Consider the following 56,621-nt stretch of genomic DNA (forward strand, 5'->3'; position numbering starts at 1 on the left):
ATCCAAGCTTCCTTGCTCAGCGCCCGTCCTAACCAGAAGCCATCCAGCCCGACCTCTTGGATCACGACCAATGGGTACAATGGGTTCTTTCGCCGTTTGACCTTCTGGCGAAGTGTTGCAAAGCACGCAAGCAAACCGGCGATATCGCCTCCAGTGACAGTGTGGCGGGACATTTTCTTGCTGACAGGTGACAGAGCCGTCACCAGCCATGTTGACTTGCTTAATTCCAACGAGACGAAAATTGCGCCAAGATCGACGAGAGTAGCGGTCTGCGCTTGAGATTGATCTGCCGTAATCGGCATGGTCGGTCTCCAGAGAGTTTTCTAGATGGTGTAACGGGCGGAGCCCAGCTAGCCGAGTTTAAAGGCTTGGTGGTCGTCCCTTACAATGATGGTGTCGCGGAGTCAGGGATTGACCTGCTCCATAGCATCACGGAGAGACGACCATGAAGCAGTATGCCGGCATCGACGTATCATTGGAATGCTCAAGTGTGTGCGTAGTGGATGCGGATGGGCGCATTGTGCGTGAAGCAAAGGTCCACAGTGAACCGGATGCGCTGATCACCTGGTTTGGCGAGCACGGTGTAGCAATGGAACGAATTGGTCTGGAGGCTGGCCCGTTGTCGCAATGGCTTTACGCGGGCATGGCGAAGGCGGGCCTGACGGTCGAACTGATCGAGACGCGCCATGTGCGTGCTGCCTTCAAGACGATGCCGGTGAAGACCGACAAGAAGGATGCGCGCGGGATCGCGCAGTTAATGCGGCTTGGCTGGTTCAGATCGGTGCACTGCGAATCCCTTGCGGCTCAGGAGGTGCGGGCGCTGCTGACCGCACGCAAGCTCATCCAGGGAAAACTTCACGACATCGAGATGAGCCTCCGGGGCATTCTGCGCGGCTTCGGCCTGAAGGTAGGGGCCGACCACCCGGCGAACCTATCGGCGAGCTGATTAAAGGTCATCTGACCTTGGAGGCGATCGCCGTTTCGTTGTTGAAGGTGCGCGAAGCGCTTATGGACGAATTTGCAGGTTTTGAACGAAAGCTACGTGCCATGGCCCGTCAGGACGACAACGCACGGCGGCTCATGACAACGCCCGGCGTTGGCGTCCTGGTGGCGTTGACATTTGTGTCGGCCGTTGACGCTCCGGAGCGTTTTCGATCATCCCGAGCGGTGGAGCCGCACTTCGGATTGACGCCGAAGAAGTATCAATCGGGTGAGACCGATTACACTGGTCGCATCTCGAAGATCGGCGATGTGGGTGTACGAACCGCGCTCTACGAGGCGGCCAACGTCATCTTGACCCGGCCAGTCAAAGACTCGGATCTTAAGACTTGGGCGCTGGCGGTCGCAAGACGTGCGGGACCCAGAAAGGCGCGGGTTGCACTGGCCCGCAAGCTGGCGGTGGTGTTGCACCGCATGCTCAGGGAACCAACTTCATTCCTCGCAAGGCAGCGCCGGCCATGGCCGGCTGAGGAGGACGAATGTAACAAGACAGGCTTTCGGGTGGGCCATACCATCAGCCCCCGGAGCAAGGTCCCTTCGCCGGGACGATGGATGGGTTAGGCCGCAGTGAGGTAAGCAGCACTAGTGGACTGCGCGTTTCTAGATTGGCCAACCGCTCCTCAGCAGACCCCATACAGCAGCGACCCCGCGTCGACTGCGGACAGAAGCAAGCACTCGGCGAGGGATTGAACTCATAAGGGATTGACTCGGGAAAGCCCGTTACAGAAGCGACCTCACTCTGCCACCGTGCAGGCCGCTACTCACCCCTGATGGGATATCAACTGCAAACCGGACGTCGAATGACGGGGTCTCATGTTCTGCTCCCAAGAGCAGTCAGTCGCCGGATGCCTCACCAAGGTCTGGTGTAGTCCTTTTCGCTCCTGCGGCTTTGAGGCGTACCCCGTCTTCAGAGGCTTACGTCGGCAGTCGAACTTCTAACTGCAATCTCGACACGGCAATTCACATTGCGCAGTGTTATGCAGCCGGCGTTGGGCTGCCTTAGCTGAACTCGACACTCATCCGCTCCAGATCGTCCCAAAGACTTTCAGCAAAACCTCGGAGTACGATCAGCTCAAACGCCTCTTCCTCCGTACGTGTCAGATGCACGCCAATGTGACCGACCAGCGTCGTCGTTGACTTTCCAACTGGAAATTCGGCAAGTGCAAAATCCACGGCAGTGCCCTTGGCAAGAACACGCGTCGCTATGGGACCGCGGACAGCAATCCGCACACGCCCGTGGCTCTGATCCACGATATCCGCTTTGGCTTTCAATACCGCTTTCAGATCCTTCAGCCCGGCAAGCGGGAACGGCGTAGCGCCGACCGCAAACCATTGCCCCGGAGACAAAGTGCGAAGCGAGAGACCCGCGACTTTGGCTTCTGCGGCGAGTGCAGGCATCTTTGGGCTGGACGTATTGGCTAGCAGGTGCAGAACGGTTCCGTCAGGGAGCGCTTCGATATGCACGCCAGATCGGGCGATCGGCGGTTGGCCGGCCAATGCGGGGCGAAGCGCGACGCGAAATTCGGACATCAGATATCTCCCGGTTTACGCATGTAGCTTTTCGTTGGCGGGATCGTAGAAGACTGGGCTGCACAGTCGGGCGGGCGTGAATTCACCGCGCAGTCCGTTCCAGACCAGCACCTCTTCTCCATGACGTTCTGAACCGCGGCGAACGAGCGCGAGGCCGATGGTCGAGCCAAGATGCGGCGAATAACAGCTTGAGCTCACATAGCCCTGATCGTTCTCCAGCGTCGGCGCTGCGTCTTTCTCGAGAATATGTGAGCCGGTGCGGAAGCTTGTTGCCGAATCGATTGGCATCACCCCGACAAGCTGATGGCGTTGCGGGTCGTTCAATCCCTCGCGCTCCAGCATCCGTTTGCCGATGAAATCCGGTTTCGTGGCCGAGAGCATTTTTGTGAAACCGAGATCGCCCGGCACGACCGTACCGTTGATCTCGTTGTGGGTGACGTGGCCCTTCTCGATACGCAGCACGGAGAGGGTCTCGACACCATAGGGCTGAATGCCGTGATCGGCGCCTGCTTCCGTGATCGCATCGGCTACGGCCTCTCCATAGCCAGCCGGCACGGCCAGCTCATAGGCCAGTTCGCCGGAGAAGGAGATGCGGAACAGCCGGCCGTGCACTTGGCCACCGAGGAGCGAAACCTCCGATGCGGCCAGGAAGGGAAAGGCGTCGTTCGAAATATCGGTATCGACGATACGTTCGAGGATCGCCCGCGACTTGGGTCCGGCAATCGCCATCTGTGCCCACTGATCTGTTACCGAGGCAAGCCGGACGTCGAGTTCCGGCCACAGCGCTTGCGCGCAAAATTCCAGATGGTTCATGACGCCTGCGGCATAAGCCGTCGTCGTGGTCATGAAGTAACGGTTCTCATCGAGGCGACTTGTGGTGCCGTCGTCATAGATCATGCCGTCTTCGCGCAACATCAGACCGTAGCGGACTTTGCCGACCGGCAGTTTGAGGAAGGCATTGCAATAGACCCGATTGAGAAATTCAGCCGCATCCGCGCCGGTGATCTCGATCTTGCCGAGCATCGAGACGTCGCAAAGACCGGCGTTGAGGCGGACGTTTGTGACTTCCCGGTCGACGCTTTCGCGCCAGCCGGTTTCGCCCGCACGCTGGAACCAGGCGGAACGGTACCAGAGGCCGGTTTCGACAAAGGTTGCGCCGTTCTTCTTCGCCCAGTCGTGCAGCGGCGATTTGCGTACCGGCTGGAAATGGCTGCCATGCGAGAGGCCGGTCAGCGCACCGAAGGAAACCGGCGTGTAGAATGGCCGGAAGGTCGTCGTGCCGACCTCGGCGGGGGAAATGCCGCGGGCTTTCGCGAGCAGGGCTATGGCATTGATATTGGAGAGTTTGCCCTGATCGGTCGCCATGCCGTTGGTCGTGTAGCGCTTGGCAAGCTCCACATGGCCATAGCCTTCCTGCACTGCAAGATTGAGATCCTTGCGATGGACATCGTTCTGATAATCGACAAAGGCTTTGCCGCGCACGCCCGGTATGGTCCAGAGCGGCTTGGCCGGAGCGGCCAAAATCTCGCCCGATACGGCGCCGAAATCGGGTCTGGTGGCGGCGAAGCCAAGTTCTTCCGCAATGGCCGCGCCCTTTGCAGCGCCATCTGTCAAACACGCCGCCAAACCGTCGATACCGGCAGCGGTACCCGCCAGAGCCAATCCCTTCAGGTCGGAGGGGGCCACGAAAGCCGAGAGTTCATCGGACCATTGCGGCTTGCCGCCGCGATGGCAGGCGAGGTGAATGACCGGGCTGAAGCCGCCGGACATGGCGAGCGCGTCGACCTTCAGCGTCTCACTGCCGTTGCTGCCTTCGATGGTGATGCCGGACAGCGCCTTGCCGCCGGTGGCATCGCGGACGACCGCGCCCGAAATGATCCGTGCCCGGCCCTTGTAGGCGGAAGGCGCGGCCGGGCGGCTGTCGATGATCGCCTCAGGTACGATTCCGACAGCTTCGAGATCCTGCGCCAGCGCATAGCCGCTGTCGTTGGTGGTGAAGATCGCCACCTGCTGGCCAGGCGCAACGGCGTAGCGGTTGAGATAGCTGCGCATCGCACCCGCCATCATCACCCCCGGAATATCGTTGCCGCCGAAGACGAGCGGACGTTCTTCGGCGCCGGTCGCGAGCAACGCCTGCTTGGCGACGATGCGCCAAAGACGCTCGACCGGGATCTTGTCGGACGGGACGGCGACATGCTTTTGAACCCGCTCGACGGCGCCGAAGACATTGCCGTCATACCAGCCGAAGACGGTGGTGCGGGGCATGACCGTGACATTCGGCAATGTGGCGAGGTCGGCCAGCACGTGCTTCACAAAGGCCTGCGCCGTCGCTCCGCCAATCACCGCCGTTTCCGACAACAGGCCACCACCTGGCTGCGAATGCTCGTCGGCTATGATCACCCGAGCACCCGCACGCCCGGCTAAAAGCGCTGCGGCAAGGCCGGCGGCGCCGGCGCCAACGACCAGCAGGTCGCAATGCGCCCAGCTTTTCTCATAAGCATCCGGGTCGGCTTCATAGGTCGCCCGGCCGAGACCGGCGGCGCGGCGGATGAAGGGCTCGTAAAGTTTTTCCCAAAGGCCCGCCGGCCACATGAAGGTCTTGTAGTAAAAGCCGGCGCCGAGGAAAGGCGACAAAAGGTTGTTCAGCGAGCCGATGTCGAAATCGAGCGACGGCCAGCGATTCTGGCTTTTTGCTTCCAGCCCCTCGTAAAGCTCCTGCATCGTTGCGCGCGTGTTGGGCTCGGTGCGCCCGCCCCGGCCGATCGTCATCAGCGCGTTGGGCTCGGCGGCACCGGCGGTCAGGATGCCGCGCGGGCGATGGTATTTGAAGCTGCGGCCGACCAGCAGGCGGCCGTTCGCCAGCAGCGCCGATGCGAGGCTGTCGCCTTCGAAGCCCTGCATGCGCTGGCCGTCGAAGGAAAAGAAGAGGGGTTTGCTGCGGTCGACAAACCCGCCGGCAGGAAGACGATGAGGGGTCATGCGGTCACCTCGCGGCGCTCGGCGGCATCGCGGCTTTCGAAAATCTCATGGGTTGCGGTGTCGCGGGTCACCACCAGCCAACGACGGCAGCCGGAGGTGTGGTGCCAATATTCCTCATAGGCGCCACGCGGATTGTCGCGCAAATAAACATAGTCGAACCAGGTTTTCCCGTCCGCTTCGGGCGATGGGCGGCTCAGCGCGGCACCCTTGACGGTGAATTCTTCCTTGGGTCTTTTGCCGCAATGCGGGCAGGAGACGAGGCTGGCCATTTCAGTGTCCTTGCTACGGCGGATCAGTGTAGATTGGGTTGGGCGCCCTGGCCCTTTTCGTCGATCGGATAGCCGCGCTCGAAACGGTCGAGGCGCATCTGCCGCGTGGTGTGATGGGGCGTGTCCTTGGCCAGCAGATGGGCGAAGCAGAAGCCGGAAGCGGGCGTGGCTTTGAAACCGCCATAGCACCAGCCAGCATTGAGATAGAGGTTGCCGATCGGCGTCTTGTCGATGATCGGCGAACCGTCCATCGACATGTCCATGATACCGCCCCAGGAGCGCAGCACGCGAACGCGCGACAGCGCCGGGATCATCGCCTTGCCGGCCTCAGCGACATGCTCGACGGTTGCGAGATTGCCACGCTGGGCATAGGAATTGTAGCCGTCGATATCGCCGCCGAAGACGAGGCCGCCCTTGTCGGACTGGGACACGTAGAAATGTCCGGCGCCGAAGGTGCAGACGCAGTCGATGAACGGCTTCAGACCCTCGGAGACGAAAGCCTGCAGCACGTGGCTTTCGATCGGCAGCTTCATGCCGGCCATCTCCGCGACGCGGGACGAGTTGCCCGCCGCCGCCAGCGCCAGTTTGCCGCAGCCGATGAAGCCTTTTTTCGTCTCGACGCCAACTACGCGGCCGTTCTCCTCACGGATCCCCGTCACCTCACAGTTCATGATGATGTCGACACCCCGGCTGTCGGCGCCGCGTGCATAGCCCCAGGCGACGCCGTCGTGGCGCACGGTGCCGCCGCGACGCTGCAGAAGCCCGCCCTGGATCGGGAAGCGGGCATTGTCGAAATCGAGGAAGGGCAGCATCGCCTTGATGGCGGCGCGGTCGAGAAGTTCGGCGTCGACGCCATGCAGCCTCATGGCATTGCCGCGCCGGGTATAGGCATCGCGCTGCGCATCCGAGTGATAGAGGTTCACCACACCGCGCTGCGACACCATGGCGTTGAAATTGAAATCCTGTTCGAGCCCTTCCCAGAGCTTCATCGAAAGTTCGTAGAAGGGGTTGTTGCCTTCCAGCAGGTAATTCGAGCGGATGATTGTGGTGTTGCGCCCGACGTTGCCAGAGCCGATATAGTTCTTTTCAAGAACGGCAACGTTGGTGATGCCGAATTCCTTGGCGAGATAGTAGGCGGTAGCGAGACCGTGGCCGCCGCCACCAACGATTATGACATCGTAGTGTGGCTTGGGCTGCGGCTCGCGCCAAGCGGCGCCCCATGTCCGGTTGCCTCGCAAGCCCTTCAGGAAAATCGATAGAGCCGAATATTTCATGTCCCGATCTCACGTTGATATCGATTGACCTAACATGACTTTCAACGCAATTATTGCTGCAGAAGGACGTATTTCATGTGTTTTGGGACATGGCCGACAAAAGCATGACACAAAGGATCGGATTCGTACCGGTTCGCAATTTCGCTCTCATGAGCTATGCCTCGGCGACTGAACCTTTGCGGGCCGCCAATCTTATCGCCGGAAGCCCTTTGTACGAGGTGGTTCCACTTTCGGTGAATGCAGCTTCAGTAAGCTGTTCGGCAGGCTTTGACCTGAAATGTCAGGACTTGGCCGAAACGGGAGACACCTTTCACACCATCTTCGTTTGCACCGGCGGTGGTCCCGCTGACTGGGCCGGGGCAGAGACCCTTTATCCCCATCTGCGGAAGCTTGCTCGACAAGGCGTGAAGATCGGCGCGATTTCGAGTGGAGCCTATATGCTCGCGGCCGCCGGCCTTCTCGACCATCATGAATTTACGATCCACTGGGAACATGCTGCATTGTTGCGCGAGACATTTCCTCACCTGACGCCAAGGCAGACGAGATTTGTTATCGACGGCGCACGAATCACGTGCGGCGGCGGCGTGGCGCCATTGGATATGATGCACGCCCTCATCACCGACCGCATGGGAGCCGATTTCGCACGGCGAGTCAGTGATTGGTATCTTCATACCGCGGTTGGAGATTCGGTCGATCCGCAGAGAGGTTCATCCGCCGAACGGTTTGGTACCCATCATCGCGTGCTGCTTTCCGTTTTGGAGAAGATGGAGACCTCGATAGAAAACCCTCTTAGTCGGAACGCGATGGCGAAGTGGGCAGGTCTGAGTACCCGTCACCTGAACCGACTGTTTCTCGAGCATCAGGATACGACCTTTTCCAAGGCCTACCGCGCGATACGTCTGAAGCATGCCCGGCGATTAATAGAGCAGAGTGCCTTGTCGGTCTCACAAGTTGCCTTTGCGACCGGATTTTCCAACGCCGCACAGTTCTCGAATGCCTTCACGGCATTCTTTGGCTTGCGTCCCAAGGATGCACGAAACGCCGCGAAGACTGCACGAAGCGCAGAATATGCTTTAGAGTAGGATCTAAGGATCCAACGACGCGGAAAGCGACGCATAAATGACTGCAGAAAAACTCGCGGAAGCGATGGCCGTAAAACACTGGCTTGATCAAAATCCCCATGCCATCCGTGAACCCCGTGAAAACAATCTTGAGCTGGCTATCGGCCACGCTGTCAAAGAGTGCCGGAAGAAGCTGAACATCACCATCGCGGATCTGGCGAGCGCAACGGGTGTTTCGTCGGGAATGCTCTCGAAGATCGAGCGCGGCAACATCTCCCCCTCGCTCAGCACTTTGCAATCTCTGTCCAAGGCGCTCGGAGTGCCGATCACGACCTTTTTCCGCGGATACGAGGAGCCGCACAAGGCTACGTTCGTGAAGTCGGGGCAGGGGCTGAATATCGAGCGAAGAGGCACGCGCGCTGGCCACCAGTATAGCCTGCTTGGACATATCGATAACAACACAACCGGCGTTTCGGTGGAGCCTTATCTCATCACGCTGACGACGGCGTCGGATGTCTTCCCGACATTCCAACACGATGGGATGGAGTTCCTTCATATGCTCGAAGGTCGAGTTGTTTATCGGCATGGCGACCAACTCTATGACATGGAGCCGGGGGACAGCCTTTTTTTCGACGCTGATGCTCCGCATGGGCCGGAACAGCTCGTCCAGCTTCCATGCCGTTATCTTTCGATCATTTCATATCCAAACAAAGCTGGCAACGAAGCCTGACCGGCTTCTAGCCTGTCGAGTTGTGCCGACATTTACGGCCTTTGGCATCCTGTAGAGCCAAAGGCCGCTGCTTTTGCGCGCCGAATTTTCCCTGAATGCATCCCAGAGCGTCGAGCAAATGGGCATTTGCCCCGTTTTGCCGCGCATTTTTTATGCGTCCTGCCTATCACCTAGTCAAATGTTTCTTGCTACGAACTTTTTGTTCTTGTTAGTTGATCTGGGGTAATCGGCGTGGTAGCTGTTCCTTCATCAACCGAACGGAGGCACACGCTATGTGCGGCATTGTTGGACTGTTCCTCAAGGACAAGAGCCTTGAGCCTCAGCTTGGAAATCTGCTCTCGGATATGCTGATCACCATGACGGATCGCGGGCCAGACTCGGCTGGCATCGCAATCTATGGGGACCCCTCTGAGGGCCGGGCGAAAATTACGATCCAGTCCGCCAATCCGGGCGTGGACTTCGATGGCCTTGCCAGTGACCTTGAGAAGGCCGGCATCAAAGTTGAGGTGTCGATCAAGAGCACGCACGCGATCATCGAACTGGAAGCGTCCAAGCTCGGAAATGTGCGCAAAGCGCTTGAAGAGATCCGTCCGGCAGTCCGTCTTATGGGATCGGGCGAGAGCGTCGAGATCTACAAGGAAATCGGTCTTCCAAAAGACGTTGTGGCGCGGTTTGACGTCCGCTCAATGAGCGGAACCCACGGCATCGGCCATACCCGCATGGCAACCGAATCTGCGGTCACCACGCTCGGCGCCCATCCGTTCTCGACCGGCGCCGACCAGTGCCTCGTGCACAACGGCTCGCTTTCGAACCACAATAATCTGCGCCGCGAACTGGTTCGCGAAGGCATGACCTTCGAAACGCAGAACGATTCCGAGGTCGCCGCCGCCTATCTGACGGCCGAAATGGCCAAGGGCAAGGATCTCGGCCAGGCGCTGACGGGCGCGCTCGACGATCTCGACGGCTTCTTCACCTTCGTCGTCGGCACCAAATCAGGCTTCGGCGTGGTGCGCGACCCGATCGCCTGCAAGCCCGCTGTTATGGCCGAGACAGACCAGTATGTTGCCTTCGGCTCGGAATACCGCGCACTGGTCAACCTTCCCGGTATCGAGAATGCGCGTGTCTGGGAGCCAGAGCCGGCAACTGTTTACTTCTGGGATCACGACAAGGCCGCCTGAGGAACGCCTTAAAAGGAGGAGCCGGCTCAGACCGTCTCCCGGAACAATGAGGATTCTATGCCCATATTCGATCTTTCCAATACCCCTCTTCGCGAGCTGAACAGCGCGCTGCATGCCCTTTCCAAAGGTGCCAACGACACGGAATTCGAAGTCATCAACCCGCGCGGCAGTCATGCCGTTGCCGTTGGTATCGACAGCCCCGTTACGGTCGCTGTCCGAGGGTCGGTCGGCTACTACTGCGCCGGCATGAATGACGGCGGCAGGGTGACGGTCCACGGTTCAGCCGGTCCGGGCGTTGCTGAAAACATGATGTCCGGCACCGTTGTCATCGAGGGCGACGCCAGCCAGTATGCGGGCGCCACCGGCCAAGGCGGCCTGCTCGTCATCAAGGGCAATGCGGCATCGCGCTGCGGCATTTCGATGAAGGGTATCGACATCGTCGTTCATGGCAGTATCGGCCACATGTCGGCCTTCATGGGCCAGTCCGGCCATCTCGTCGTGCTAGGCGACGCCGGCGATGCGCTGGGGGATTCTCTCTACGAGGCCAAGCTTTTTGTCCGCGGTAAGGTCAAGAGTCTCGGTTCCGACTGCATTGAGAAAGAGATGCGGCCGAAGCATCTGGATAAGCTTGCTGAGCTGCTCGACAGGGCAGGGGTCACGGGCGTCAGGCCCGAAGAGTTCAAGCGCTACGGCTCTGCCCGCAAGCTCTACAATTTCAACATCGATAACGCCGACGCGTACTGAGGCGAGGGACACTCATGAGCTATCACAACCCTTATACCCCGCCACGCAAGTCCGCGACCTTCGACGATTATACGCTCGCCGAAATCCGCCGCGCGGCGGCGACCGGCATCTATGACATCCGCGGCGCCGGCACCAAGCGCAAGGTTCCGCATTTTGACGATCTGCTCTTCCTTGGCGCCTCCATATCCCGCTATCCGCTCGAAGGCTATCGGGAGAAGTGCGATACGACTGTGGTGCTCGGCTCGCGCTTCGCCAAGAAACCGATCACGCTGAAGACGCCGATCACCATTGCCGGCATGAGCTTCGGCGCGCTTTCGGGCAATGCAAAGGAAGCGCTCGGTCGCGGCGCGACGATCGCCGGCACCTCAACCACCACCGGCGACGGAGGCATGACGGACGAGGAACGCGGCCATTCGCAGACGCTGGTCTACCAATACCTGCCCTCCCGCTATGGCATGAATCCGAAGGATCTGCGCCGCGCCGATGCTATCGAAGTCGTGGTTGGCCAGGGCGCCAAGCCCGGCGGCGGTGGCATGCTGCTCGGCCAGAAGATCTCCGACCGCGTCGCCAATATGCGTAACCTGCCAAAGGGCATCGACCAACGCTCGGCCTGCCGCCATCCGGACTGGACCGGCCCCGATGATCTCGAAATCAAGATCATGGAGCTGCGCGAGATCACCGATTGGGAAAAGCCGATCTATGTCAAGGTCGGCGGCGCGCGTCCCTACTACGACACCGCGCTCGCCGTGAAGGCTGGCGCCGATGTCGTCGTGCTCGACGGTATGCAGGGCGGAACCGCGGCGACACAGGACGTCTTCATCGAGAATGTCGGAATGCCGACACTCGCCTGCATTCGTCCGGCTGTTCAGGCGCTGCAGGACTTGGGCATGCATCGGAAGGTGCAGCTCATCGTTTCGGGCGGCATCCGCTCGGGCGCTGACGTTGCCAAGGCGCTGGCGCTAGGTGCCGACGCGGTCGCGATCGGCACGGCGGCACTCGTCGCGATCGGCGATAACGATCCGCGCTGGGAAGAGGAATATCAAAAGCTCGGCACGACCGCCGGCGCCTATGACGATTGGCATGAAGGCAAGGATCCGGCCGGTATCACCACCCAGGATCCGGAACTCGCAAAACGCCTTGATCCGGTTGCCGCCGGTCGCCGGCTTGCCAACTACCTCAAGGTCATGACGCTCGAAGCGCAGACGATCGCGCGCGCCTGCGGCAAGAACCACCTGCACAACCTCGAGCCGGAAGATCTTGTCGCACTGACGATCGAGGCATCGGCCATGGCTCAAGTGCCGCTCGCTGGCACGAGCTGGATCCCCGGCAAGACCGGTTTTTAAAAAGCCCCGCTGGGCGCGTTTGGGAGGATGCGGCCGGCTTCATCATCAAGTGTCTAAGATCAACACAAGGGGACAAACGTGACACTCGACCTCTCGCAATATGCCTCCGAAAAGGGCATCAAATATTTCATGATCAGCTACACGGACCTGTTCGGCGGCCAACGCGCCAAGCTGGTCCCGGCGGAAGCCATTGCCGATATGCAGAAAGATGGTGCCGGCTTTGCAGGCTTCGCCACCTGGCTCGATCTGACGCCTGCCCATCCCGACCTGTTCGCGGTTCCCGATGCTTCCTCCGTCATCCAGTTGCCCTGGAAGAAGGACGTTGCATGGGTTGCAGCCGACTGTGTCATGGAAGAACAGCCTGTAGAACAGGCTCCGCGTGTGGTACTGAAAAGACTGGTCGCGGAAGCTGCGAAAGAAGGGCTTCGGGTGAAAACCGGCGTGGAGCCGGAGTTCTTTCTGATCTCCTCAGATGGCTCCGTGATTTCAGACCAGTTCGATACTGCCGAGAAGCCTTGCTACGATCAGCAGGCCGTCATGCGTCGCTATGACGTGATCGCCGAGATTTGCGACTACATGCTCGAACTCGGCTGGAAGCCCTATCAGAACGATCACGAGGACGCGAACGGCCAGTTCGAGATGAACTGGGAATATGACGATGCTCTGAGGACTGCGGACAAGCACTCCTTCTTCAAGTTCATGGTCAAGTCGATCGCCGAAAAGCACGGCCTTCGCGCCACGTTCATGCCGAAACCTTTCAAGGGTCTGACTGGAAATGGATGCCATGCCCACATCTCGGTTTGGGATATCGATGGCAAGGTAAACGCCTTCGCGGATAAGGAAATGCCCTTTGGGCTCTCCGCTCAGGGTAAAACCTTCCTTGGCGGGATCATGAAGCATGCCTCAGCGCTGGCCGCCGTCACGAACCCGACCGTCAATTCCTATAAGCGGATCAACGCGCCGCGGACGATCTCGGGTGCAACTTGGGCGCCGAACACCGTCACCTGGACAGGCAACAACCGCACGCACATGGTGCGCGTGCCCGGCCCGGGTCGCTTCGAACTCCGCTTGCCGGATGGCGCTGTGAACCCTTATCTCCTGCAGGCGATCATTATCGCCGCAGGCCTTTCGGGAATTCGATCGAAAGCCGATCCCGGCTGCCACTATGATCTCGATATGTATCGTGACGGTCATACCGTGACCGACGCTCCGAAGCTGCCTCTCAATCTTCTCGACGCGCTGCGTGAATACGAGAAGGATGAGGAATTGCGAGCTTCGCTTGGTGTGGAGTTCTCCTCCGCTTACCTGAAACTGAAGCATGGCGAGTGGAACACCTATTGCTCGCATTTCACGGAGTGGGAGCGGAGCGCCACTCTCGACATTTGAGTTCTCCCAGCCGCGTCTGTCGGCCACCTGCACCCGTGCTACGGCACGAGTCTTTCTTCTTTGTTCGGCCGGCACCCGTGCCGCCGCTCGGGTCATTCTTCTTTATTCGGAAAGTCCCATGTCTCAGTACATTCTGACGGTTTCATGCGAATCGACCCGCGGCATCGTCGCGGCAATATCGGGTTATCTCGCGGCGAAAGGCTGCAACATCATCGACTCCTCGCAGTTCGATGATCTTGAGAACTCGACGTTCTTCATGAGAGTGACATTCGCCTCGGAAGACGGCGCAAGCCAGGCAGAAATCCGCGAAGGATTCGAGAAAGTCGCTACGCAGTTCGAGATGAGCTTCGAATTGGTCGATGCTTCGCGTCGGATGAAGGTCATCCTCATGGTTTCCCGCTTCGGGCATTGCCTGAACGATCTTCTCTACCGCTGGGGCATCGGAGCGCTACCGATCGACATCGTCGGAGTTATTTCCAACCATTATGACTATCAAAAGCTGGTCGTGAACCACGATATCCCTTTCCACCACATCGCCGTGACCAAGGCCAACAAACCCCAGGCCGAGGCGCGTTTGATGGAGGTCGTCGAGCAATCAGGCGCCGAACTGGTCGTTCTTGCTCGCTACATGCAGATTCTCTCGGACACGCTTTGCCAAAAGATGTCCGGCCGTATCATCAACATCCATCACTCGTTCTTGCCGAGCTTCAAAGGGGCCAACCCTTATAAGCAAGCTTATGAGCGCGGCGTGAAACTGATCGGCGCAACGGCGCACTATGTCACGGCCGACCTCGACGAAGGTCCAATCATGGAGCAGGACACGGTACGCATCACCCATGCGCAGTCTGCGGAGGACTATGTTTCTCTCGGACGAGACGTTGAAGCGCAAGTGCTGGCGCGCGCGATCCACGCCCATATCCATCACCGCACTTTCATCAACGGCAACCGCACGGTCGTATTCCCGGCAAGCCCCGGGTCCTACGCCTCCGAACGGATGGGTTGATGAAATCGCAAGCTTACTCGACGCGAAAAGGGTTTCGCAAACGGTCATTGATCGGTTCAAGACGGTCGCCGAAAAGATTGCGCAACCCTCCGGCAGCGTCCGCGGCTTGCCAGTGGTAGGGGTTGGAGACGATACGGCAAGCCAGACCTATGTGTTCGCAAGAAGCTGAATGGCAGAGGAATGTGGGTTCCGATCAATTCAGCACACCTTGTGGGGCATCCGCTCAACATCGAGCCTTTTCGCGAACACCGCGCCAGCAGTCCTTCATGAGCGCGCAATGCATTTCGATAAAAATCGCGCAGCGAAGCAATGTCGAAGGCCGATATGTCCGATTTCATGCGGTTTCCTGTTCCAGCATTTTTACAGGACGGTCCCACTGGATCAGCACGACACAGCCGGTATTGCTCCAGACCGAGTGCTCGGTGCCGGGCGCATTGACGATGTAGCTGCCGCGGCCGTAGTCGCCCGCCTCATCGGATTGTACCCCATCAAGGACCAGGATGGTTTCCAAACCTTCGTGCCGATGGCGCGGAACGCTGGCACCGGCCTCGTATCTCAGGAGTGCTACGCCTGGCTGGTCGCCTTCGAACGCTCGAATCCAGTGGATTGTCACGTCTTCGCGGAAGGGACCGAATTCAAGCTCCTTCCAGCCGCCTGTGGTGAGTAGTTCGCGCGTGGTCTCAGGCATGGGCAATGCTTTCCAGTATGTCGTTGACATGGGCCGTCCAGCCAACAATTCCGCCTTGGGCGCGTATCATGGCGATGGCGGCTGCTTTAAACTCGGGGAAGTAGCTTTCTGTAGCCTCCTCAGCGAGCAGGCATTCATAGCCGCGGTCGTTCGCCTCGCGCATGGTCGTCTGCACGCAGACCTCGGTCGTCACACCTGCGAAGACAAGCTGTTTGATGCCCTTCTGCTGCAGCACGTCGTTGAGTTCGGTCGCGTAGAAGGCGCCCTTGCCCGGTTTTTCGATAACGACTTCACCCTCTAGCGGCGCGAGCTCCGGCAAGATCGCGGTGCCGGGCTCCCCCGAGATGAGGATGCGGCCCATCGGGCCTTCGTCGCCAATACGGAGCGCCGGATTGCCGCGGTCGCGTTTCGCCGGCGGCAGATCCGAAAGATCAGGCTTGTGGCATTCCATCGTGTGGATGACCGGTAGCCCCGCATAACGGAAGCCCTGGATCAGGCGTTTGACATCAGGCACGATGCTGGTGATGCGGCTGACGTCATTGCCGAGGCTGGCGCCAAAACCGCCGGGCTCGGCGAAATCTCGCTGCATGTCGATGACGATAAGCGCGAGCTGCTCGTACTTCACCGGAAAGGCGAAAGGTTCTGCCTTGATCTCCGTCATCAGTGGTGCCCCGCCATATGGGCGCCGATCACGCCGATGTCGGCCGAGCGCGCCGGCGTCTCGTAGACCAGCCTGCCTCCGGAAATCACCATGATGCGGTCGGACATTTCGAGCAGCTCGTCGAGGTCTTCGGAAAGCAGCAAGACCGCAGTGCCGGAATTGCGAGCCTTCATGATGCGAGCGCGGATTTCAGCGACGGCCGAAAAATCTAGGCCGAAACACGGGTTCGAGACGATCAACAGATCCACTTTGCCGGTCAGTTCGCGGGCAAGCACGGCGCGCTGCAAATTGCCGCCTGAAAGGGCCGCGATCGGCGATGAAGAGGAAGCCGTCCTCACCTTGAAATCGGAAATCAGCGCTGTGGCGCACTTCTTCATCTTACCCTTGTTCAGCCAAATCGCATCCTTGCCATCGGCCTTGAGGTCGAAGGTGCGAAAGGCGAGATTTTCGCTGACCGTCATCCTCGCAGCGCAGGCATTCTGCAGCGGCTCCTCAGGGATGAAGCGGACATTGTTCCTGCGCGTCTCGGGCCGTGTCGCGCGATAGACGTCACCGTTGACGATAACTCGGCCCGTCTCCGTCGGGCGCTGGCCGGCGAGGATTTCCGTCAATTCCTTCTGGCCATTGCCCGATATTCCGGCGATGCCGACGATCTCGCCGGAGCAAACCGTGAGATCGTCGATTTCGATGGTCTTGAGACCCGAGCGGTCGGGCGCCTTGACCTGCTCCACCTTAAGGACCGGATTGGCGCCCTGCGCGATGGGAACGCGGCTGTCGAGCTCGGCGAGCTTGATGTCGCCGATCATCATCGCCGCCATCTCGGCCGTGGAGAGTTCCCCAACTTTTCCGGAGCCGACAAGTCTGCCGCGCCGCAGGATCGAAACGGCATCGGCAAACTTCGTCACCTCGTGGAATTTGTGGGAGATCATCAGCACGGTCAGCTCGCCGCGCTCGGTCATCCCACGCACGAGGCCGAGCATCTCGTCGGCTTCCGCGGGGGTCAGCACCGAGGTCGGCTCGTCGAGGACTAGAAAGGAGCGGCCGAGATAGAGTTGCTTAACGATTTCGAGCTTCTGTTTCTCGCCGGCGGCCAGTTCGCTCACCGGGCGATCCAGCGGTATCCGGAAGGGCATGCGCTCCATGAAGGCGGCAAGGTCCTTCCTCTCCTTTGCCCAGTTGATGATGGCAGGTACTTTTGCGCGGCTGATGACGAGGTTTTCGGCACCCGTTAGCGAGGGGACCAGCGTGAAGTGCTGATAGACCATACCGAGGCCGTAGCTCGCCGCATCCTTGGGCGAGGCGACCGCCACTTCGCGGCCATCGACGGAAAACGAGCCCGATGTCGCGTGATAGAAGCCCATGATGCATTTGACGAGCGTCGACTTGCCGGCCCCGTTCTCGCCGAGCAGGGCGTGGAAGCTGCCAGAGGCCACCTTAATCGAAACATGGTCGAGCGCGGTGAAACCGCCAAAACGCATCGTCATGTCGATCGTATCGATGCCGACGGCCTTGCAGGGCTGCGGAAGAGGTGTGTCGCGGATCGTGCTCATGGCAGCTGGCTCACGAGCATTGCGGAGTTGGAGACAGAGCCGAAGACGCCGCCTTGCATCTTCACCATCTTGATCGCAGCAAGATGGTTGCCGTAATCGGTCGCGCCGCAGCAGTCTTCCAGAAGCAGGCATTCGAAGCCACGATCATTCGCCTCGCGCATGGTGGTGGAAACGCAGACGTCGGTCGTGATCCCTGTCAGGATGATGTTCTCGATGCGCTTCTGATTGAGGATCAGCTCCAGATCGGTGGCGCAGAAGGAACCTTTTCCGGGCTTGTCGATGATCGTCTCGCCCTCGATTGGATAAAGTTCTGGGATGATGTCCCAGCCCGGCTCGCCGCGTGTGAGAATGCGCCCGCAGGGGCCTGGATCGCCGATACCTGCGCCGATGCGCTGTGAACGCCAGCGCTTGTTGGCCGGCAGGTCGGCAAGATCTGGCCGATGACCCTCTCGGGTATGAATGATGTGATAGCCCTTGGCGCGCATGGCGGCCAGAACTTGTCCGATCGGCTCGATCGGCGCCTGGACTAGGGACAGGTCATATCCCATGTGGTCGACATAGCCGCCCTTGCCGCAAAAATCCGTCTGCATGTCTATGATGACGAGAGCGGTGTTGTCCGGCCGCAGGGCGCCGTTATAGGGCCAGGCATAGGGATCGGCGTCGATATAATGTCCTTTGGTCTCGACCATGGCGTCCATCATCTTCTTCTCCTATTCACCGCGTGTTTGAATGTTCTTCCGTCTGTTCGCCCGCTTCGACCGGCTCAGTGCGAGGCTGGACATCAGCTGCGGCCTCCTCATTTCGTCAGCGATAGCGCGCCGGGTGCGCCAGCGATCGAACGTGTCGGCGAGGAGGTCGCGATCATGATGACGAGGGTGAGCACGTAGGGGGCCGCATAGAAGAGGTAGTAGCCCTGCGTCACGCCGATCGATTGCAACGCCGGCCCGAGCGCGCCGGCGCCGCCGAACAACAGAGCGGCAAGAAAGCAGCCGATCGGGTTCCAACGGGCGAAAATGACCAGCGCCACGGCCATAAGGCCCTGGCCTGAGGAAATGCCTTCGTTCCAGGAGCCGGGATAATAGAGCGAGAGGTATGCGCCGCCGATCGCCGCAAGCGATCCGCCGGCGGCGGTGGCGAGCAGGCGCACGCGATCCGGGTTGATGCCCATCGCTCGGGCGGCGTCCGTGCTATCGCCGACGACGCGCAGGATGAGGCCCACCCGCGTATTCCGGAAGGCCCACCAGAGAACGAAAGCGAGCAAGGCGCCGAGAATGAACAGGACATTGATGTTCAGCGCGGCGTCGATCTGCGGCAGGCTGGACCAGAAGCCGAAGGGGATGGACGGCAGATGCGGCGCGGCCGGCTGAATGAAGGACTTGCCGAGGAAGAAGGCGAGGCCCAGGCCGAACTGCATCATGGCGATACCGATCGCGATATCGTTCACCTTCGGCCATTTGCAGATCCAGCCGTGAACGAGGCCGAAGACAGCGCCGGTCGCCATGGCAGCGAGCACGCCGAGCCAGGGCGAGTTGGTCATGACGGCGACGGCGTAGGCCGTCATCGCGCCGAAGACCAGCGTGCCTTCCAAGCCGAGATTGATGCGGCCGGAGCGCTCGGTGATCGTCTCGCCGAGGCTGACAAAGATGAAGGGAGTGGAGACGCGGATCGCGCCCGCCAGGATCGCGAGCGGCACGCCCCAGATGCCGATGCCCGTCTCTTCCATTAGAGGCTCCTTTTCCAAAGGTCGAGATTGAAGATCTTGAAGCGCCCGTAGAAAGTCTCGCAGAAGAGGATGACGATGAAGAGCGTGCCCTGCAGGACCAGTACTGTGGCATCGGGCAGGCCCATGCGGCGCTGGATGAGGCCGCCCGAGGCATTGATGCCGCCGAGCAGGATCGCGACCGGGATGATTGCCAGCGGATTGTGGCGGGCGAGAAAGGCAACGAGAATTCCTGTATAACCGTAACCCGCGGCAAGCGAGGCATTGGCGCTGCCTTGGACGGCGACGACCTCGATCATCCCGGCAAGACCCGCGAAACTGCCGGCGATCGCAGTGAAGCCGGCGATCAATCTGCCGACCGGCAAACCCTGGATCTGGGCGGCGCGCACATTGCCGCCGGCGATCCGCGCCGCAAAACCATAGCTCGTCACCTCAATCAGGACCCATGAGAGGATGCAGGCGGCGATGCCGATGACGAGCCCCCAATGCACATCCATGCCGGGGATGTTGCCGAGCATGTAGTCCGCCGGCAGCGGCTTGGTTGACGGCTTGTTGAGACTGGCGGGATCACGGAGCGGCCCCTCGACGAACTGGTTCATTACGGCGATGGCGATATAGGAAAGCAGCAAGGAGGAGATGGTCTCGTTGACGCCACGGTAATGGCGCAGGAAACCGGCAAAGCCGATCCAGATGCCGCCGACGAGCATCGCGGCAATTGCCATCAGAATAAGAGTGGGAAGGACAGGGGCCGAGCCGACAAGGGGCAAGGCCATAGCTGCGGCGGCAACGCCGCCCAGCACGACCGCTCCTTCCCCGCCGATGATGACGAGGCCGAGGCGAGCGGGCAGGGCGACGCAGAGTGCCGTCAGGAGAAGGGGTGCGGCACGGCTTAAGCTGTTCTGCACCGAAAACCAGCTACCGAAGCTGCCGGTGTACATGAGCTGGAAGAGCATCGCCGGCGATTTGCCGATCGCCAGGATGAAGAGGGAGAAGAGCCCGAGCCCGATCAGGATGGCGGCAAGGCCGATGACCAGGGGTTCGGCCCTTCGCGCCATCCATCCAAGCAGGGGACGCATCGAAGCTGGGTTGTCGGACGCGACTGATACTGCGGGATTATTGGCCTGAACGGTCATGGCGCTTCTCCCCTCACGCGGTTTAGGCCGTGGACCCGACGACGCCCTCGACAAGGTAGTTCATGCTTTCGAGCTCGATCGCATCTTCCGCATAGCTCTTGTCGGCGGCGACGGCGGTGTTACCCTTGTTGTCCTTCAGCGGCCCCTTGAAGACCGAGAAGCCGCCCTTCATCATCTCGGCATGCGTCGCTTCGAATACCTTGCGGCCTGTCTCGGGAACACCTGGGCCGAGCGCGCTCATCTTGACGAAACTATCCTTCAGGCCGCCGCGCACGAAGTTGCCGAGCTTTTCGCCGGCCTGGGCCTTCTTGATGAAGTCGCTATAGACATTCCCCCAGGCCCATTCGGCGCCGGTCAGATATTTCTCGGGCGCAAGCGGGCTTTGATTGGCATGGTAGCCGCAAACGAAGGCACCGCGGCCAGCGGCCGTTTCGACGACCACCTTCGGGCTGTCGACATGGCAGGTGATGACGTCGGCGCCCTGGTCAACCAGCGCGTTGGTGGCTTCTGCCTCCTTGACCGCAAGCGACCATTCGCCGGTGAAGATCACCTGGCAGGTGATGGTCGGATCGACTGAGCGCGCGCCGAGCAGGAAGGCATTGATGTTCTGCAGCACCTGGGGGATCGGCTTGGCGGCGACGAAGCCGATCTTCTTGCTTTTCGTCGCATGGCCGGCGGCGATGCCATTCAGATACTGACCCTGGAAAATATAACCGAAATAGGAGCCGGTATTAGCCGGATGCTTGCCCTCCTGCCACAGCCCGCCGCAATGGCGGAACTGGATATCGGGATATTTGGCGGCCATAGCCAGCATGTGCGGATCGAAATAACCGAAGGAGGTCGGGAAGAGCAGGGTAGCTCCATCGAGATTGATCATCGATTCCATCGTCTTCTGAACGTCCACCGTCTCGGGAACGTTCTCTTCTTCGACGACGGTGATACCGGCCAGCGCCTTCACCGCGGCAGCGCCCTCGGCATGCGCCTGGTTGTAGCCATAGTCATCCTTGGGACCGACATAGATGAAGCCGACGGTGACAGCGGTCTGCGCAAATGCGCGCGAGGAGAGGAGGCCAGACGCTGCGCCGGCGAGAGCGGCGGCGGCAGAAGCCTGAAGGAAATGGCGTCGTTTCATGGAAAGGAGTCTGGTCATGGGAATGCTCTCCTGACGGCGGTTCTGCCGTTTTCAAATGGCTACAGAAAAGTGTATGCAATGGTCATGCCAGATTTTATTGCGATGATTTTCATGGAAAAATCTTGTTTGCGCGGGCGACGTTCCGGGGAATGCATGCAATTTCATCCTGAAATTAGATGAAAAAATATGCACAGCCTACAAAATTACCCGTTTATCTTCGTGGTGGGTTTAAGGGCTAACTAAGACCGGTAGTGCAAAATACAATTTTGATAGACCCATCAATAATATATACTGATGTTTGACTTTGCCGGCTCGAGCGGGCATGTGTATGCAACCGCTACAATGTAGAATCATTCCTTGAGGCAAGTCAGGCGCAGAGAAATCATCAGGGCAGGTACGACCGTCGAGCAGATGGTGCGGGCGATTGCCGACATGATCGTCATCGGGCAGATGCTGCCGGGCGAAAAGCTTGATGAAGTCTCGCTGGCTGCCCGATTTGAAGTCTCGCGCACGCCGGTGCGCGAGGCGCTCCGTGAACTCGGGGCAATGGGGCTTGTCGACCGACAGCCGAACCGCAGCGCCATCGTCGCCACCGTGACCGAAACCTATCTGCATTCTATGTTCGAGGCGATGGCGGAACTCGAAGCGATTTGCGCGAGGCTCTCGGCCGAGCGTATGACGGTCGATGAGCGTCGCACGCTGGAACTGGCACACAAGGCATCCATGAAGCTGGTGCATACCGGCGCTGAAGAGGACTATGCGGCTCATAACATCGAATTCCACACCCGCCTTTATCGCGGCGCGCATAACGATCATGTTTTTGAGATGGTGACACAGACGCGCGCACGGCTCGCCCCATTTCGACGGGCGCAGTTTCGGCTGCCCGGCCGCCTGGCAAAATCCTACGAGGAGCATGGCCGGATTGTGATTGCGATTATGCGAGCGGATGGTACTGCTGCCGCACAGGCAGCCTATTCCCATGTGGAGTTGGTCAGCGATGCGAGCGCGGTGTTTGCCGCAACCCGCGAGCCGAGCGCGCGAGGCACCTGAGATCGTGCACGCTCATCCGCGCCACATTCTCGTTCTCGTTATCCAAACAAATGCAATGACGCATCATCTTTCGCTTTGACGAGGAAATGCCGATGAAGAAAATTTTCAATCCGCCCTCGGTCCGCCGTCCTTTCGGAAATTATAATCATGGGTTGCTTGTTCCGCCGGGCGCTTCGCTGCTCGCCACCTCAGGTCAGCTCGGCGTTGGTGTCGACGACGAGGTGCCGGAGGACATTGGCAAGCAGGCCGAGTTATGCTTCGAAGCAATCAAAGCCATTCTTACCGGTGCGGAGATGAGTTTTGCTGACGTCATCCGCATTTCCGGGTTCGTGACGAAACGGGAGGATTTCCCAGCCTATATGGCGGTGCGCGATCGCTATACGCTGGAGCCGAAGCCAGTCTCGACGTTGATCATCGTCGCCGGTTTCACCCGGCCGGAATTCCTCGTCGAGGTTGAAGTCACAGCCGCCAAAGTATTCTGATGCCCGGTAGCACGTTGCGCTTCAGAAGTTTTCCATCGACGTCTTCACCCTCGCCAGAAAACGCGCTCGCGTTTCAGGCGTACAGTTGTTCATGTCGTAATGAGCAAGGAAGGTGACCGGGCGTAGCGGATTGATCTGTGCCCTCAAAACGCGCTTGACGATCTTCTTCGGCGGGTTGCCGGCGACGAAGGCACGGAACGGGGTTGCTCCATAGGTCAGCACGGCCGCCAGCTTCCTGATATGGCGTAGCCGCGATTCCACCTTGCCATCGACGAGTTCGAAGGAGACACCCGGCAGCCAAACGCGATCGAAATAACCCTTTGATATTGCCGGGAAGCCGAAATTCCAGATCGGCGTGACCAGCACCAGCCCTTCGGCCCGCTTCAGCCGCTCGACATAGGATTTCACCAGGTCGGTATTGCCGGGATAGTCGTGATAGGTGAGCCGGTCATGCCGGGAAAGAACAGGATCGAAATTCTCGGCGTAAAGATCGCATCCGTCTACTTCGTGGCCGGCATGGCGGAGGCTTTCCAGCGTCTGCTTATAAAGCGCCTTGCCGTAACTTTCTTCCACCGGATGTGAATGCAGCACGAGAACCCTCATGAGGCCTCCATGACGCTCGCAAGGCCGGGGAAGAGATAGTTCTTGCCGGCATTGAAATCGAAGTCCGGGTTCTCCCAAGCGATCATCTTGCCGGGGTTTAGAAGCCCCTTTGGATCGGTTTCGTGCTTAAAGGCGAGCTGGACCTTGTCGGTGCGCTTCATGCCGCCTTCCTCCAGCGTGTAGCGGTGCGGATTGAAGATCGGGCAGCCGTGATCCTGGTGAATCCGGATGATCTCTTCGAGACGCTCCTCGGTGGTATAGCGCACCAGCGGCAGACCGGAGCACTGGATTTGGCCGTCGAACCGGATGAATTCGAGATGCCCCGGCACCTCATCGCCGAAGATCTCCACCATTTTGGCGACCTTGGCCACATGATCCGGGCCCGGATATTGGACCTGCAGATAGGTGAAGCCCGGATCGACTTTCAGCGCTCGCAGCGTGGTGTGGTTCCAGGCAAGTTCATAGGCATGAGGGATGCCCTTCATGCTCTCGACCTTGTCGGAGCGGAAGATCACCTCGCCCTTGTGGGCCGAGGTGAAGGCGAGGAAGGCATCCATCGCATGCGGGGCGATCATCAGCACCACGACCGACTGCCCCTTGCGAATATAGGGTTTGTGGCGGGTGAAATAGTCGTACGGGATCGGAGCTGCGATCGGTGCGATTTCCTTGACGAGGATACCGTTGCACTTGGCAAGCGCATCCGAAAAGCGCACGCACGCCATGAAGTCGTCATAACCGACGAGAACATCGACCCAGTCATAGGCAGGCGCCAGCGGCATTTCGATCTCGGTGATGACGCCGTTGGTGCCGTAGGCATGGCTGACCTTCTGCAGATCCCAGCCGGTGAGATCGAGCACGCGCGGCTCGGCCTCCATGGTGACGACGCGCAGGCGCAGAATATTGCCAAGATCGCGCAAGCCACCCCAGCTAATCGAGCCGACGCCGCCGGAGCCGCCGGCAATGAAGCCGCCGACTGTCGCCATCTGCGCCGTCGAGGGATGGAACCGCAGTTCCTGGCCGGAATGAGCCTTGGTCTGCTTGTCGAGCTGGGCAATGATGATGCCCGGCTCGCAGATGACCCGGCCCGGATGGATTTCCTTGATCTTGTCCATCGCGGCGAGGTTCAGCACGATGCCTCCGGAAAGCGGCATCGCCTGGCCGTAATTGCCGGTGCCGGCGCCGCGCGGCGTGACTGGCACGCCGTGCGCAAAGGCGACCTTCAGGGTGCGGATGACCTCTTCCTCGTTTTTCGGCGTGACGATGAGATCGGCCGTCACACGGTCGAGCTGCGCTTTCAGGATCGGCGAATACCAGTAGAAATCGCGGCTCTTCTGGCGCACCAGCGCCGGATTGTCTTCGACGGCGATGCCTTCGAGTTCTTGTCTTATCGTCTGATAATCCGGCATGTCAGGCTCCAACGACGCTGTCGAGTTCACGATAGTCCGGCAGGCTGCGGTCGATCACCTTGCCGCGGCGAAGCACGACGCGGTCGGACTGCGGACGGGATAGAAATTCGCTCCAGCGCCTGGCGCTGAAGAGCACGAGATCGGCCGCGGCGCCGACCGCGATGCGCCCCATATCCGGCCGGCCGAGAATATCGGCCGGTGATGTGGTGACGATGCGCGCGGCCGTATCCAGCGGATGGTCGAGATGCAGGATGCGGACCGCCTCGCGGAACACCTCTACCGCATCCAGATCGCCATAGGCATAGAAGGGATCGCGGGTATTGTCGGAGGCGACCGCGGTTGCAACGCCGGCCGCCGCCAGTTCCTTGAACAGGGTGATGCCGCGCCAGCGCGGCGTGCGGCCGGGATAGCGGTCCTGCAGATACATGTTGCACATCGGCAGCGAGACGATGGCGAGGCCGGCCTGCGCGAGGAGTTCGACCGTACGTTTTGCCGTCTCCTCGTCCTGGCGGGCGAGTGAGCAGCAATGGCCGGCCGTCACCTTGCCGCCGAAGCGGTTGCGCAGCACCGCTTGCGCGATCGCCTTCAGGGTCTCCGCAGCCGGATCGTCGGTCTCGTCGACATGAAGATCGACATCGAGACCATTATCGGCCGCGGCTCTGAACAGCGTGTCGAGCTGGCTGTGGAGATCGGAGCTCATCCGAGTGACGCCGCCGATCAGCCCGCCCTTTTCGCGGACGACGGTAACGAGGTCGGCGAAATAAGCCGCGTCCGCCATGTTTTCCATCGGAAAGAGCGCCACCGCCTGCAAGCCGATCCTGTCCTTCCAGACATCGCGCATCTCGGCAAAGACCTCGAAGGAGATGCGGTGCTGGGGTGCAAGGGAATCGAGATGGGTCCGGATCAGGCTGGTGCCGTGCGCATAGGCCGAACGCAGGGAAAACTCCATACGCTTCTTCACGTCCGCCGCCGTCCAGTTCGCCTCGCGGTCTGCGCGCACCGCCTCCAAGGCTCCCGGGAACGTGCCGTCCGGATTGGCGTTGCGCGGCCAGATGTGGCCCTTGTCGAGATGCGTATGCATGTCGGCGAAGCAAGGCCAGACCATGCCCTCCTTAAGGTCGGATTTCGCCAATTCGACAGGCGCTTCGCCCGGCGGCAACAGGGCGGAAATCTTGCCATCGGCGATGACTATATCGGCCCTGACGAGTCCCTCGACAACAGGCGCAACAGGCGCCTCATAACCGGTGACGGCGGCGGCAGGCAGGGTCGCATTGCTCAGCACGAAGCGGCCGGCATTGGGCAGGGAGATGAAGGAATAGGTCATCAGTTTTCCCGTTTCAGGCTGCTCTCGTGCCAGCGGTGCAGGGCAAGCCACGAAATGAAAGAGGTGACGGCGAAGATCGCCACGCCGAGCAGGGAGAGCATCAGCAGCGCCGCGAATAGCCGCGGAATGTTGAGCCGGTACTGTGCTTCGAGGAGCCGGAAGGCAAGGCCGGAGCCGGCGCCCGCCGATCCTGCGGCAAATTCCGCGACGACGGCGGCAATCAGCGCAAGGCCACCGCCGATCCTGAGGCCGGTCAAGAAATAGGGTTGGGCGGCCGGCAGCTTGAGAAAGAGCAGCGTCTGCCAGCGCGAGGCGCCGTAGAGCTCGAACAGATTGATGAGATTATGATCGACGCTTTTCAGCCCCTGGACCATATTCGAAAGGATCGGGAAGAAGGCGACCAGGAAGGCGCAGATCAGCAGCGCCACCTGCGTCGACGGCGCATAAATCAGGATGAGCGGCGAGATCGCCACGATCGGCGTGACCTGAAGAATGACCGCGAGTGGATAGAAAGCGAGTTCGATCCAGCGCGACTGCACGAGGAAGATCGCAAAACCGACGCCGCCGACGAGCGCCAGCACGAGCGACATGAGGGTGATCTTGGTGGTGACCCAGAGAGCAGGGGCAAGCGTGCCCCAATCGGTTACGAAGGCACTGGCGACCGCCGCCGGGCCTGGCAAAATATAGGGCGGCACTCCGGACAGCGCCACATAGGCATACCAGATCAGGATCAGCGCCGCGATCACGAGCAGAGGGATCGAGATGCGCAGCGCGAGATCGCGGCGACTCGCGCTTGCAGTGGTTTTGAAAGGCAGCGGCGCTGCGGCGGTTTGGTCACTCATCAATGATCCTCCGCCACGTTGATTGCTCCGATGAGCGAACGCGAGACCGTCTCGCAGGCTTTGCGGTATTCTTCCGAAGTGCGGTAATGGGCGTCGCGTTCCAGGCTGGTCGTCAGCGGCAGATCGGCATGCACGCGCCCTGGCCTTGCCTTCATCACGACGATGCGGTTCGAGAGATAGGCGGATTCGAAGACCGAATGGGTGACGAAGATAACGGTGATTCCGGTCGTTCTCCAAAGACGCAGCACGTCGTCGTTCAGCCTCTGGCGGGTGATCTCGTCCAGCGCTGCAAAGGGCTCGTCCATCAGCAGGAGCTTCGGCCTGGTCACCAGCGCCCGGGCTATAGAGACGCGCATCCTCATGCCGCCGGACAGTTCGCGCGGATAGGCCCTGGCGAAATCCTGAAGGCCGACGGTGCTCAGCGCCTCCACGATCCGGTGGTGTCCCGCCGCTTTCGAAATATGTTTCAGCTTCAGTGGCAGATGGACATTGTCGAACACGTTCTTCCAGGGCATGAGCGTCGGCTCCTGGAAAACGAAGCTAATATCGCCCTCGGGGAGACCCTTGGAGTTGATGCGCGAACTCGGCCAGTCGATCGCGCCCGAGGTGACATTGCCGAGCCCTGCAATGATGCGCAGCGCCGTAGACTTGCCGCAGCCGGACGGGCCGAGCAGGCTAATGAACTCTCCGCTTTCCACGGTAAGCGACATGTTCGAAAGGGCCACGGTTCCGCTGGAGAAGACTTTCGAAACCGATTGCATGACGACCAGCGGCCGTTTGTGCGTTTCTTTCGGTGATAGAACCTGAGCTTCTGCTGGGGTCATTGCTTATCTCGTTCATGCAGGGGAAGATCCGCCGTGTTGGTGGCGGATCGCAGGCGGTGTCTGCGACTTATTTCTTCATCGCCATTCCGGTTCCCTTGCAGACGAATTTCGTCGTGAAGGCCTTGGTGTAATCCGTCTCCGGCTTGAACACCTTGATCGCCACCATCTCGTCGAAGAAGGCCTTATAATGCGCGTCCGTCAGGCAGCCGATGCCCTTGTCGAGGCTGTCGCCGGATTCGATGATGCCGTATTCCTTCATCTTGGCGATGGAATAGGCGATCTGACCATCCGTCATTTCAGGATTGTCCTTCTTGATCAGTTCGTTGGCCTTCGTGTTGTCGCCGTAGAGATAGTGATACCAGCCTTCGATTGAGGCATCGACGAAGCGCTGGACGACATCGGGTTTGCTGTCGATCATCGCCTGCGTGGTGGTGATCATTGTCGAGTAGGGAGAGTAGCCACTGTCGGCGAGCAGGAAGACCTTCGGTTCGTAGCCGGCTTGCTTCTGGATCTCGTAGGGTTCCGAGGTGAGGTAGCCCTGCTGCGCCGACTCTTTGTCGGCGAGGAAGGGCGCCGGGCTGAAATTGTAGGGCTTGTATTGCTCGTCCTTGAAGCCTTTGAAGTTCGCCTTCATCCATTCGAAATAGGTGAGATAGCCGTCCTTGCCGAGAAACAGCGTCTTGAGCTTCGCAAGGTCTTCGAATTTCTCGATGCCGGCATCGGGATGTGCGATCAGCACTTGCGGATCTTTCTGGAAGATCGCCGCGACATCGACGAGCGGAATGCCCTGTTCGACGGCCGCGATCTCGCCCTGCGGACCGCCCATGTAAAAATCGATCTTGCCGGAGATCAGCAGTGCGCTGTTGGCCGCATTCGGGCCTCCCTGGACGATCGTCACATCGAGGCCGTGTTTCGCATAGGTGCCATCGACAACCGCCTGATAGAACCCGCCATGTTCGGCCTGCGCCAGCCAGTTGGTGCCATAACTGACTTTGTCGGCCGCATGCGCGCCAGCCATGCAGGCCAACATTCCGCCAAGACCAATAAGTGCGGAAGAGACACTGTGCTTCAATATATTGGACATGATGGACGTTCCCCTTCTGAATTCGCAACGTCTGAGGCGACGTCCGATTTTCTTCATAGGAGCGATTGCTTTGCTCTTTGAAAAGCATCAAATTTCGTGCGCAATGATGCCTTTTCGGCATCTCACCAAAAGCCTGTGCCTAATTTACGCTGCGTGCTTGATTTTTGTGCAACGAGGTCCTGATGCTGCACTCCCGAAAACTACTCTACATCAACGAGATCGCGCGATCGGGCTCGATCCGCAAGGCGGCGGCACGGCTGAATGTGGCGTCGTCGGCAATCAACCGGCAGATTCTAGCACTGGAGGAGGAAATGGGAGCGACGCTGTTCGAGCGCCTGCCGCGCGGGCTGCGCCTGACCGCCGCCGGCGAGCTCTGCATCGAACATATTCGCGAGGTGCTGAAGAATTACGAACGCCTGGAGGGGCGCATCCGCAGCCTGAAGATGCAGCAGGCGGGCAAGGTTCGGCTGGTGACGACGGTCGGCCTTGCGGCCGGCCCGCTGCCGGATATCATTGCGCGGTTCCAATCGGAGCATCCGCGCGTCTTCATGCAATTGCGCAACGACGCCGGCACGATGACGGTCAATCCGGTGCTGTCGGGCGAGGTCGACATCGGCCTCGGCTTCAATATTCCGGCAACGCCCGGCATCCGCACCCTCGGCAATTTCGATATTCCGATCGGCGTGGTTCTGCCGCCCGGCCACCACCTGATCGGTTCCGGCCCGATCAACCTGGCCGATATCGTCCAGGAGCGGCTCGTGCTGGCGCAGCAAGGGACCAGCCTGCGTGACGTGATCAATCTGGCATTGGCGCGCTTGGACGTGCATGTCGAACCGGTGCTCGAAACCAATGCATCGGAGATGCTGAAGAAGCTGGTCAAGTCCGGGGCTGGGCTGACGATCTTGAACCCGCTCGATGTCATCAACGAATGCCGGCAGGGCGAATTGGTCTTCCGACCGATCGCGGAGCCACATGCGCGCCGCCAGCCGATGAAGCTTTTTGCCCGCGCACGCGCGCCGCTTGATTCCGCTACCAGCCTGTTCGTCGAATATCTTCTCGCCGAACTGGCCGGCCTGGTGCAGGAGCTGCAGGCCAAAGGTCACATCACGGTAGACACGTGCGTCGCGATATGAGCCATGCTTCGCGACAAGCCTTTAATTCGAGTAAAGATTGGAAAGCGGATAGCTCTTCAGATCATAGAGCAGTTCGACAAAACCTTTGACCTGATGGCGGCAGATAGCTTGGCCCTTTTCGGCTGTGCCGACAGATGCGTCGCCGACGACGCCATAGGGATTGAGGTCGTGGGCGATCCAGGCCAGCGAATGCGGCGGCAACGGCTGCATGTATTTCGAGTGCTCGCGCATCCATTCCGCCTTGGACTTGAAATTGTCAGCCTTGTCCATCCGTACCAGATCGGGTCGGAAGTAGAGCATGAGCGACGTTTCCACCTCGCCGCCATGGATGCCGTATTTCAGCTCATGTTCGCTGATCATGCCTTGGGGATGGCCGAAGCGACCCCATTGCGTGGACACGACCGCCATCGCGTAGCGCACGCGCAGCTCTCGCGCTACGATGCTCATGATATCGACGTTCCCGCCATGCGAATTGACGATCACCATCTTGCGGATGCCGGCTTCGGCAACCTTGGCGCCGATCGCGGTCCAGACCGGAATGAGCAATTCGGCGCCGAGCGACAGCGTTCCCGGCCCGTAGATATGTTCATTGGCCTTGCCGATCTCCTGTGTCGGCAGCACCAGACAATCAAGATCGGCGGGCTTCTGCTTCCGCAACTCGGCAAGCATGCCGTTGGCGATGGCGACATCGGTTGCGACAGGCAGATGGGGGCCATGCTGTTCAGTCGAGGCGATGGGAAGCACGGCGATCGTGGTGTCAGCGGAAAGCCCGGCAAAATCGTAGCTGTTCAGTTCATTCCAGTAGAATGGCATTGCCATCGCCGCACCTCTCATTGCTTCTCAAGCAGTGAGTAGGGAAAATTATTGCGCACGAAAAGCATCAATTTGCGCCCATACCGATGCCTTTTAGAGGCTGATGAATCCTTGTCGCGCTTTAGCGTCTCTGCTTGTCGCGGAGACTTACCAATGAGCGCATGCCATATGAAGTGTGCGCCGTTTCCAGACAACGACGCACAGAAATCATGAACTGAAGGCGGGCAGATGCACCTCTCTCTATCACCCGCCCGTTTAGATCGCGCGGGTCCTGGCAATGAGACCCTCAAGAACGAGCTGCATCACCTTTGACAGAAATTTTCGCATCCATCTCCCTTCAGGCCGCGCTGGTTGCGCTGATATAGTTGCGCCAGCCGCCGAACTCGGTGATCTCTCGTCCACCGATCACGGCATGCCCCTCGCAGAGAAATCCCGTAAGGCATGTTCCATCGTCGAGGGTGATCTTACCTACGCCGAGCGGCGGCGGAATGTTCTCAACGAAACGGGCGAATGCCGCCGGCGGCAAGGCCCAGACCTCGACTTCCACTCCATTGCCTGTAAAGCCCGGATCGCGGATCAGCCCCGGCTTGGGGGGGATCGTGCCATGGAGGGTAAACAGCCGGTAGGTGCCATCCGTCCGTCCTGTTTTCAACCTGTATCCGCCCGCTCGCGTCAGCTCATGATTCAGTGGCATATCCGTCAGATGCGCGCCGACGACCACGATAGGAATGAAGCCGTCAGCTGGAAGTGTCACGCGACTTGCCTCCGGGAGCGCGGCCTTGCGGTCCTTACCCATGCCGGCATCGGCCGCTCGGTGCATGGCGTCGGCGAAGGGTGCCATCGCATCGTCGGTGAAGGCAGGGCCGACCAGCATCACGCCTGCGGGCAGATGGCCGCCGGCGTCGAAGCCGGCGGGAATGGCAATTGCGGCGCAGTCAAGCAAGTTCGCAAAATTGGTATAACGGCCGAAATGGCCGTTTTTGACAATCGGATCCGCCATCATTTCTTCAATCGTGTAGGTGGTGGGCGAGGTCGGCAGCATCAGGATATCAGCCTTTTCCCACTCCTTCAGGGTCTTCTGGCGTAGCGCTTCGAGTTTGTATTTGCCTTGGAAAGCGTCGACGGCATCATAGCGTCTCGCCCCTTCGATGATGGCCCGCACAGTCGGATCAAAGTCATCACCATTTGTCGCCAGGAACTCTTTGACCGCCGCCAGCCGCTCGGCGACCCAGGGGCCGTTATAGAGCAGTTCAGCTGCCTGCCGGAAGGGTCCGTATTCGAAGGGCACGATATTGGCGCCGAGTGCGCGCGCTCTTTCGATCGCGGCGTCATAGAGAGCTTCGACATGCCTGTTGCCGAAGAATTCCCGCTCGGCTCCATCGAGGACGCCGATCCGCAAACCGGAGGCGGGCAGGCTGGATGGTGCGGCCTTGCGCGAGAACGGATCGGCGGCATCGTAGCCCTCCATCACCTTGCGGATCGTGACGCCGTCGCCGACCGTTGGGGCAAAGACGGTGACGACATCGACGCTGCGGCAGGCAGGCACCACGCCGACATTCGGCACCAGTCCCGGTGTTGGTTTGATGCCGACGAGATTGTTGAAGGCCGCCGGTACCCGACCGGAGCCGGCGGTGTCCGTGCCAAGCGCGAAGCTTGCCAAACCCGTAGCGACGGCAACCGCCGAGCCGGAGCTCGAGCCCCCCGATACATAGTTCCTGTCGAAGACCGAGCGCGGCGCCCCATAGGGCGACCGCGTGCCATTGAGGCCGGTCGCAAACTGGTCGAGGTTGGTCTTGCCGATGACGATCGCGCCCGCAGCCCGAAGCCTTGCAACCACGGTTGCGTCCTTTTCGGGCTGGTAGGCGAAAGCGGGGCAGGCCGCCGTGGTCGGCAGCCCCTCCACGTCGATATTGTCCTTCACCGCGAAAGGAATGCCCCAGAGCGGCAGGCTGTTTGGCTCCGGCGCGCGCTCGAGCAGAGCTCGTGCTTCGGCCCGCAGCGCTTCATCAAGTGTCGGCGTGATGAAGATAGCGGGATCCGGCGCGTCAGCGCGACGGGCAATGACGATCTCGATAATATCGAGCGGGCTTTTGCCTGCCTGATAGGCTGCGCGAAGGCTGGTCAGATCAAGAATGGTCGGCAGCATGGATCAGCATTCCTCCAGAACAACAATGATATCGCCCGCTTTGACGTTTCGTCCGGGGCCAGCGCGCAGGTCGCGGACACGGCCTGACGCATGTGCGGTGACGTTAATTTCCATCTTCATGGATTCGACAATGGCAAGCGTTTCGCCGGCCGCAACCGGTTCGCCCGGCTCGACCAGCAGTTTCCAGATATTACCGGGCACGGCGCTAGCAACGCCGAAGCATCCTTCGGGAATATCCCCATCCGGGCGTTCGTCAGTGCCTTCGTCGGTGACAAAGCTGTCGAGGCCCGCCTGCTTCCAGCGCTGGCGCTCGGCATCGAAGGCGGCCTGCTGGCGTGCTTTGAAGCTTCCGATCGAGGCAGCATTCGCCTGTAATTCCCGCTCATAGGCGGCGTAGGAAAATTCCGTCTCATCGACCCGGACGGGATAGCCGCCATGCGGAAAGGCGCTACGGGCTTCCGCCAGCTCCTGGTGGCTGACCGGAAAGAAGCGGATCTGATCGAAGAAGTCGAGCAGCCACGGTTTGTCCTTGACGAAGACCGGCGTCTGCCGCCAGGTGTTCCACACCTGGATGGTGCGGCCGAAGAGCTGATAGCCGCCGGGACCTTCCATGCCGTAGATGCACATATAGGCCCCGCCGATGCCGACGGCATTCTCAGGTGTCCAGGTGCGGGCCGGATTGTACTTCGTCGTCACGAGCCTGTGGCGCGGATCGACCGGGGTCGCCACCGGTGCGCCGAGATAGACGTCGCCGAGGCCAAGCACGAGGTAGCTGGCGTCAAAGACGATATCGCGCACGGCCTGTTCGCCCGCCAGCCCATTGATGCGACGGATGAACTCGATGTTATCAGGGCACCAGGGCGCGTTCGGCCGCACGAGTTCCTGATACTTGCGCATGGCAAGTTCCGCATCAGGATCGTTCCAGGAAAGCGGTAAATGCACGATGCGGCTTGGCACGGTGACCTCCTGTGCCGCCGGCAGGCTTGCCTCGATCTCGGCCAGCAGACCGAGCAGGCGCTTGCGGGTCAGCGTCGTGCCGTCGTAATGAATCTGCAGCGAACGGATGCCTGGGGTGAGATCGATGATGCCGGGTAATCGGGCCTGCGATACGGCCTGCATCAAAAGATGCACCCTGAGCCGCAGGGCGATATCGAGCACCATCGGTCCATATTCGACCAGCAGATTGTCGTCGCCCTGACGGCGGTAGACAACCGAGACCGGCCCGTCGTCGCGTCTGGCGACGATCGGCGAACCTGCTTCTTCCTTCGCCCGATGCACCGCCGGACCGGCGATCGGGTCTTCGGGCCTGTTGATGGGATGAAAGCGAATGCGATCACCCGGTTTGAACTGACCCATCTTCCATTGCTCGTCGCGAGCAATGACTGCCGGGCATACGAAGCCGCCGAGGCTCGGACCGTCAGGCCCGAGAATGATCGGCATATCGCCGGTGAAATCGATCGCGCCGATCGCATAGGCGTTGTCATGCAGATTGGACGGATGAAGACCGGCCTCGCCGCCATCGCTGCGCGCCCATTTCGGCGCGGGGCCGATCAGGCGAACGCCGGTCCGAGCGCTATTGAAATGCACCTCATAGCCCGTCGAAAACAGCGTCTCGATATCGCCGTCGTGAAAGAAATCAGGCGCGCCGTGTGGACCATAAACGACGCCTACTTCCCATTCACGCGTCAGGTCTGGTGGCTCGGTCGCAGGTTTCGCTGGTTCGGCTGCGGCCTGACGGGCAAGATGCAGCACATGGCCGGTCTTCAGCGTGCCGCTGGCGTTGCCGCCGAACTGGCCTAAACCGAAGGTGGCGCGCGAGCCGAGCACGACGGGAGCGGCAAAGCCGCCCGCCACGGCGAGATAAGCTCGCTGCCCCGGTCCATCGATGCTGCCGATCGAGACGGTCTGGCCGGCGCGGATGGTGACGGCCTCGCCATGCGGCAGTTTCACGCCGTCGACGCTCATGGCCATCCTGGCTCCGGCAAGGGCGACCACCGTGTCGGTATGAAACTTCAGCACCGGACCGGACACCGTCAACTCCAACGCCGCAACTATATCGCCATTGCCGACGAGACGGTTGGCGTGACGGAAGGAACGCTCGTCCATCGGGCCGCTCGGCGGTACGCCGACATGCCAGAGGCCAAGCCGTCCCGGCAATTCCTGGATGCTCGATTGCGCGCCCGGTGCAATCACCTCGACGACATCCGGTATGAAGGAAAAATCGCGCAGCGCCGTCGTTGTCACCTTGCCGCTCGCCAGAAGCTCGGAGCTTGCGATGGCCCTGAGATAGTCGAGATTGGTCTCGATGCCCGATATCGACGTTCCCGCAAGTGCCGCCTTCAGTTTTTCGATTGCCGCTGGGCGGTCCTCGGCCGACACGATCACCTTGGCGAGCATCGGATCGTAGAAGGGGGTGACTTCGGTGCCGGTCTCGATCCAGCCGTCGATGCGTGCATCCTCGGGGAAGGAGACCTCCGTCAGCAAACCGGCGCTCGGGCGGAAATCGGCGTGTGGCATCTCGGCATAGACGCGCACTTCGATCGCCGCTCCCTTCGGTTGCAACGCCTGCGCACCCGAGAGCACGTCTTCGCCGGCTGCCTGGCGGATCATCCATTCGATGAGGTCGATACCGAACACGGCTTCGGTGACGGGATGCTCGACCTGCAAGCGCGTGTTGACCTCAAGGAAGTAGAATTCCTCGCGCAGGGGATCGTAGATGAATTCCACAGTGCCGGCAGATTCGTAGGAGACCGCGGCACCAAGATCGACCGCCGCCTTATGTATGCGGGCGCGGATTACTGTGGAAAGGCCAGGGGCAGGGGTCTCTTCGACCACCTTCTGGTTCCGCCGCTGCAGCGAGCAGTCGCGCTCGCCGAGCGCGATGACCTTGCCTTTGCCATCGCCGAAGATCTGCACCTCGACATGCCGGGCCTCGGCTACGAAACGCTCGATATAGACACGCGCATCACCGAAGCTTGCACGCGCCGTCCGCTGCACGCTTTCGAAGGAGGCCTTCAGGTTCTCGGCATTGGCGCATAGCTGCATGCCGATGCCGCCACCGCCGGCCGTGCTTTTCAGCATCACGGGATAGCCGATTTCTCCTGCCGCTGAGAGCGCTTCCTCGGCGCTCGATAGCAGGCCGGTGCCGGGCAGCAGCGGTACGCCGCTCGCGTGCGCGAGTTCGCGCGCCGTATGCTTCAGGCCGAAGGCAGAAAGGTGCTCTGGCCTCGGCCCGATGAAGGTGATGCCTTCGGCGGCGAGCCGCTCGGCAAATCCAATATTTTCCGACAGGAAGCCATAGCCCGGATGAACCGCCTCTGCTCCCGTCGCCTTGCAAGCGACGATGACGGCATCGATATTCAGATAGCTTTCGCTGGCGGGCGCCGGACCGAGACGAACAGCCTCATCCGCCATCATCGCGGCCTTCGCGAAGCGGTCGGCGTCGGAATAGACGGCGACTGAGGCAATCTCCATCCGTCGCAGCGTCTTGATGACCCGGATAGCGATTTCGCCCCGGTTGGCGATCAGAACTTTCTTGAACACGGCTCAGTCCTCGCCATCCCAGATCAGCACCCGGATCGGTGTCGGATCGAAGCCGTTGCACGGGTTGTTGATCTGCGGGCAGTTGGAGATGACGCAAAGCACATCCATCTCCGCCACCAGCTCGACATAGTCGCCGGGCGCGGAAATTCCGTCGACGATGGTCATCTCGCCATTCGGCTTGATCGGCACGTTCATGAAGAAATTGATGTTCGGCACGATATCGCGCTTGCCCATTCCGTGTTTGCTGACCTCAATGACGAAGTTGTCGCGGCAGGCATGCAGGAATTTGGTGCCGTGGCCGAAGCGCACCGTGTTGCTCTCGCAGGAGCAGGCGCCGGCCGACGTGTCATGACGGCCGCAGCTGTCGGCCGTCATGGTCAGCATGACATTGCCTTCGTTGGACACGATCTTCGTGCCAATGCCGATGTAGGGGGCCCCTTGAACTCGCATCGTATCCTGATTGGAATAGCGCTCGGAAAAATCATCGGCTCGGTAGAACAGCGTGTCGATTGCCTGCTGGCCATAGCTGTCCTCAATGCGGATCGTCTGGCCCTTGCGCACGACGCCTGACCATGGGGCTTCGGCCGGAATGAAATAATCCAGCGCGGCATTTTGAACATTGCGTGTAGGAGAGGTCTGTATGAAATCGGTCATCGTCTTCTCCTCAGGCCTGCATCATTGCGTTGTTTTCGAAACCACGCACGGCTTCGGCCGTTGCGGTGCGGCAAAGATCATCGGCCGCTGGAAATGCGGCCTTGTAGCGGGTGATGACGACCGGCTTCGGCTGGTATTTCGGATCTGGATCGAGCGGATGCGGGCAATTGGAAAAGCCGACCAGCATGTCCATCTCGGCGCGCAGCTCGACATAGTCACCGCTGTTGGAGCGCTTGCCCTGCCAGCCGAAACCTCCGCCCTGGGCCAGGCGGACGGGCGCGAAAAGATTGAGGATGCCTGGGATATCGCGTCTGTCGAGGCCGAGCTTGACGGCGACGAGGATCAGATTGTCGCGCGTATTGCGCGTTTTTTCGCCGGGATACTTCGCTGCGTTCGAGGCGGCGGTCGAGCCGCCCATCAGGCAGTCATGGGCGCCGGAACTATCCTCGATCATCGAGAACATGACGCGGCCCATATCGGAGAAGATCACGCGCCCCTTGCCGAGCGCCGTCGTCCACTGGACCTTGGCCGTATCGACGAGATTCATTCTCTCGCTCGTATCCTCGGCATTCCAGGCGATCAGTGCCACGGTGGACTTACCCTCCGCCTGATCGATGCGGATCGCTTCGCCGCGCAGAAGCTTCGTCGACCAATACCAGCCGCCGGGAATGGTCTCCTGGTGGATGATGGCGGCGGCATCGACGGCCGGCGCCGGCAGCGGGCTTGGACCGGGAAGCGCCTTGGGTGCGAATTCCAGACCCTTTTTCTGGTGCTCCTCGTAGCGGGCGCGGTTGGCGGCGATTTCTTCGGACGATCGTCTCACGTGCATCATAGCATCTCTCCTGATGATGCCAGGTCGTCCCGGCTGTGCCCCAAGGAAGCGACCGGGCCGTCCCGGTCGGGGCTGAAGATCGATGACTGGCCGGCAAGGCGCGGCGGCCAGATGGAAATATCCTTGGTGATGGTGGCGCCGTAACGCTCCTTCTCTTCCGGCCGGTCGCGGCGGCGCTCGAAGGCGACGACGCGGCTAGCCAGCGTGAAAGCTTCGCGCATGTCATGCGTGACCAAAAGGACGGTCATCTGCGTTTCGTGCCAGAGCCGCTTCATCAGCATGTGGATCTCGGCGCGGATGCCGGGATCGAGGGCGCCGAAGGGTTCATCGAGCAGCAGCACCTTCGGCTTCATGATGAGCGCCTGGGCCAGCGCAAGGCGCTGCTGCATGCCGCCGGAAAGCTGGGCCGGATATTTGTCCTCCGAGCCTGCGAGCCCGACTTCGGCAATCAGTTCGCGTGCTTCCTCGACAGCGTTGCGGCGTGCTGTGCCGAAGAGCTTGGCCTTGTAGCGCGCGCCGGAAAATTCCTTGCCGAGCAGCACGTTGCCGAGCGCCGTCAGGTGCGGAAAGACAGAATAGCGCTGGAAGACGACGCCGCGATCCGGCCCCGGCTGGTGCGGCAGCGGCTCGCCGTCGAGCAGGATCTTGCCCTTGGTCGGCTGCTCCTGGCCGAGCAGCATGCGCAGGAAGGTCGTCTTGCCGCAGCCGGAGGGACCGACAAGGGCGACAAAGGCACGCGAGGCGACGGTCAAGGATACGTTTTCGAGAACGATCTGGTCGCCATATTGCTTCCAGACCCTTTCTATCTTCAACTCGCTCATGCCTGCTTCTCCAGCTCCGACCAGGGGAAAACGGCGATGCGCAGGCGCTCGAGCAGGGCGTTCATGACCACGGCGAGCAGAGTGATCCAGACGACATAGGGAAAGATGATATCCATGGAGAGATAGCGGCGGACGAGGAAGATACGGTAGCCGAGGCCGGAATCCGAGGAGATCGCCTCGGCCGCTATCAGGAACAGCCAGGCCGGGCCGAGCTGCAGTCTGAGGCAGGTGATCAGCCGCGGCAGGATCTGCGGCAGCACGACACGCAGGCCGATCTGCCAGGAGGAGCCGCCGAGCGTCTCCGCCTTGACGATCTGCTCACGCGGCAATTCCAGGGCCCTCAACGCCAAATCGCGGATCATCGTCGGCGCAACACCGATGACGATGAGAGCGATCTTCGACGTCTCGCCGAGTCCCATGACGATGAACAGGATCGGCAGCAGCGCCAGCGGCGGCACCATGGAAATGACGGCGATGAACGGGGCGAGCAGCGCCCTGAGATAGGGCAGCATGCCGATCAGCATGCCGATAACAAGTGCGATTGCCGTCGAGATGCTGAGGCCGGAGAGCAGGCGGACCAGGCTCGCGCCCGTGTCCGACCAGAGCAGGAACTCGCCGGTGCGCTGGTCGGCGACAAAGGCCAGACGGTTGATCGCATCGGCAAAGCCGGCAAGGCTCGGCAGAAGTTTGTCATTGGCGTTATCCGCCAGCCGCGCAGCCGAGGCGAAGGCATAGGCAAGGGCAAGCATCACGAAGGGCAGCATCGTCAAGGCAAACTGCGCGCCCGCGCTCGGCCTCGTGTTGATCCAACGCATGGGAAATGCTCCGCTGATGAAGGGAGAGGAGCGCGGCAGACCGCGCCTTCAATACGATCAGAGTGATCCGTCAGCGGCTGCCTTCATATAAGTATCGGTGAAACGCAGCTTCACGTTGCTGGCATCGCCCTGCACCTTGCCGTCGGGCATTTCGATGCCGATGACGTCAGCCGACGGCGCGCCGTTGCCAAGCAAGCCTTTCTCGAAGAGGAAGTTGCGCACCAGATCCATGGTCTTCGGCAGATTGGGCGAGGCGGTGAAGGCAACGGCATCGGCCGGCTTGTCAAAGAGCTTTGTGGCAGCGAGCTGAGCTTCGAAGCCCTTGAGATCAGTGCCGGAGGCCGAGCCCATCGCCTCACGTGCGGCTTTGCCTTCTGTCGTATCGCCCCTCAAAAGTGCGGCGGTCTCGTACCAGATGCCGACCAGTGCCTTGCCGAAATTCGGATTGTCCTTGAGGACATTGGTGTTTGCGGCCATCAGATCGATGATTTCCCCAGGCACCTGCGAGCTGTCAAAAACCTTCTTGGCCGTCGGGTCTTCGAGAATGGTGGAGACCAGCGGGTTCCAGGTGACGACGGCGGTGACGTCAGGCGTCTTGTAGGCTGCGACCATATCGGCGTCCGAGGTGTTGACCACCTTCACGACGCGCTCGGTAAGCTTGATGCTGTCGAGGGCGCGGGCGAGCAGGTAATGGGAGACAGAAAATTGGACAAGGTTGACGTTCTGGCCCTTGATATCGGCAAGGCTCGTCTTGTCCTTCAGGATGACGGCGTCATTGCCGTTCGAAAAGTCGCCGACGATCACGGCGGTCGTATCGACGCCGCCGGCGGCCGGGATCGACAGCCCGTCCATATTGGTCAGCGTGACGGCATCAAAAGTGCCGGCCGTGTACTGGTTCATCGACTCCACATAGTCGTTGAACTGCGTGACATCGATCTTGATGCCGTATTTGTCAGCCCATTTCTTGACGATGCCGTGATCGGCCGCATAGCCCCAGGGCATCCAGCCGACATAGATCGACCAGGCCACCTTGAATTCGGTCTTCTGTTCTGCCTTGGCGACGGAAGCAATCCCAAGCATCAACGATACTGCTAGTGCTGTGGTGGAAACAATCTTCGAAAAAGTCTGCATTGAAATTCCCCTTCTGCTTTTCTTCAAAAGGGATCGGCAATGACCATCGTGCCACCAATCCCTTGGCTTACGAGGTCTCCCGGGCTTTTGTCCCGCCGTGCACCCGACAGGATTTCTCCCCCGCCGGTGGTGGCTCTCGGACCAGTCGCACTTCAGGAAAGCGCCGGAACCCTAGCCACCAACTCGGCAAATTCCTTGCAAGAGGTATGCCAGCTTATAACCGTTTGATTTCTCTAGCAGCCGCGTTCCCAGATATCGACTACTGTGTACACTCTGCAGCATTTGCTAAAATTTTGAGCAGCACAGATTTGCTTCGCTTCGCTCCTGAATACCCCTCTGTTGGGGATCAGCTAGGTTCCGGTGACCCATCAGCGAAGGTTCAGCAGCGCCCTGGTGGCCGCTCGCCTCCTTGTGCCGCAATCTGGCATGCCATCTACTTTTGGTTCCTGGTTTCAACCAGCCGCCATGTGGATTTCAAATGGACACGCGTTGACTTTCCATCAGTCATCATAGGAATGAAGCTGTGGCGACGTTATGCGCAGATCGCATTCGCGAGGGACTGGCGCTTTGCCATTGAAGATAACCATCAAGGATATATATTGCCGATATCACATATCGGAGTTTTCTCATGAGAACATTGGTGGATATCGGCGACCCAGAAATCAAAGCACTGGACCGGCTGGCGCAGCGGGAAAAAATGTCGAGGGCAGCACTGATCCGCAAGGCGATTGATGATTTTCTGGCCAGGAACAATGCCGATAGCGAAGCAGAGGCATTCGGGCTCTGGGGTGATCGAAAGATCGATGGTTTGGAGTACCAGGAAAACATCCGCAGCGAATGGTAAAGGCTCTCTTCGACACCAATGTCTTGATCGACTATCTCAATGCCGTACCGCAAGCGCGAGACGAGCTGACAAGATATGGCGAAAAGGCGATTAGCATCATTACCTGGATGGAGGTTCTCGTCGGTGCCAAGCCTGAGTGGCAATCGGAACGCGCTCTTTCCTGGCGGGCTTTGCAGTCATCGCTGTCGACGACGCCATAGCCGAACAAGCGGTATCTCTGCGACAACTGCATCGTATTAAGCTTCCAGATGCCATTATCTGGGCAACGGCCAATGTTCACTCGATGTTGCGAAACACCAAGGATTTCCCGCGGGAAATGCCGGACATTCGGGTGCCTTACGAAATCTGACCGCATTGTCTCGGCCGTTGTCAGCGCGTTATGCCGTTGACGCCGGCGAGTATCGGCCTATGCCTGACGATCGGCAGAACCTCCCCGCTCATCTTCACGACGATATCGTCAGGGGTAGCGGATCAGCCGGTGGCTGCCGGTTCGGCGAACGGCGACTTCCAAGGCGCTCACTTAGCAGCCAAACGGATATGTCGCCGATTGAACTGGACTTGCTCTAGCATCCCCAACGCAGCGCGCCGGTTGCTACAGGCGAATCCCATAGGGAAAATTCCTCGTCATCAAGGAAAGCGAGCGTGACGGAGAGGCCCTGCATGTCGAGCGACGTGGCATAAGTGCCGACAAGCGAGCGCTCGATCCGCAGGCCGTGGTTGACCATGAAATGGTGGGCAGTGTTGTAGGCAAGATAGAGCTCGGCTGGTGGCGTCCCGCCAAGCCCATTGACGAAAAGCAACGCCTTATCGGTCACTCGGGCGATGTCGTTAAAGACCGTTTCGCTCAGATGCCTGACGATCGTGTCGGCGTTGGAGAAGGGCTCCCTCGAATGGCCCGGCTCGCCATGAATGCCGACGCCCATTTCCACCTCGTTCGGTCCGAGCGCGAAAGTTGTGCGCTGCGTGTGCGGGACCGCTACACCAGTCAGGGCAATGCCCATCGATCGGATGCGTGGAGCGAGACTGTCGCCAAGGCTTTTCAGTTCCGCAAGCGTCATGCCTTGTTCGGCTGCGGCGCCAAGAAGCTTCTCTATTATCAGAGTACCGGCGACGCCACGGCGACCGCGACCGTCGCCTGTCCTTGCCGTTTCGATATCGTCGCTGACGATCACGGTTTCAATTTTGTGGCGGCTAGATGCCATCTCTGCCGCCATTTCGAAATTCATGACGTCACCGTCGTAGTTTTTCACTACCAACACGCATCCAGCCCCGGTGTCCGCTTCTTCGATGGCGCTCGCAATCTGGCTCGGCGTTGGAGACGTGAAAATATGGCCGACGCAAGCAGCATCCAGCATGCCGCGGCCGACGAAGCCTATGTGCATTGGCTCATGACCCGCGCCACCGCCGGATATGATCGCCACCTTGCCCGAAACCATATGGCGACGGCGGACAACTTTGCGGTCGACGCCGTACACAACGAGCTCCTCATGGGCGCGCACGAAGCCTTCGACGCTTTCGGCGACCATAGTGTCTGCCATGTTGATGAACTTCTTCATCAAGCCCCTCCCAAGGCGATGATCGTCTCAGTCTTGTCGCACTAGAGCGGTTCAGCGTTTCATGGAACCGTTTTTCCCCTATCTCTTTGTTCTTACGGAATTCGGGATGAAACCGCTCGCACGTTCCCAAAATCGCTCTATGCGCAGCGCGTTCAATCCGACGGTCCGGAAATTGCGGCAATCTTCTGCACGAGATCGGCGATCGCTTCCTCCAGCAGCCGGTTGCGCCGCTCATCACCGAAATCAGGGACCATGAGCGAAAGATGCCGTAGTTTGTCCGAGGCGCCAAGCTCCGGCAGTTTACCGGGATGCGCATTTTGGTAGGCCTCCAGAAAACGCTCCTGTTCGGCGGCGTTGACATGACACACTCGGAAGATCGTCGCGAGATGCCGCGCTGGAAGAGGCGTCGCATAGGTCGGGCTTGTTATTTGTGTGACGAAGCTGCGATGCTTGCCCATTTCCGTGGCCAGCCGCTGACGGGTTCCGGAAGGTCGGTTGTCGATGATCTGCGCCAGAATTGACTTGTAGGCGATAATGGCGTCTTCGGTTTCTTCGCGCGCCATTTTATTCTCCGGCTGCCTTTGTCCCGTCGGCGTTCAAACCGATGATAGCCGATCTTATCGCGGGAAGTTGAGCGGGCGCCATGGAAAAATGCCGGATCCCGGCTGCGAGCAGTTCGGCTGTCAGGTGCGGATCGCCGGCCATGTCGCCGCAGATGCTGAGCGGTTTGCTGCCGGCAAGTTTCACGGCATAAGCAAGCAGGCGCAATATAGCCGGCGCGACCTTCTCGCGGTGTGCGGCAAAATCGGTATCTTCGCGGGTCGAGCCAGCGAGATACTGCGCCAGATCGTTGGTGCCGAATGAAAAGAAGTCCGCGCCTTCGAACTGCTCCAGCATTAGCGCTGCAGCCGGCACTTCCACCATCATGCCGATCGAAGGCAGGCGGTGCGGCACGCCCCGGCGCGCAAGCTCGGCGGCCTCTTCTTGAAAGATCTGTCGCATATCATCGACTTCCGACGGAAAAGTCACCATCGGCAGCATGACGCGCAGATGGCCGAAGATGGCTGCACGCAACAACGCACGCACTTGAACGCGCGTGATCTCGGGCCGCGCAAGAAGAAGGCGGATGCCGCGCAATTTGGGAGAAGTCGCAAGACCGGAGAGCGGTTTGTCGCCGCCGACATCGAGCATGCGGATCGTTACCCCTCTGCCGCCAGCCCAGACAAGAACGCGGCGGTAGATGGCGAGTTGCTTCTCCTCGTTTGCGGCATCAGCAAGTGACGCCACTGCGAATTCGGAGCGCATCAAACCGATACCTGCCGCCGTCGTTGCGGCGATTCCGTCGATTTCATCAGGGGCGTTGAGGTTGATAGACAACAGAATTTGCGCGCGATCCGCCGTCTGCAGCATCCCGTTATCTTCAGCCGGTACTATCCTTGACGCTGGAAGTTCGGTCCGGGTTGGCGTTGCGCTCTCCTTGTCCATCTGAAGAACGATCGTGCCGGTATCTCCATCGACGCGTATATGTTGGCGCTCAGCGATGACGAAACGTCCCGCGCCGATAACCATGGGGACCGAGCGTGATCTGGCAAGAAGGGCGACATGGCCAGCGGCACTGCCCGCGTAGAGCGCGATGCCGCCGCCGCCAGCCCAGTCATGTGCGAGGAAACGGCTGGGCTCCATGTCCATGCCGACGTAGATAGATCCGGTTGGAAAGTCCTTTACCGGCGTTCCCGTCAGCGCCGCAAGTACGCGATTCTTGACGTCCAGAAGATCGACGGCGCGTGCCCGGATCTCGTCTTCTTCAGCACTCTCCAGTTCATGGATGTATCCGTCGAGTGTGCCGATCCACGCGAATACGACATTCTCGTCTGCATCGATACGCGCTCCTGCCTTTTCGGCGATCGTTGGATCGCGAAGCACTTCGAGCTGGAAATCGATGATATCGCCGCCGTCTGCGTCCGTGCGCTTGGCGAGGTTCTGAAGCTCATCGATAGCGGTTTCAATCGCCTTTGCGAGTTCCGCGTGGCCCGAAACGGGCGACTGTGACAGGGCAGCGACGGCTGTTGACTCGGCGATATGAGCCGGCCCGGATGCGATCCCTGGAGAGGCGCTCGTTGCTTTCAATCTAAGCGGTGCGGCCATGTTTCTTTTCTTCATCGAAGTTGCGCTCGATGAGGTCCTTCAATGCCTGGATTGCCTCCTCTGCAAGGATTCCGTCGGCGCGAATCTTCAGCATGGATCCCTTGCGGATCCTGGCGCCCATGATCTTGATGATGCTCTTGCCATTCAGCCAAACGTCGCTGCCGTTGACGGCGACTTCAATCGAGCAGGGAAACGACTTTGCCAGCCGCGTGAACGTCACCGAGGGGCGGGCGTGCAAGCCTACCCCGTGCTTCACCTCGACCTCCGTCTGGCAGCTGGCATGCACTTGTTCGGCCTCCCGGTTTCCTATGCGCAACCCGCCACTCATCAGGGTGACAGTTCCTCTGCCGTCGCCACAACTTTTGCCAGGGACGCCCCGCCGGAGGCCTCGGCAGCCGCGATGACTGCACCTTCCACCACCGGTGCATTGCAGATCGAGATAAGCTTTGCGCGCGGCAAACCAAGCATTTCGATGGCCATCTCGCTGTTGGTTTCGGCCCCGCCGAGATCAACGAACACGGCGACTCCTGCCTCTGACCAGGCCTCTTCTATCGCCGTCAGGATGCCGGTGGCATCCGTGCCGAGCTCTCCGTGACTATTGCCGCCAGACCAGGCGAGCGGCACGCTGTCGCCCACCATCTGCCGCACCATGTCGGCCGTGCCGCGCGCGACCAGCGGCGAGTGGGAGACGATCACAATCCCGACGTTTGGGGTCTTCACACTCATGTCAGGCGGTGCTCCTCCAGGTAACGGCAGATCGCAATTGTCAGAAGAGCGCAGCTCGAGGCGCCCGGATCAACGTGGCCGATCGAACGGTCCCCAAGATAGGCTGCCCGGCCGCGCATGGCCTTCATGCCAGCGGTAAACCCGGCGGAAAGCTCCGCTCGACGCACGACATCGGTCAATGGCGAACGGTGCGCAAGAGCGTCTTGCACAGGATACAGCACGTCGAGCAGGGTCTTATCTCCGGGATGCGAACGCCCGCGGCGGGCGACGGCATCAATGGCCTGCTTTAACGCCGAGGAAAAGTCCTGTTCGAGGTCCGATTTGCGAAGCTCACGTCCCATCTCCATTAGCAGCGTTCCGTAGAGTGGGCCAGCCGCACCGCCTATGTTCATCACCAGCGTCAGGCCGATCCTTTCAAGCGCGTCTGGCAGGGGAAGGCTTGAGACCGTTGCCTCTTCGGCGCTAACCGCTTCACAGCCGCGCTGCATGTTGGTTCCATGATCGCCGTCACCGATTGCGCGATCCAATGCACAGAGATGATCGCTATTTGCCGCAATCGTCGCCCGGCAAACTTCAATCAATCCCGCAAGAAGAATCGGTTCCGCTTGCACGCGTTATCCTCCCAGCAGCACCAGCTATGTCAGCAATGCTGCAACTTCGAACACTTTTGCCACAGCCACCGCGCCCGGATCCGGCACTCCCTCCAGATCCCTCTCTCCAACGTAAGAGGCGCGGCCAGCTTTTGCTTTTCGCATTGCCGCCGTCGACTCGGCGCCAGCTGCCGCAGCCCTTGCCGCGGCCGCGACATCATGTGATGTCAAGGCAGAGAGGGCTGGCGCCAATGCGTCAATCATCGTACGGTCGCCAACGCTGGCCCCTCCATAAAACGTCATCCGATCGAGCCCCGCAAGCAGCGCGGCAGCGATATCGGCCTTTTCCGCCATGGCTTTGGATGCAGCCGTAAAGAAGATCGAGAGCAGAACGCCGCTCGATCCGCCCATGCTGGTGCTCAGGATCTCGCCGACCGAGGCCATGGTGGCAGCAGGATCATTCAGCGGCAGCCTGTCAATACGGGAAAGAATGCTACGCGCTCCTGTCGCAACGGTGGAACCCGTATCCCCGTCGCCGACGCGGCTATCCAGCCTATTAAGCTCCCCCTCCAGGGAAATCAGATGCTCGCAAAGAGCCGTCAATAAGCGACGATTCCGACTGTGGTCGCTGGCCGACGTCGCCGCATGCAATGCGGAGACTTGCGGTGCAGGAACAATGGCGATCTCGTGCCGGTCGGTGGCCGGGAGCCAGGCACGCGGCTGGACCGTAGCTTTCAGTGCCGCTTCGCGAGCAGCATCCAGCGGCATAAGCGAAAGCGAAAAGCCGTTCATGTTGAGTGCGGTCATCATTGGTGCGGGCCCGATGATCAGTCGAACACGGTCCGAAAGAGGTGAGGACAGCACCGCATTGGCGACAACGGCCATCTCGAGCGGTGGCACTGCGCCAAGGTTATTGATCAGCAGCGCATAGTCTTTTGCCTCGTCGAGCTTGGTGGCCAATCGATGGCTCATGGTGGCCACCAGATCGGCAACGGGCTGTAGCAAAATGCGTTCGACGCCTGGCTCGCCGTGGATGCCAAGACCGAGCTCTCCTTCCTCGGCGCCAAGCCGATCTTCATACGCCTGGCCGGGCACGCTGCAGGTCGAAAGCGACATGCCGAGCGAAACGACGTCGTTTGCCGCGGCCGCCGCCTGGGCTGCGACCGTCTCCAGGTCAGCGCCGGCTTCGGCGTGATAGCCCGCGATCTTGTGCACGAACAGCGTACCGGCAACGCCACGCGGCTGGTTGATGCTAGGGATTGCGATGTCATCAGCGACAATCACCATCTCCACGCCGAACCCTTCAGCACGCGCCTTTTCGGCGGCAAGACCGAAGTTCAGACGGTCACCCGTATAGTTTTTGACGATCAGGAGAGCGCCCTTGGGCCCCGTTACGGCGCGGATGGCTGCCAACACAGCATCGACGCTGGGCGAGGCAAAGATCTCTCCGGATACGGCCGCAGTAAGCATGCCCTTGCCGACGAAGCCGATATGCGAAGGCTCGTGACCGGCTCCGCCGCCGGAGACGATCGCAACCTTCGACTTATCCCAATCCGCGCGCAGGATCACCTTGATCTCGGGGAAGGTATCCAGGCGGGCGAGTTGACCGGCGCTGCTGGTCAGGAGCAGGCCGTCAAGAGCTTCGGTGACGATGGTTTCCCGGCGATTGAAGAAATGTTTCATGGAGTGAGACCCGTCTTTGCGTACTGGTGCGTTCGTTCATTTCCGTTTGCTTATCCGAGGCGCTGGCCGCTGGCGTCGAAATAGAGCGGATCGCGCAGCGTCAAGCTAATTCGATCACCCGGCCGGACCGCGAGATATGGATCAGCAAGTGTCACGAGCTTGTGGTCATGCACCTGGATGTGCAGGTGGTTCTGGTCTCCCAAATGCTCGATCCACTCGATTTTGGCATTGGCGTTAGGATCGACAATGATATCGAGGTGTTCTGTTCGCGCGCCGATCGTCTTGGTCCCGGGCGGCGGATTGGCGCCGGGAAGAAGATCGGTGGGCAACAGGTTGATGTGCGGCTGGCCAAGACGAGCCGCAACATGAAGACTGGCAGGATTGTCGTAGATCTCGCGGGGCGTTCCGACCTGCAACAGTCTTCCTTCCGCAACAATACCGATCCGATCCGCCATCGTCATGGCTTCGACCTGGTCATGGGTTACGTATAGCAGCGTCGAACCGAGCTCCTTCTGAATCCGCTTGAGTTCCAGGCGCAGTTCCGCACGTAGCTTTGCATCGAGTGACGAGAGTGGCTCATCCATGAGATAGATGGCCGGACGGCGCACCAGCGCCCGCCCAATGGCAACGCGCTGCATTTCGCCACCCGACAGGCGTGTCGAACGGTTCTCCAGCTTGTGATCGATCCTGACCATGCGCGCAATTTCCCGCACGCGTCGGTCGACTTCTTCGCTGCTGAGGTTGCGCACTGGCGCTCGCAGCGGGAAGGCGAGGTTGTCGTAGACCGTCATATGGGGATAGAGCGAATATTGCTGAAAGACGAATGCGACGTCCCTGTCAGCCGGAGCTTCGCCTGCGACATTGCGACCAGCTATCTCGATTTGGCCGCTGTCGGGGCGCTCCAGTCCGGCAATAAGGCGCAGCGTCGTTGTCTTCCCGGCACCCGTTGGCCCAAGCAGGACGACAAATTCGCCGTCGAGGATGGAAAGGTCCAAATCAGCGAGAGCCTGTGTATCGCCGAAACGCTTATTGAGGCCCTTGAGAAGGACGTCAGCCATGCCGAGCCTCCGAATAAAGCGCCGAAGCAATGGCGCGGCCCGACTTGCAATCGAACAGCGCGAGCTTGGCTGGGTTGAGCTCAAGACCAACCGTCTCACCGATACGAAAGTTGCGGTTTGCAGAGACGCGGGCCTTGATAACGCCGCTCGACGTCTCGATTGCCACCACCTGATTGGTCCCGAGATATTCGCTGCCGTAGACAGCTCCGCGCAAAGGAGAGGCATCGCTGAAGCGAATATCTTCAGGCCTGACGCCAAGCGCGAGTTCCGCTTCGGCCAAGTCCTGGCGCACCTCGGGAATGCTGACGTCGACCCCGTGGAGCGATATTGACCGCGCTCCCGTCTGAAGGCCCGAGGTGAAGCGCATGAAATTCATCGGCGGCGAGCCGATGAAATCCGCGACATACATAGTGGCTGGCTTGTTGTAGATTTCCTGCGGCGTGGCGAATTGCTCGATGACACCATGGTTCATGACCGCAATCTTGTCCGCCATCGCCATGGCCTCGTGCTGATCATGCGTCACGTAAACTGTCGTCGCATGAATGCGGTTGTGCAGTTCGCGCAATTCGTGGACCATGACTTCGCGGAACTCAGCATCGAGCGTGCCAAGGGGTTCGTCCATCAGGAAGCATTTCGGACGGCGCACGATCGCCCGGCCGAGAGCCACGCGCTGGCGGTCGCCGCCGGCTAGTCCAGAAACGGATCGGTCGAGGATATGACCGATCTGCAGAAGCCGTGCCGTTTCCTCGACGCGCTGGCGGATTTCGGCCTTCGGCATGCCCTGGGAGAGCAGGGGAAAGCCGATGTTCTTGCGCACGTTCATATGAGGATAGAGCGCAAAAAGCTGGAACACGAAGGCTATGTCCCGGGCACTGGCGCGATTGAAAGTCACGTCTTCGCCATCAAGATAGATCTTGCCGCTGGTCGGAAGTTCAAGTCCGGCAATCATGCGAAGCGTGGTCGTCTTGCCGCAGCCAGATGGTCCGAGAAGAGCCAGGAACTCGCCGTCATGAATACGGAAGGTCGAATCCTGCACCGCGACGAAGCTGCCGAATTGCTTGCGGAGATTTTCGATTCTGATGTCCGCCATGGCTCACTCCGGGAACTTCGAAACGATGATGAACATGGCCGTGCCTGCGAGCAGCGTCACCAGCGAATAGGTATAGAGAACCAGCAGGAATGGCTGGAAGAGCATGAGAAATCCGACCGCAATCAATGTAGTCGCGATGTTTTCCATCGGACCGCGACGCAGGAAGAAGGGGCGCTTTGGCCGCGAAGGGGGCGGTGTTTCGATGAGATGCGTCATTTGCGAACCGCTCCGAAGGTGATGCCACGCAAGAGCTGCTTGCGCAGGAGAATAGTGAAGACGAGGATCGGGATGAGAAAGATCGTCGTTCCCGCTGCAACTGCCGGCCAATCCTGACCGCCCTCGCCGATGATGGTCGGAATGAAGGGTGGCGCCGTCTGAGCTTCCCCTGATGTCAGCAGGGCAGCGAAGGCGTATTCGTTCCAGGCAAAGATCAGGCAGAAGATCGCTGTAGCGGCGATTCCCGTGGTTGCCTGCGGCAGGACAACCTTCCAGAAAGCCTGCAGACGGGTATAGCCGTCGATCATCGCGGCTTCCTCGTATTCCCGCGGGATCTCGTCGATGAAGCCCTTTAGCAGCCAGACCGCCAGCGAGACATTGACAGCCGTATAAAGCAGGATCATGCCGACCGCCGTATCGGAAAGGCCAAGCTCGCGGTACATGAGATAGATCGGGATGGCGACGGCGATGGGCGGCATCATGCGCGTCGACAGGATGAAGAACAACAGGTCGTCAGCTAGCGGCACCCTGAAGCGGGAGAAGCCGTAGGCAGCGAGAGTTCCCAGAAAGACGGCGAGGAAGGTCGAGCCGAATGCGATCACCAGCGAGTTGGCGAAACGCGGCAGGAAGTTCGAGGGGCCGGCGATCACCATGTTTCGCTTGCGTGTCACCTCGTCGCAGGTGCCGGTCGGCGTGGGCAGGGAAGCGATATATTCCGGCGTCTGGCGCGTCCTTGTCGTCAGAAGGTTGCAATAGCCTTCCAGTGTCGGCGTAAAAACGATCTTGGGAGGATAGCTGATGGAATCCGGCGGTGACTTGATGCTGGTCAGGAAAATCCAGACGAGCGGGATCAGGGTAATCAAGGCGTAGAGGATTACGATAGCGCCGGCAATGCGCTTGCTGGTCGGGCTCGGCTCTACGACCGAATGGGCTGAGGTGACGGAACTCATCGTTGCTTTACCCTGTTGAGTGCCTTGACGTAGATGTTGGCGAGACCGAACACGGCCACGAAGAGGACAATGGCGAAAGCAGAGGCCCGACCTGTTGCCCAGCTTTCGAAGGCCGCACGCTTCAGCGTGATGGAGGCGACTTCGGTGGTCGAGCCTGGGCCGCCGCCGGTCAGGAGCGTGACCATGTCAAACATCTTGAAGTTCTCGATGCCGCGGAAAAGCACGGCGAGCATGATGAAGGGTAGGGCCATGGGCACGGTGATCGACCAGAACTGACGCCATGCGGATGCGCGATCGACCTCGGCTGCCTCGTAAATGTAGTCCGGAATAGAGCGCAGGCCCGCAAGGCATATCAGCATCACATAGGGGGTCCACATCCAGGTATCGACGATGATGATCGCCCAGGGTGCAAGCGAGACACTGCCGAGCATCTGAATCTCGGCTGTCGGTATGCCGGTGACGAGGGAGACGGCGTAGGCAAATAGGCCGATCTGCGGCTCGTAGAGGAAGCGCCAGAAGTTGCCGACGACCGCCGGCGACAGCATCATCGGTATCAGGATCAGCGTTGTCCAGAACGCGTGGCCGCGAAACTTGCGGTCGATAAGATAGGCGAGCGTGAAGCCGATCACCGTCTGCAGCAGGATAGTCCAGAACACGAAATGCGCCGTCGTCTGCATTGCCTGCCAGATGTCATGATCGGTCAGGACACGCTCGTAATTGTTCAATCCGACGTTCTGAACCGGTGCATTTGGACGATTGGCACGATAGTTCGTAAACGAAAGATAGATAGCCCAGATGAGCGGGAAGATGTTGATGGCGAGAAGAAGGATGATGGTGGGGGCGATGAACACCCAGGCGATTGCGCGATCGGACAGACCGCGGACGCGGTGAGCGACCAATATTGGCGTCGCCCTTGCGGTCGCGTCTGCTGCCTTCTCGACCATGGATGAAGAGGAAATGTTCAAGATGTCACCTGGTCTTTCCGTATGTGAGACAACGTGGCGGCCCGGCAGTCTTGGCAATTCGGGCCGCCATTTCGGCAAGCATGCTGTGCATCCAGCCGGACACTAGATCTTGCCGTCGTCCTTGAAGACCTCGTCCCAATCCTTCACCAGGCCATCCAGGGCCTCTTGGGCAGTGCCATTGCCGGCCACGACATAGTTATGGATACGCTTCTGCATGTCCTGGAGAAGAGTCGCGTAGCTCGGTTCGGCCCAGAAATCCTTGACGATCGCCATCGAGTCCAGGAACGCTTGGGCATAGGGTTGGCTGGAGGCAAAGTCCGGTGCATTCACGACCGATTTCAGGCAGGAGTAGCCGCCGAGCTGCCACCATTTGGCTTGGACTTCAGGCTGGGCGAACCACTTAATATACTGCAGGGCAGCGTCCCTCTTGTCGGAATAGGAGACGACGGAGATGCCCTGTCCTCCAAGCTGAGCGAAATGCTTCTTTTCAGCAGGATTGGGGAAGAACCCGATCTTGTCACCGCCGACCTTCTCGTCCTTGTAGAGGCCCGGCCAGGTGAAGGCGAAGTTCATCTGCATTGCGACTTGGCCGGATTTGAAGGCATCGGCGGACTCAACCATGTAGACGTTGGAGCTGCCCGGCGGAGTGCAGCAATCATAAAGTGCCTTGTAGAATTCCAGGCCTTTCACCGCATCGGGCGAATTGACGAAGCCTTGCATTTCATATGGTTTTTTCGGATTGTCGTACTCAAAACCCCAGTCGTAGAGCACGTTCGTCACGCCCATAGTGATGCCTTCCGAGCCGCGCTCGGTGTAGATCGACGCGCCATAGACGGTTTTGCCGTCGATTTGACGCTTCTGGAAGAACTCGGCAATTTGCTTTAGCTCGTCGTAGGTTTTCGGGGCAGCGAGATCCCGGCCATACTTCTCCTTAAATTCCTTTTTCAGTTCCGGCCGCTCGAACCAATCCTTGCGATAGGTCCAACCGACCACGTCGCCCATCGCGGGCAGCGCCCAGTAGTTCGGCGTATTCTTCGGCCATTCCGAGTAGCCCACGACCGTCGCCGGCACGAAGTCATCCATCTTGATGCCTTCCTTGTGGAAGAAGTCGTTTAGCTTGACGTAATGCCCGTTTTCGGCCGATCCGCCGATCCACTGGCTATCGCCAATGATCAGATCGCAGAGTTTTCCGTGAGAGTTTAGTTCGTTGAGGAACCGGTCCGCGTAGTTGGTCCACGGAACAAACTCGAATTTCATTTGGGTGCCGGTCTTGGCGGTGAAATCTTTCGAGAGTTCGACAAGCGCGTTCGCCGGGTCCCAAGCAGCCCAGCAAAGTGTGAGTTGTTCGGCTTTTGCGAGGTTGGGCAGCGCTGACGACAGGATGAATGCCGAGGCCAGCCCGAGAAGGGCTTTCGATTTCGTTTGCATACGTTCCTCCCAGAACCAAAGCCGGCTTCCCTGCCGACGTGCAAGTTCACCAATTTCAGAGAATGCCTACATGAACTCCTCAATCCATGTTTAGCAATATGTTTAGTGATACACATTTTTATAAACATTGCAAGTGACAATCGGTGTTGCACTGCACATGAGTCCAGCGCCCCGGCTTCTTCGGCCGCTCCAAAGTTGTTGTTGCCGGAGGGCACCTCTCTGCGGTTTGCAGGGCTTCCGGTCGGAGAGGAATGTGAAAAAAACTCAGAAGGAGGCGAATTACCGGCTCGATCGCCTGGAACGCCGCATGGCAACCACACGCTAGTAATTTGTCATCATTGAACTGACTCCTCGCATTTCAGTCTATTGCGACGCATCCGAGAGCATGGCAGTGCCCCTGAGAGGCGAGGCCACTGTCACCGTTTCATGGGCGGTCGCGAGCATTCGGTGGCATGACCGCGGGAAATGACATACTTGGTGGCGGCAAGTCGTGCAGGGCCAGCACCACGCGCCCGCCTGTCGCTGGCAATAGTGGCACGCGCAACACGAGATCCTGCATTATGTTACTTCCGGATTCGGAATTGACGAACAGTGCAATGATTTGGCGAGACCTGGACCAGCCGGGATGCTGCGCGACTCGGCCGTCCCGAAGTCTGTACCTTGAGCTTTGAAACAACTATCGCCGTGGCTGCAATAGGACGCATGGCATGAATGCTGTGGCTCAATCAGTGGTCACGCTGCCGAACTCGCTCACCGCGCCGGTAAAGCGCTTTTGCAGCGGAGAGGCATAGGAGCCGCGCTTGCTGGTGGAGAGGCCGAGCGATACCAGCGCTTCCGCCTGCTTGACAGCAGCCGCGACACCGTCGATCACCGGCACGCTGTAGGTCTGCTGCAACTCGCGCGCAAGATCTGTCATGCCGGCGCAGCCGAGCACGATCGCTTCCGCCCCGTCTTCTTCGAGCGCGCGTTCGATTTCCGCCCGCAACTTGCCGATCGCGCCGGAGGCGGCATCCTCGAGTTCCAGCACGGCGATATCGGAAGCGCGCACCTTCGCACGCCCGCCCATGCCGTAACGTCGAACGAGGTTGTCGATCAAGACGCGCGAACGCTCCAGCGTCGTCACGACAGTGAAGCGCTGGGCGAGAAAACCGGCGGTCGCAACCGCGGATTCGCAAAGCCCAAGTATAGGGACATCCGAAAACGTCCGTGCGGCCTCCAGGCCGGTATCATCGAAACAGGCGATGATCGCCGCATCGTAACCTATTGTCCGGCGTTCCCTAAGTTCGCTGAGCAAGCCGGGAACAGCAAGCGCACCGTCATAATATCCCTCGATCGAGGCTGGTCCCATTCGTGACGTGGCGGCGATGATGTTCGTGCCGGATGCGGAGACGGCGCGAGCGGCAATCGCAGCCTTCTCGGTCATCGATGCGGTGGTATTCGGATTGATGAGCAATAAACGCATGATCTCAGCTTTTCTTGGCCTGCCGGCGACCGAGCATGGTTATGATGCCGAGCGCCACGAGAATGATGGTGAACGAAAAGAGGGTCGTTACCGTTCCCAACGCATAAAGGACAGGAGTGGTGACGTTGGTGGTCATGCCGTAGATTTCGAGCGGCAGCGTGTTGTAGGTGCCCGATGTCATCAGAGTACGGGCAAACTCGTCATAGGACAGCGTGAAGCCGAACAGGCCGACGCCGATCAGGCTCGGCGCGATCATCGGCAGCACGACATGGCGGAAGGTCTGCCACGACGTTGCCCCGAGATCGCGCGCAGCCTCCTCGTAAGCCGGCGAAAAGCGATTGAAAACGGCAAACATGATCAGCACGCCGAAGGGCAGCGTCCACGTCAAATGCGCGCCGAATGCCGACGAATACCAGGCCGGAGCAAGGCCGCCCCGTTGGAAAACGACGCCGATGCCGAGAGAGATGATGATGGACGGAATTACCAGACTGGCGACCGTTGCGTAGAACAGCAGCGATGCTCCGCGGAAACGGCGTCGGAAGGCAAGGCCGGCTAGCAAGGACACGACGACCGTGACGACCATCACCATCAGCCCGAGCAATAACGATCGGCGAAACGATGCGCCGAAGTCGCCGACCGCCTGCTTCTCGAAGAGGTTTGCAAACCAATGCAGCGAGACGCCATTTAGCGGAAAAGTCAGGCCGCCATCCGGTCCTTGGAAAGAAAGGATGATGACCGCCGAAAGCGGGCCGTAGAGAAACAACACGAAGACAATGAAAAAAATCGCCAGAACATAGAATTCCAGGCTGCGCTTTTCGCGGTTCATCTCAAAGCTCCTTGCGGATATCGACGACCCGCAGGATGGCGGAAACCATCAGCAGGACGAGGATCAGCAGCACCACCGCGTTGGCGGCCGCGGCCGGATATTGCAGCAGCGACATTTGATTTTTCATCATCAGAGCGATGGAGGCGCTCTGCCCGCCGGACATGACCTGCACGGTCGAAAAATCTGCCATGACCAGGGT

General features: G+C 59.9%; 53 protein-coding genes, 3 pseudogenes and 1 riboswitch (1 of these 57 running past the window's edge). Of the genes and pseudogenes, 14 read left to right on the forward strand and 42 right to left on the reverse strand.

Annotation, left to right across the window (positions count from 1 at the left end):
- Positions 1–302: pseudogene (locus QDY28_RS21920) on the reverse strand (IS110 family transposase); the annotation flags it as partial.
- Positions 303–445: 143 nt separating this feature from the next.
- Between QDY28_RS21920 and QDY28_RS21925 the strand changes: the two are divergent.
- Positions 446–1,437, forward strand: a pseudogene (locus tag QDY28_RS21925) (IS110 family transposase); the annotation flags it as partial.
- A gap of 561 nt (positions 1,438–1,998) precedes the next feature.
- Here QDY28_RS21925 and QDY28_RS21930 read toward each other — a convergent pair.
- The 4 genes from QDY28_RS21930 to QDY28_RS21945 are packed head-to-tail and all read right to left on the reverse strand — an operon-like array spanning position 1,999 to position 7,051.
- Positions 1,999–2,529, reverse strand: coding sequence for a sarcosine oxidase subunit gamma family protein (locus QDY28_RS21930; RefSeq protein WP_331383730.1), 531 nt, complete (start codon positions 2,527–2,529; stop codon positions 1,999–2,001).
- 15 nt (positions 2,530–2,544) lie between these two features.
- Positions 2,545–5,508 (reverse strand): sarcosine oxidase subunit alpha family protein, encoded by a 2,964-nt coding sequence (locus QDY28_RS21935; RefSeq protein WP_331383731.1) that lies wholly within the window; start codon positions 5,506–5,508, stop codon positions 2,545–2,547.
- Positions 5,505–5,777: a sarcosine oxidase subunit delta gene (locus QDY28_RS21940; protein WP_331383732.1), complete on the reverse strand. Its 273-nt coding sequence runs from the start codon at positions 5,775–5,777 to the stop codon at positions 5,505–5,507. The genes QDY28_RS21935 and QDY28_RS21940 overlap by 4 nt, the downstream gene beginning before the upstream one ends.
- Positions 5,778–5,800: 23 nt before the next feature.
- Positions 5,801–7,051, reverse strand: a complete 1,251-nt coding sequence (locus QDY28_RS21945) for a sarcosine oxidase subunit beta family protein (protein WP_331383733.1) — start codon at positions 7,049–7,051, stop codon at positions 5,801–5,803.
- An 89-nt stretch (positions 7,052–7,140) separates the two neighbouring features.
- On the opposite strand from QDY28_RS21945, the gene QDY28_RS21950 reads away from it, so the two are divergent.
- The 7 genes from QDY28_RS21950 to purU all read left to right on the forward strand — a co-directional run bounded on the left by QDY28_RS21950 (position 7,141) and on the right by purU (position 14,496).
- Positions 7,141–8,133 carry a GlxA family transcriptional regulator gene (locus tag QDY28_RS21950; RefSeq protein WP_331383734.1) on the forward strand — a complete coding sequence of 331 codons (993 nt, stop codon included), beginning with the start codon at positions 7,141–7,143 and terminating at the stop codon, positions 8,131–8,133.
- Positions 8,134–8,170: 37 nt separating this feature from the next.
- Positions 8,171–8,842, forward strand: coding sequence for a helix-turn-helix domain-containing protein (locus QDY28_RS21955; protein WP_331383735.1), 672 nt, complete (start codon positions 8,171–8,173; stop codon positions 8,840–8,842).
- Positions 8,843–9,114: 272 nt separating this feature from the next.
- Entirely contained in the window at positions 9,115–10,020 is a 906-nt protein-coding gene (locus QDY28_RS21960; RefSeq protein ID WP_331383736.1) for a class II glutamine amidotransferase, read from the forward strand.
- Between the two features lie 57 nt (positions 10,021–10,077).
- Positions 10,078–10,764, forward strand: a complete 687-nt coding sequence (locus tag QDY28_RS21965; RefSeq protein ID WP_331383737.1) for a GXGXG domain-containing protein — start codon at positions 10,078–10,080, stop codon at positions 10,762–10,764.
- 14 nt (positions 10,765–10,778) lie between these two features.
- Complete coding sequence (locus tag QDY28_RS21970; protein ID WP_331383738.1) at positions 10,779–12,107, forward strand: FMN-binding glutamate synthase family protein; 1,329 nt, start codon at positions 10,779–10,781, stop codon at positions 12,105–12,107.
- 78 nt (positions 12,108–12,185) lie between these two features.
- Positions 12,186–13,493 carry a type III glutamate--ammonia ligase gene (gene glnT / locus QDY28_RS21975; RefSeq protein ID WP_331383739.1) on the forward strand — a complete coding sequence of 436 codons (1,308 nt, stop codon included), beginning with the start codon at positions 12,186–12,188 and terminating at the stop codon, positions 13,491–13,493.
- 118 nt (positions 13,494–13,611) lie between these two features.
- Positions 13,612–14,496, forward strand: a complete 885-nt coding sequence (purU, locus tag QDY28_RS21980; protein WP_331383740.1) for a formyltetrahydrofolate deformylase — start codon at positions 13,612–13,614, stop codon at positions 14,494–14,496.
- Between the two features lie 334 nt (positions 14,497–14,830).
- Here purU and QDY28_RS21985 read toward each other — a convergent pair whose 3' ends face one another.
- From QDY28_RS21985 to QDY28_RS22015, 7 genes are all read right to left on the reverse strand, one after another.
- Positions 14,831–15,184 carry a cupin domain-containing protein gene (locus QDY28_RS21985; protein WP_331383741.1) on the reverse strand — a complete coding sequence of 118 codons (354 nt, stop codon included), beginning with the start codon at positions 15,182–15,184 and terminating at the stop codon, positions 14,831–14,833.
- A complete protein-coding gene (locus QDY28_RS21990; RefSeq protein WP_331383742.1) occupies positions 15,177–15,845 on the reverse strand; it encodes a cysteine hydrolase family protein in 669 nt (222 codons plus the stop codon). Before QDY28_RS21990 ends, QDY28_RS21985 begins: the two co-directional genes overlap by 8 nt.
- Positions 15,845–17,395: an ABC transporter ATP-binding protein gene (locus QDY28_RS21995; RefSeq protein ID WP_331383743.1), complete on the reverse strand. Its 1,551-nt coding sequence runs from the start codon at positions 17,393–17,395 to the stop codon at positions 15,845–15,847. The genes QDY28_RS21990 and QDY28_RS21995 overlap by 1 nt, the downstream gene beginning before the upstream one ends.
- Complete coding sequence (gene biuH, locus QDY28_RS22000; protein WP_331383793.1) at positions 17,392–18,093, reverse strand: biuret amidohydrolase; 702 nt, start codon at positions 18,091–18,093, stop codon at positions 17,392–17,394. Before biuH ends, QDY28_RS21995 begins: the two co-directional genes overlap by 4 nt.
- Positions 18,094–18,191: 98 nt before the next feature.
- A complete protein-coding gene (locus QDY28_RS22005) occupies positions 18,192–19,118 on the reverse strand; it encodes an ABC transporter permease (RefSeq protein WP_331383744.1) in 927 nt (308 codons plus the stop codon).
- Positions 19,118–20,248 (reverse strand): ABC transporter permease, encoded by a 1,131-nt coding sequence (locus QDY28_RS22010; RefSeq protein WP_331383745.1) that lies wholly within the window; start codon positions 20,246–20,248, stop codon positions 19,118–19,120. The genes QDY28_RS22005 and QDY28_RS22010 overlap by 1 nt, the downstream gene beginning before the upstream one ends.
- Positions 20,249–20,270: 22 nt before the next feature.
- The gene (locus QDY28_RS22015) at positions 20,271–21,398 is read right to left on the reverse strand and encodes a BMP family ABC transporter substrate-binding protein (RefSeq protein ID WP_331383746.1); all 1,128 of its coding nucleotides are present in this window, start codon (positions 21,396–21,398) and stop codon (positions 20,271–20,273) included.
- A 339-nt stretch (positions 21,399–21,737) separates the two neighbouring features.
- Here QDY28_RS22015 and QDY28_RS22020 point away from each other — a divergent pair, with 339 nt between their 5' ends.
- The gene (locus QDY28_RS22020) at positions 21,738–22,430 is read left to right on the forward strand and encodes a GntR family transcriptional regulator (RefSeq protein WP_331383747.1); all 693 of its coding nucleotides are present in this window, start codon (positions 21,738–21,740) and stop codon (positions 22,428–22,430) included.
- Between the two features lie 92 nt (positions 22,431–22,522).
- The gene (locus tag QDY28_RS22025; protein ID WP_331383748.1) at positions 22,523–22,912 is read left to right on the forward strand and encodes a RidA family protein; all 390 of its coding nucleotides are present in this window, start codon (positions 22,523–22,525) and stop codon (positions 22,910–22,912) included.
- A 21-nt stretch (positions 22,913–22,933) separates the two neighbouring features.
- On the opposite strand, the gene QDY28_RS22030 is transcribed toward QDY28_RS22025, so the two are convergent.
- The 6 genes from QDY28_RS22030 to QDY28_RS22055 form a co-directional block, all read right to left on the reverse strand.
- Positions 22,934–23,515 carry an NAD(P)H-dependent oxidoreductase gene (locus QDY28_RS22030; protein ID WP_331383749.1) on the reverse strand — a complete coding sequence of 194 codons (582 nt, stop codon included), beginning with the start codon at positions 23,513–23,515 and terminating at the stop codon, positions 22,934–22,936.
- The gene (locus QDY28_RS22035; RefSeq protein ID WP_331383750.1) at positions 23,512–24,921 is read right to left on the reverse strand and encodes an FAD-binding oxidoreductase; all 1,410 of its coding nucleotides are present in this window, start codon (positions 24,919–24,921) and stop codon (positions 23,512–23,514) included. Before QDY28_RS22035 ends, QDY28_RS22030 begins: the two co-directional genes overlap by 4 nt.
- 1 nt (position 24,922) lies before the next feature.
- Positions 24,923–26,245, reverse strand: a complete 1,323-nt coding sequence (locus QDY28_RS22040; protein ID WP_331383751.1) for a cytosine deaminase — start codon at positions 26,243–26,245, stop codon at positions 24,923–24,925.
- Entirely contained in the window at positions 26,245–27,087 is an 843-nt protein-coding gene (locus QDY28_RS22045; RefSeq protein ID WP_331383752.1) for an ABC transporter permease, read from the reverse strand. Before QDY28_RS22045 ends, QDY28_RS22040 begins: the two co-directional genes overlap by 1 nt.
- A complete protein-coding gene (locus tag QDY28_RS22050; RefSeq protein ID WP_331383753.1) occupies positions 27,087–27,911 on the reverse strand; it encodes an ABC transporter ATP-binding protein in 825 nt (274 codons plus the stop codon). The genes QDY28_RS22045 and QDY28_RS22050 overlap by 1 nt, the downstream gene beginning before the upstream one ends.
- A 67-nt stretch (positions 27,912–27,978) precedes the next feature.
- Positions 27,979–28,995: an ABC transporter substrate-binding protein gene (locus tag QDY28_RS22055; RefSeq protein ID WP_442967571.1), complete on the reverse strand. Its 1,017-nt coding sequence runs from the start codon at positions 28,993–28,995 to the stop codon at positions 27,979–27,981.
- Positions 28,996–29,177: 182 nt separating this feature from the next.
- Between QDY28_RS22055 and QDY28_RS22060 the strand changes: the two genes are divergently transcribed.
- Complete coding sequence (locus QDY28_RS22060) at positions 29,178–30,128, forward strand: LysR family transcriptional regulator (RefSeq protein WP_331383754.1); 951 nt, start codon at positions 29,178–29,180, stop codon at positions 30,126–30,128.
- A gap of 21 nt (positions 30,129–30,149) precedes the next feature.
- Here QDY28_RS22060 and QDY28_RS22065 read toward each other — a convergent pair whose 3' ends face one another.
- The 8 genes from QDY28_RS22065 to QDY28_RS22100 form a co-directional block, all read right to left on the reverse strand.
- Entirely contained in the window at positions 30,150–30,947 is a 798-nt protein-coding gene (locus QDY28_RS22065) for a creatininase family protein (RefSeq protein ID WP_331383755.1), read from the reverse strand.
- 331 nt (positions 30,948–31,278) lie between these two features.
- Positions 31,279–33,087, reverse strand: a complete 1,809-nt coding sequence (atzF, locus tag QDY28_RS22070; RefSeq protein WP_331383756.1) for an allophanate hydrolase — start codon at positions 33,085–33,087, stop codon at positions 31,279–31,281.
- Positions 33,088–33,090: 3 nt separating this feature from the next.
- A complete protein-coding gene (gene uca / locus QDY28_RS22075) occupies positions 33,091–36,630 on the reverse strand; it encodes an urea carboxylase (RefSeq protein WP_331383757.1) in 3,540 nt (1,179 codons plus the stop codon).
- Positions 36,631–36,633: 3 nt separating this feature from the next.
- A complete protein-coding gene (locus tag QDY28_RS22080) occupies positions 36,634–37,284 on the reverse strand; it encodes an urea amidolyase associated protein UAAP2 (protein WP_331383758.1) in 651 nt (216 codons plus the stop codon).
- Between the two features lie 10 nt (positions 37,285–37,294).
- Positions 37,295–38,116: an urea amidolyase associated protein UAAP1 gene (locus tag QDY28_RS22085; RefSeq protein ID WP_331383759.1), complete on the reverse strand. Its 822-nt coding sequence runs from the start codon at positions 38,114–38,116 to the stop codon at positions 37,295–37,297.
- Entirely contained in the window at positions 38,113–38,937 is an 825-nt protein-coding gene (locus QDY28_RS22090; RefSeq protein ID WP_331383760.1) for an ABC transporter ATP-binding protein, read from the reverse strand. Before QDY28_RS22090 ends, QDY28_RS22085 begins: the two co-directional genes overlap by 4 nt.
- Positions 38,934–39,752 carry an ABC transporter permease gene (locus QDY28_RS22095; RefSeq protein ID WP_331383761.1) on the reverse strand — a complete coding sequence of 273 codons (819 nt, stop codon included), beginning with the start codon at positions 39,750–39,752 and terminating at the stop codon, positions 38,934–38,936. The genes QDY28_RS22090 and QDY28_RS22095 overlap by 4 nt, the downstream gene beginning before the upstream one ends.
- Before the next feature lie 57 nt (positions 39,753–39,809).
- Positions 39,810–40,883 carry a putative urea ABC transporter substrate-binding protein gene (locus QDY28_RS22100; protein ID WP_331383762.1) on the reverse strand — a complete coding sequence of 358 codons (1,074 nt, stop codon included), beginning with the start codon at positions 40,881–40,883 and terminating at the stop codon, positions 39,810–39,812.
- Between the two features lie 74 nt (positions 40,884–40,957).
- A riboswitch (guanidine-I (ykkC/yxkD leader) is annotated at positions 40,958–41,069 on the reverse strand.
- A gap of 20 nt (positions 41,070–41,089) precedes the next feature.
- Here QDY28_RS22100 and QDY28_RS22105 point away from each other — a divergent pair.
- The 3 genes and pseudogenes from QDY28_RS22105 (at position 41,090) to QDY28_RS22115 (ending at position 42,076) form a co-directional block, all read left to right on the forward strand.
- Entirely contained in the window at positions 41,090–41,515 is a 426-nt protein-coding gene (locus tag QDY28_RS22105) for a hypothetical protein (RefSeq protein WP_331383763.1), read from the forward strand.
- On the forward strand, positions 41,512–41,727 hold the full coding sequence (locus QDY28_RS22110; RefSeq protein ID WP_331383764.1) for a CopG family transcriptional regulator: 216 nt from the start codon (positions 41,512–41,514) through the stop codon (positions 41,725–41,727). Before QDY28_RS22105 ends, QDY28_RS22110 begins: the two co-directional genes overlap by 4 nt.
- A pseudogene (locus QDY28_RS22115) lies at positions 41,721–42,076 on the forward strand (type II toxin-antitoxin system VapC family toxin). The gene QDY28_RS22110 and the pseudogene QDY28_RS22115 overlap by 7 nt, the downstream one beginning before the upstream one ends.
- 214 nt (positions 42,077–42,290) lie before the next feature.
- Here the strand turns inward: QDY28_RS22115 and QDY28_RS22120 are convergent.
- The 16 genes from QDY28_RS22120 to QDY28_RS22195 form a co-directional block, all read right to left on the reverse strand.
- Complete coding sequence (locus tag QDY28_RS22120; RefSeq protein WP_331383765.1) at positions 42,291–43,283, reverse strand: dihydroxyacetone kinase subunit DhaK; 993 nt, start codon at positions 43,281–43,283, stop codon at positions 42,291–42,293.
- A 152-nt stretch (positions 43,284–43,435) separates the two neighbouring features.
- Positions 43,436–43,846: a hypothetical protein gene (locus tag QDY28_RS22125; protein WP_331383766.1), complete on the reverse strand. Its 411-nt coding sequence runs from the start codon at positions 43,844–43,846 to the stop codon at positions 43,436–43,438.
- Position 43,847: 1 nt separating this feature from the next.
- Entirely contained in the window at positions 43,848–45,428 is a 1,581-nt protein-coding gene (locus tag QDY28_RS22130) for a putative PEP-binding protein (protein WP_331383767.1), read from the reverse strand.
- Entirely contained in the window at positions 45,412–45,756 is a 345-nt protein-coding gene (locus QDY28_RS22135) for an HPr family phosphocarrier protein (RefSeq protein ID WP_331383768.1), read from the reverse strand. Before QDY28_RS22135 ends, QDY28_RS22130 begins: the two co-directional genes overlap by 17 nt.
- Complete coding sequence (dhaM, locus tag QDY28_RS22140; protein ID WP_331383769.1) at positions 45,756–46,154, reverse strand: dihydroxyacetone kinase phosphoryl donor subunit DhaM; 399 nt, start codon at positions 46,152–46,154, stop codon at positions 45,756–45,758. The genes QDY28_RS22135 and dhaM overlap by 1 nt, the downstream gene beginning before the upstream one ends.
- Positions 46,151–46,765, reverse strand: a complete 615-nt coding sequence (gene dhaL / locus QDY28_RS22145; RefSeq protein WP_331383770.1) for a dihydroxyacetone kinase subunit DhaL — start codon at positions 46,763–46,765, stop codon at positions 46,151–46,153. The genes dhaM and dhaL overlap by 4 nt, the downstream gene beginning before the upstream one ends.
- Before the next feature lie 24 nt (positions 46,766–46,789).
- Positions 46,790–48,427, reverse strand: a complete 1,638-nt coding sequence (locus QDY28_RS22150; RefSeq protein WP_331383771.1) for a dihydroxyacetone kinase subunit DhaK — start codon at positions 48,425–48,427, stop codon at positions 46,790–46,792.
- Between the two features lie 50 nt (positions 48,428–48,477).
- Complete coding sequence (locus tag QDY28_RS22155) at positions 48,478–49,485, reverse strand: ABC transporter ATP-binding protein (RefSeq protein WP_331383772.1); 1,008 nt, start codon at positions 49,483–49,485, stop codon at positions 48,478–48,480.
- Entirely contained in the window at positions 49,478–50,575 is a 1,098-nt protein-coding gene (locus QDY28_RS22160) for an ABC transporter ATP-binding protein (RefSeq protein ID WP_331383773.1), read from the reverse strand. The genes QDY28_RS22155 and QDY28_RS22160 overlap by 8 nt, the downstream gene beginning before the upstream one ends.
- 3 nt (positions 50,576–50,578) lie before the next feature.
- Positions 50,579–50,791: a hypothetical protein gene (locus QDY28_RS22165; protein WP_331383774.1), complete on the reverse strand. Its 213-nt coding sequence runs from the start codon at positions 50,789–50,791 to the stop codon at positions 50,579–50,581.
- Entirely contained in the window at positions 50,788–51,741 is a 954-nt protein-coding gene (locus tag QDY28_RS22170) for a carbohydrate ABC transporter permease (protein WP_331383775.1), read from the reverse strand. The genes QDY28_RS22165 and QDY28_RS22170 overlap by 4 nt, the downstream gene beginning before the upstream one ends.
- A complete protein-coding gene (locus tag QDY28_RS22175; protein ID WP_331383776.1) occupies positions 51,738–52,706 on the reverse strand; it encodes a carbohydrate ABC transporter permease in 969 nt (322 codons plus the stop codon). Before QDY28_RS22175 ends, QDY28_RS22170 begins: the two co-directional genes overlap by 4 nt.
- Positions 52,707–52,808: 102 nt before the next feature.
- Positions 52,809–54,134 (reverse strand): ABC transporter substrate-binding protein, encoded by a 1,326-nt coding sequence (locus QDY28_RS22180; protein WP_331383777.1) that lies wholly within the window; start codon positions 54,132–54,134, stop codon positions 52,809–52,811.
- A 721-nt stretch (positions 54,135–54,855) separates the two neighbouring features.
- Complete coding sequence (locus QDY28_RS22185) at positions 54,856–55,596, reverse strand: aspartate/glutamate racemase family protein (RefSeq protein WP_331383778.1); 741 nt, start codon at positions 55,594–55,596, stop codon at positions 54,856–54,858.
- Between the two features lie 4 nt (positions 55,597–55,600).
- A complete protein-coding gene (locus QDY28_RS22190) occupies positions 55,601–56,422 on the reverse strand; it encodes an ABC transporter permease (RefSeq protein ID WP_331383779.1) in 822 nt (273 codons plus the stop codon).
- A gap of 1 nt (position 56,423) precedes the next feature.
- Positions 56,424–56,621 carry the 3' end of an ABC transporter permease gene (locus QDY28_RS22195; RefSeq protein WP_331383780.1) on the reverse strand. It continues 717 nt past the right edge of the window, so only the last 198 of its 915 coding nucleotides appear in the window; its start codon lies off the right edge, out of view; it ends in the stop codon at positions 56,424–56,426.

The organism is Rhizobium sp. BR 362, assembly GCF_036528765.1.
Lineage (GTDB): Bacteria > Pseudomonadota > Alphaproteobacteria > Rhizobiales > Rhizobiaceae > Rhizobium.

What these genes read in the sequence shown, in the direction of transcription:
- QDY28_RS22160 (WP_331383773.1), bottom strand. Translation starts at nt 50,575, where the DNA reads ATGGCGGACATCAGAATCGAAAATCTCCGCAAGCAATTCGGCAGCTTC.
- QDY28_RS22045 (WP_331383752.1), bottom strand. Translation starts at nt 27,087, where the DNA reads ATGAGTGACCAAACCGCCGCAGCGCCGCTGCCTTTCAAAACCACTGCA.
- QDY28_RS22050 (WP_331383753.1), bottom strand. Translation starts at nt 27,911, where the DNA reads ATGACCCCAGCAGAAGCTCAGGTTCTATCACCGAAAGAAACGCACAAA.
- QDY28_RS22110 (WP_331383764.1), top strand. Translation starts at nt 41,512, where the DNA reads ATGAGAACATTGGTGGATATCGGCGACCCAGAAATCAAAGCACTGGAC.
- QDY28_RS22080 (WP_331383758.1), bottom strand. Translation starts at nt 37,284, where the DNA reads ATGACCGATTTCATACAGACCTCTCCTACACGCAATGTTCAAAATGCC.
- biuH (WP_331383793.1), bottom strand. Translation starts at nt 18,093, where the DNA reads ATGGACGCCATGGTCGAGACCAAAGGACATTATATCGACGCCGATCCC.
- QDY28_RS22005 (WP_331383744.1), bottom strand. Translation starts at nt 19,118, where the DNA reads ATGGAAGAGACGGGCATCGGCATCTGGGGCGTGCCGCTCGCGATCCTG.
- QDY28_RS22180 (WP_331383777.1), bottom strand. Translation starts at nt 54,134, where the DNA reads ATGCAAACGAAATCGAAAGCCCTTCTCGGGCTGGCCTCGGCATTCATC.
- QDY28_RS22095 (WP_331383761.1), bottom strand. Translation starts at nt 39,752, where the DNA reads ATGCGTTGGATCAACACGAGGCCGAGCGCGGGCGCGCAGTTTGCCTTG.
- QDY28_RS22190 (WP_331383779.1), bottom strand. Translation starts at nt 56,422, where the DNA reads ATGAACCGCGAAAAGCGCAGCCTGGAATTCTATGTTCTGGCGATTTTT.
- QDY28_RS22030 (WP_331383749.1), bottom strand. Translation starts at nt 23,515, where the DNA reads ATGAGGGTTCTCGTGCTGCATTCACATCCGGTGGAAGAAAGTTACGGC.
- QDY28_RS22065 (WP_331383755.1), bottom strand. Translation starts at nt 30,947, where the DNA reads ATGGCAATGCCATTCTACTGGAATGAACTGAACAGCTACGATTTTGCC.
- QDY28_RS22150 (WP_331383771.1), bottom strand. Translation starts at nt 48,427, where the DNA reads ATGAAACATTTCTTCAATCGCCGGGAAACCATCGTCACCGAAGCTCTT.
- QDY28_RS22015 (WP_331383746.1), bottom strand. Translation starts at nt 21,398, where the DNA reads ATGACCAGACTCCTTTCCATGAAACGACGCCATTTCCTTCAGGCTTCT.
- QDY28_RS22040 (WP_331383751.1), bottom strand. Translation starts at nt 26,245, where the DNA reads ATGACCTATTCCTTCATCTCCCTGCCCAATGCCGGCCGCTTCGTGCTG.
- QDY28_RS21985 (WP_331383741.1), bottom strand. Translation starts at nt 15,184, where the DNA reads ATGCCTGAGACCACGCGCGAACTACTCACCACAGGCGGCTGGAAGGAG.
- QDY28_RS22010 (WP_331383745.1), bottom strand. Translation starts at nt 20,248, where the DNA reads ATGACCGTTCAGGCCAATAATCCCGCAGTATCAGTCGCGTCCGACAAC.
- QDY28_RS22085 (WP_331383759.1), bottom strand. Translation starts at nt 38,116, where the DNA reads ATGATGCACGTGAGACGATCGTCCGAAGAAATCGCCGCCAACCGCGCC.
- QDY28_RS21955 (WP_331383735.1), top strand. Translation starts at nt 8,171, where the DNA reads ATGACTGCAGAAAAACTCGCGGAAGCGATGGCCGTAAAACACTGGCTT.
- QDY28_RS22155 (WP_331383772.1), bottom strand. Translation starts at nt 49,485, where the DNA reads ATGGCTGACGTCCTTCTCAAGGGCCTCAATAAGCGTTTCGGCGATACA.
- QDY28_RS22025 (WP_331383748.1), top strand. Translation starts at nt 22,523, where the DNA reads ATGAAGAAAATTTTCAATCCGCCCTCGGTCCGCCGTCCTTTCGGAAAT.
- QDY28_RS21995 (WP_331383743.1), bottom strand. Translation starts at nt 17,395, where the DNA reads ATGAGCACGATCCGCGACACACCTCTTCCGCAGCCCTGCAAGGCCGTC.
- QDY28_RS22090 (WP_331383760.1), bottom strand. Translation starts at nt 38,937, where the DNA reads ATGAGCGAGTTGAAGATAGAAAGGGTCTGGAAGCAATATGGCGACCAG.
- QDY28_RS22125 (WP_331383766.1), bottom strand. Translation starts at nt 43,846, where the DNA reads ATGGCGCGCGAAGAAACCGAAGACGCCATTATCGCCTACAAGTCAATT.
- QDY28_RS21990 (WP_331383742.1), bottom strand. Translation starts at nt 15,845, where the DNA reads ATGACGGAGATCAAGGCAGAACCTTTCGCCTTTCCGGTGAAGTACGAG.
- QDY28_RS22060 (WP_331383754.1), top strand. Translation starts at nt 29,178, where the DNA reads ATGCTGCACTCCCGAAAACTACTCTACATCAACGAGATCGCGCGATCG.
- QDY28_RS21965 (WP_331383737.1), top strand. Translation starts at nt 10,078, where the DNA reads ATGCCCATATTCGATCTTTCCAATACCCCTCTTCGCGAGCTGAACAGC.
- QDY28_RS22035 (WP_331383750.1), bottom strand. Translation starts at nt 24,921, where the DNA reads ATGCCGGATTATCAGACGATAAGACAAGAACTCGAAGGCATCGCCGTC.
- QDY28_RS21950 (WP_331383734.1), top strand. Translation starts at nt 7,141, where the DNA reads ATGGCCGACAAAAGCATGACACAAAGGATCGGATTCGTACCGGTTCGC.
- QDY28_RS21930 (WP_331383730.1), bottom strand. Translation starts at nt 2,529, where the DNA reads ATGTCCGAATTTCGCGTCGCGCTTCGCCCCGCATTGGCCGGCCAACCG.
- QDY28_RS21935 (WP_331383731.1), bottom strand. Translation starts at nt 5,508, where the DNA reads ATGACCCCTCATCGTCTTCCTGCCGGCGGGTTTGTCGACCGCAGCAAA.
- QDY28_RS22135 (WP_331383768.1), bottom strand. Translation starts at nt 45,756, where the DNA reads ATGAGTGGCGGGTTGCGCATAGGAAACCGGGAGGCCGAACAAGTGCAT.
- QDY28_RS22165 (WP_331383774.1), bottom strand. Translation starts at nt 50,791, where the DNA reads ATGACGCATCTCATCGAAACACCGCCCCCTTCGCGGCCAAAGCGCCCC.
- QDY28_RS22055 (WP_442967571.1), bottom strand. Translation starts at nt 28,995, where the DNA reads ATGTCCAATATATTGAAGCACAGTGTCTCTTCCGCACTTATTGGTCTT.
- QDY28_RS22100 (WP_331383762.1), bottom strand. Translation starts at nt 40,883, where the DNA reads ATGCAGACTTTTTCGAAGATTGTTTCCACCACAGCACTAGCAGTATCG.
- QDY28_RS22170 (WP_331383775.1), bottom strand. Translation starts at nt 51,741, where the DNA reads ATGAGTTCCGTCACCTCAGCCCATTCGGTCGTAGAGCCGAGCCCGACC.
- QDY28_RS22105 (WP_331383763.1), top strand. Translation starts at nt 41,090, where the DNA reads ATGCCAGCTTATAACCGTTTGATTTCTCTAGCAGCCGCGTTCCCAGAT.
- dhaM (WP_331383769.1), bottom strand. Translation starts at nt 46,154, where the DNA reads ATGAGTGTGAAGACCCCAAACGTCGGGATTGTGATCGTCTCCCACTCG.
- QDY28_RS21960 (WP_331383736.1), top strand. Translation starts at nt 9,115, where the DNA reads ATGTGCGGCATTGTTGGACTGTTCCTCAAGGACAAGAGCCTTGAGCCT.
- atzF (WP_331383756.1), bottom strand. Translation starts at nt 33,087, where the DNA reads ATGCTGCCGACCATTCTTGATCTGACCAGCCTTCGCGCAGCCTATCAG.
- QDY28_RS21945 (WP_331383733.1), bottom strand. Translation starts at nt 7,051, where the DNA reads ATGAAATATTCGGCTCTATCGATTTTCCTGAAGGGCTTGCGAGGCAAC.
- QDY28_RS22185 (WP_331383778.1), bottom strand. Translation starts at nt 55,596, where the DNA reads ATGCGTTTATTGCTCATCAATCCGAATACCACCGCATCGATGACCGAG.
- QDY28_RS21970 (WP_331383738.1), top strand. Translation starts at nt 10,779, where the DNA reads ATGAGCTATCACAACCCTTATACCCCGCCACGCAAGTCCGCGACCTTC.
- QDY28_RS21940 (WP_331383732.1), bottom strand. Translation starts at nt 5,777, where the DNA reads ATGGCCAGCCTCGTCTCCTGCCCGCATTGCGGCAAAAGACCCAAGGAA.
- purU (WP_331383740.1), top strand. Translation starts at nt 13,612, where the DNA reads ATGTCTCAGTACATTCTGACGGTTTCATGCGAATCGACCCGCGGCATC.
- QDY28_RS22120 (WP_331383765.1), bottom strand. Translation starts at nt 43,283, where the DNA reads ATGAAGAAGTTCATCAACATGGCAGACACTATGGTCGCCGAAAGCGTC.
- QDY28_RS22130 (WP_331383767.1), bottom strand. Translation starts at nt 45,428, where the DNA reads ATGGCCGCACCGCTTAGATTGAAAGCAACGAGCGCCTCTCCAGGGATC.